At 71.7% G+C, this 57,240-nt stretch carries 52 protein-coding genes, 1 tRNA gene and 2 pseudogenes (2 of these 55 only partly in view); 45 read left to right on the top strand and 10 right to left on the bottom strand.

What is annotated here, in order from left to right; translation table 11 throughout:
- On the bottom strand, positions 1-195 hold the beginning of the coding sequence (gene galE, locus DMA15_RS33200; protein ID WP_125516377.1) for a UDP-glucose 4-epimerase GalE. Its footprint begins 789 nt before the window's first position; 195 of the gene's 984 nt are visible here — the first part of the coding sequence; the start codon lies at positions 193-195; its stop codon lies beyond the left edge, outside the window.
- A gap of 333 nt (positions 196-528) precedes the next feature.
- Here galE and DMA15_RS33205 point away from each other — a divergent pair, with 333 nt between their 5' ends.
- The 18 genes from DMA15_RS33205 (at position 529) to DMA15_RS33290 (ending at position 20,487) form a co-directional block, all read left to right on the top strand.
- Positions 529-2,340, top strand: coding sequence for a DUF5941 domain-containing protein (locus DMA15_RS33205; RefSeq protein ID WP_125516378.1), 1,812 nt, complete (start codon positions 529-531; stop codon positions 2,338-2,340).
- Complete coding sequence (locus DMA15_RS33210; RefSeq protein WP_125516379.1) at positions 2,337-3,074, top strand: phosphocholine cytidylyltransferase family protein; 738 nt, start codon at positions 2,337-2,339, stop codon at positions 3,072-3,074. Before DMA15_RS33205 ends, DMA15_RS33210 begins: the two co-directional genes overlap by 4 nt.
- Positions 3,062-4,126 carry an iron-containing alcohol dehydrogenase family protein gene (locus DMA15_RS33215; RefSeq protein WP_125516380.1) on the top strand — a complete coding sequence of 355 codons (1,065 nt, stop codon included), beginning with the start codon at positions 3,062-3,064 and terminating at the stop codon, positions 4,124-4,126. The genes DMA15_RS33210 and DMA15_RS33215 overlap by 13 nt, the downstream gene beginning before the upstream one ends.
- Complete coding sequence (locus DMA15_RS33220; RefSeq protein WP_125516381.1) at positions 4,104-4,883, top strand: CDP-alcohol phosphatidyltransferase family protein; 780 nt, start codon at positions 4,104-4,106, stop codon at positions 4,881-4,883. The genes DMA15_RS33215 and DMA15_RS33220 overlap by 23 nt, the downstream gene beginning before the upstream one ends.
- A 17-nt stretch (positions 4,884-4,900) precedes the next feature.
- Positions 4,901-5,773: a glycosyltransferase gene (locus DMA15_RS33225; protein WP_125518168.1), complete on the top strand. Its 873-nt coding sequence runs from the start codon at positions 4,901-4,903 to the stop codon at positions 5,771-5,773.
- A 95-nt stretch (positions 5,774-5,868) separates the two neighbouring features.
- Entirely contained in the window at positions 5,869-6,807 is a 939-nt protein-coding gene (locus DMA15_RS33230; protein ID WP_125516382.1) for an ABC transporter permease, read from the top strand.
- A complete protein-coding gene (locus DMA15_RS33235) occupies positions 6,800-7,609 on the top strand; it encodes an ABC transporter ATP-binding protein (RefSeq protein WP_206302889.1) in 810 nt (269 codons plus the stop codon). Before DMA15_RS33230 ends, DMA15_RS33235 begins: the two co-directional genes overlap by 8 nt.
- A 346-nt stretch (positions 7,610-7,955) precedes the next feature.
- Positions 7,956-8,855, top strand: coding sequence for a squalene synthase HpnC (hpnC, locus tag DMA15_RS33240; RefSeq protein WP_125516383.1), 900 nt, complete (start codon positions 7,956-7,958; stop codon positions 8,853-8,855).
- Positions 8,852-9,802 (top strand): presqualene diphosphate synthase HpnD, encoded by a 951-nt coding sequence (gene hpnD, locus DMA15_RS33245; RefSeq protein ID WP_164551879.1) that lies wholly within the window; start codon positions 8,852-8,854, stop codon positions 9,800-9,802. The genes hpnC and hpnD overlap by 4 nt, the downstream gene beginning before the upstream one ends.
- Positions 9,803-9,926: 124 nt before the next feature.
- Positions 9,927-11,336, top strand: a complete 1,410-nt coding sequence (hpnE, locus tag DMA15_RS33250) for a hydroxysqualene dehydroxylase HpnE (protein ID WP_125518170.1) — start codon at positions 9,927-9,929, stop codon at positions 11,334-11,336.
- A gap of 11 nt (positions 11,337-11,347) precedes the next feature.
- A complete protein-coding gene (locus DMA15_RS33255) occupies positions 11,348-12,478 on the top strand; it encodes a polyprenyl synthetase family protein (RefSeq protein WP_125518171.1) in 1,131 nt (376 codons plus the stop codon).
- A 101-nt stretch (positions 12,479-12,579) separates the two neighbouring features.
- Positions 12,580-14,583, top strand: coding sequence for a squalene--hopene cyclase (gene shc, locus DMA15_RS33260; RefSeq protein WP_125516385.1), 2,004 nt, complete (start codon positions 12,580-12,582; stop codon positions 14,581-14,583).
- Positions 14,583-15,236 (top strand): 1-hydroxy-2-methyl-2-butenyl 4-diphosphate reductase, encoded by a 654-nt coding sequence (locus tag DMA15_RS33265; RefSeq protein ID WP_125516386.1) that lies wholly within the window; start codon positions 14,583-14,585, stop codon positions 15,234-15,236. The genes shc and DMA15_RS33265 overlap by 1 nt, the downstream gene beginning before the upstream one ends.
- Positions 15,237-15,241: 5 nt before the next feature.
- A complete protein-coding gene (gene hpnH, locus DMA15_RS33270) occupies positions 15,242-16,264 on the top strand; it encodes an adenosyl-hopene transferase HpnH (protein ID WP_125516387.1) in 1,023 nt (340 codons plus the stop codon).
- 27 nt (positions 16,265-16,291) lie between these two features.
- A complete protein-coding gene (gene dxs / locus DMA15_RS33275) occupies positions 16,292-18,217 on the top strand; it encodes a 1-deoxy-D-xylulose-5-phosphate synthase (protein ID WP_125516388.1) in 1,926 nt (641 codons plus the stop codon).
- Positions 18,214-19,599 (top strand): aspartate aminotransferase family protein, encoded by a 1,386-nt coding sequence (locus DMA15_RS33280; protein ID WP_125516389.1) that lies wholly within the window; start codon positions 18,214-18,216, stop codon positions 19,597-19,599. Before dxs ends, DMA15_RS33280 begins: the two co-directional genes overlap by 4 nt.
- Positions 19,600-19,672: 73 nt before the next feature.
- Positions 19,673-20,317 (top strand): XRE family transcriptional regulator, encoded by a 645-nt coding sequence (locus DMA15_RS33285; protein ID WP_125516390.1) that lies wholly within the window; start codon positions 19,673-19,675, stop codon positions 20,315-20,317.
- Between the two features lie 53 nt (positions 20,318-20,370).
- A complete protein-coding gene (locus DMA15_RS33290; RefSeq protein ID WP_125518172.1) occupies positions 20,371-20,487 on the top strand; it encodes a DUF6126 family protein in 117 nt (38 codons plus the stop codon).
- Between the two features lie 24 nt (positions 20,488-20,511).
- On the opposite strand, the gene DMA15_RS33295 is transcribed toward DMA15_RS33290, so the two are convergent.
- Positions 20,512-21,318, bottom strand: coding sequence for a tyrosine-protein phosphatase (locus tag DMA15_RS33295; protein WP_125516391.1), 807 nt, complete (start codon positions 21,316-21,318; stop codon positions 20,512-20,514).
- A 223-nt stretch (positions 21,319-21,541) separates the two neighbouring features.
- Between DMA15_RS33295 and DMA15_RS33300 the strand changes: the two genes are divergently transcribed.
- A complete protein-coding gene (locus DMA15_RS33300; RefSeq protein ID WP_125516392.1) occupies positions 21,542-22,348 on the top strand; it encodes an SGNH/GDSL hydrolase family protein in 807 nt (268 codons plus the stop codon).
- Positions 22,349-22,352: 4 nt separating this feature from the next.
- On the opposite strand, the gene DMA15_RS33305 is transcribed toward DMA15_RS33300, so the two are convergent.
- Complete coding sequence (locus DMA15_RS33305; protein WP_164551880.1) at positions 22,353-23,039, bottom strand: TetR family transcriptional regulator; 687 nt, start codon at positions 23,037-23,039, stop codon at positions 22,353-22,355.
- 100 nt (positions 23,040-23,139) lie between these two features.
- Between DMA15_RS33305 and DMA15_RS33310 the strand changes: the two genes are divergently transcribed.
- From DMA15_RS33310 to DMA15_RS33340, 7 genes are all read left to right on the top strand, one after another.
- Positions 23,140-24,174 (top strand): aldo/keto reductase, encoded by a 1,035-nt coding sequence (locus DMA15_RS33310; RefSeq protein WP_125516394.1) that lies wholly within the window; start codon positions 23,140-23,142, stop codon positions 24,172-24,174.
- A 104-nt stretch (positions 24,175-24,278) separates the two neighbouring features.
- Entirely contained in the window at positions 24,279-25,475 is a 1,197-nt protein-coding gene (locus DMA15_RS33315) for an MBL fold metallo-hydrolase (RefSeq protein ID WP_125516395.1), read from the top strand.
- A gap of 321 nt (positions 25,476-25,796) precedes the next feature.
- Positions 25,797-27,599: an ATP-binding protein gene (locus tag DMA15_RS33320; RefSeq protein WP_125516396.1), complete on the top strand. Its 1,803-nt coding sequence runs from the start codon at positions 25,797-25,799 to the stop codon at positions 27,597-27,599.
- An 80-nt stretch (positions 27,600-27,679) separates the two neighbouring features.
- Positions 27,680-28,114 carry a roadblock/LC7 domain-containing protein gene (locus DMA15_RS33325; protein ID WP_055529259.1) on the top strand — a complete coding sequence of 145 codons (435 nt, stop codon included), beginning with the start codon at positions 27,680-27,682 and terminating at the stop codon, positions 28,112-28,114.
- Between the two features lie 2 nt (positions 28,115-28,116).
- Positions 28,117-28,488: a DUF742 domain-containing protein gene (locus DMA15_RS33330; protein WP_125516397.1), complete on the top strand. Its 372-nt coding sequence runs from the start codon at positions 28,117-28,119 to the stop codon at positions 28,486-28,488.
- Positions 28,466-29,059, top strand: a complete 594-nt coding sequence (locus tag DMA15_RS33335; RefSeq protein ID WP_055529255.1) for an ATP/GTP-binding protein — start codon at positions 28,466-28,468, stop codon at positions 29,057-29,059. The genes DMA15_RS33330 and DMA15_RS33335 overlap by 23 nt, the downstream gene beginning before the upstream one ends.
- Positions 29,056-29,583, top strand: coding sequence for a GAF domain-containing protein (locus DMA15_RS33340; RefSeq protein ID WP_125516398.1), 528 nt, complete (start codon positions 29,056-29,058; stop codon positions 29,581-29,583). The genes DMA15_RS33335 and DMA15_RS33340 overlap by 4 nt, the downstream gene beginning before the upstream one ends.
- Before the next feature lie 6 nt (positions 29,584-29,589).
- Here the strand turns inward: DMA15_RS33340 and DMA15_RS33345 are convergent, their stop codons facing one another.
- Both DMA15_RS33345 and DMA15_RS33350 read right to left on the bottom strand, forming a co-directional pair.
- The gene (locus tag DMA15_RS33345; RefSeq protein WP_125516399.1) at positions 29,590-31,473 is read right to left on the bottom strand and encodes a DUF2264 domain-containing protein; all 1,884 of its coding nucleotides are present in this window, start codon (positions 31,471-31,473) and stop codon (positions 29,590-29,592) included.
- Positions 31,474-31,677: 204 nt separating this feature from the next.
- Positions 31,678-34,134 carry a polysaccharide lyase 8 family protein gene (locus tag DMA15_RS33350; protein ID WP_125516400.1) on the bottom strand — a complete coding sequence of 819 codons (2,457 nt, stop codon included), beginning with the start codon at positions 34,132-34,134 and terminating at the stop codon, positions 31,678-31,680.
- A 224-nt stretch (positions 34,135-34,358) separates the two neighbouring features.
- On the opposite strand from DMA15_RS33350, the gene DMA15_RS33355 reads away from it, so the two are divergent.
- The 3 genes from DMA15_RS33355 to DMA15_RS33365 all read left to right on the top strand — a co-directional run bounded on the left by DMA15_RS33355 (position 34,359) and on the right by DMA15_RS33365 (position 38,044).
- Entirely contained in the window at positions 34,359-35,543 is a 1,185-nt protein-coding gene (locus DMA15_RS33355; protein ID WP_125516401.1) for a Gfo/Idh/MocA family oxidoreductase, read from the top strand.
- A gap of 174 nt (positions 35,544-35,717) precedes the next feature.
- On the top strand, positions 35,718-36,746 hold the full coding sequence (gene tdh / locus DMA15_RS33360; RefSeq protein ID WP_125516402.1) for an L-threonine 3-dehydrogenase: 1,029 nt from the start codon (positions 35,718-35,720) through the stop codon (positions 36,744-36,746).
- Between the two features lie 92 nt (positions 36,747-36,838).
- On the top strand, positions 36,839-38,044 hold the full coding sequence (locus tag DMA15_RS33365) for a glycine C-acetyltransferase (protein WP_125516403.1): 1,206 nt from the start codon (positions 36,839-36,841) through the stop codon (positions 38,042-38,044).
- 18 nt (positions 38,045-38,062) lie between these two features.
- Here DMA15_RS33365 and DMA15_RS33370 read toward each other — a convergent pair whose 3' ends face one another.
- Complete coding sequence (locus DMA15_RS33370) at positions 38,063-38,962, bottom strand: aminoglycoside phosphotransferase family protein (protein ID WP_125516404.1); 900 nt, start codon at positions 38,960-38,962, stop codon at positions 38,063-38,065.
- 268 nt (positions 38,963-39,230) lie between these two features.
- Here DMA15_RS33370 and DMA15_RS33375 point away from each other — a divergent pair, with 268 nt between their 5' ends.
- Positions 39,231-40,130, top strand: coding sequence for a LysR family transcriptional regulator (locus tag DMA15_RS33375; protein WP_125516405.1), 900 nt, complete (start codon positions 39,231-39,233; stop codon positions 40,128-40,130).
- An 86-nt stretch (positions 40,131-40,216) separates the two neighbouring features.
- Here DMA15_RS33375 and DMA15_RS33380 read toward each other — a convergent pair whose 3' ends face one another.
- Positions 40,217-40,996: an SDR family oxidoreductase gene (locus DMA15_RS33380; RefSeq protein ID WP_125516406.1), complete on the bottom strand. Its 780-nt coding sequence runs from the start codon at positions 40,994-40,996 to the stop codon at positions 40,217-40,219.
- 128 nt (positions 40,997-41,124) lie between these two features.
- Between DMA15_RS33380 and DMA15_RS33385 the strand changes: the two genes are divergently transcribed.
- The 5 genes from DMA15_RS33385 to DMA15_RS33405 all read left to right on the top strand — a co-directional run bounded on the left by DMA15_RS33385 (position 41,125) and on the right by DMA15_RS33405 (position 44,026).
- The gene (locus DMA15_RS33385; RefSeq protein WP_125516407.1) at positions 41,125-41,688 is read left to right on the top strand and encodes an XRE family transcriptional regulator; all 564 of its coding nucleotides are present in this window, start codon (positions 41,125-41,127) and stop codon (positions 41,686-41,688) included.
- Positions 41,689-41,696: 8 nt separating this feature from the next.
- Complete coding sequence (locus tag DMA15_RS33390; protein WP_125518173.1) at positions 41,697-42,245, top strand: GNAT family N-acetyltransferase; 549 nt, start codon at positions 41,697-41,699, stop codon at positions 42,243-42,245.
- A 106-nt stretch (positions 42,246-42,351) separates the two neighbouring features.
- Positions 42,352-43,329 (top strand): alpha/beta hydrolase, encoded by a 978-nt coding sequence (locus tag DMA15_RS33395; RefSeq protein ID WP_125516408.1) that lies wholly within the window; start codon positions 42,352-42,354, stop codon positions 43,327-43,329.
- A 100-nt stretch (positions 43,330-43,429) separates the two neighbouring features.
- Complete coding sequence (locus DMA15_RS33400) at positions 43,430-43,810, top strand: MmcQ/YjbR family DNA-binding protein (protein ID WP_125516409.1); 381 nt, start codon at positions 43,430-43,432, stop codon at positions 43,808-43,810.
- Between the two features lie 142 nt (positions 43,811-43,952).
- Positions 43,953-44,026 (top strand) — tRNA-Pro (locus DMA15_RS33405).
- A gap of 121 nt (positions 44,027-44,147) precedes the next feature.
- On the opposite strand, the pseudogene DMA15_RS38160 reads toward DMA15_RS33405, so the two are convergent.
- A pseudogene (locus tag DMA15_RS38160) lies at positions 44,148-44,240 on the bottom strand (integrase); the annotation flags it as partial.
- A 155-nt stretch (positions 44,241-44,395) separates the two neighbouring features.
- Here DMA15_RS38160 and DMA15_RS33415 point away from each other — a divergent pair.
- The 10 genes and pseudogenes from DMA15_RS33415 to DMA15_RS33460 all read left to right on the top strand — a co-directional run bounded on the left by DMA15_RS33415 (position 44,396) and on the right by DMA15_RS33460 (position 55,996).
- On the top strand, positions 44,396-45,292 hold the full coding sequence (locus DMA15_RS33415) for an alpha/beta hydrolase (protein WP_125516410.1): 897 nt from the start codon (positions 44,396-44,398) through the stop codon (positions 45,290-45,292).
- Positions 45,293-45,507: 215 nt separating this feature from the next.
- Positions 45,508-46,602, top strand: a complete 1,095-nt coding sequence (locus tag DMA15_RS33420) for a serine hydrolase domain-containing protein (protein ID WP_125518174.1) — start codon at positions 45,508-45,510, stop codon at positions 46,600-46,602.
- A gap of 183 nt (positions 46,603-46,785) precedes the next feature.
- Positions 46,786-47,673 (top strand): LysR family transcriptional regulator, encoded by an 888-nt coding sequence (locus DMA15_RS33425; protein ID WP_125516411.1) that lies wholly within the window; start codon positions 46,786-46,788, stop codon positions 47,671-47,673.
- 400 nt (positions 47,674-48,073) lie between these two features.
- The gene (locus tag DMA15_RS33430; RefSeq protein WP_240660071.1) at positions 48,074-48,742 is read left to right on the top strand and encodes a hemerythrin domain-containing protein; all 669 of its coding nucleotides are present in this window, start codon (positions 48,074-48,076) and stop codon (positions 48,740-48,742) included.
- Between the two features lie 91 nt (positions 48,743-48,833).
- Positions 48,834-49,040, top strand: a pseudogene (locus tag DMA15_RS33435) (FAD-dependent oxidoreductase); the annotation flags it as partial.
- Positions 49,041-49,214: 174 nt separating this feature from the next.
- A complete protein-coding gene (locus tag DMA15_RS33440) occupies positions 49,215-50,528 on the top strand; it encodes an SgcJ/EcaC family oxidoreductase (protein WP_240660072.1) in 1,314 nt (437 codons plus the stop codon).
- A gap of 58 nt (positions 50,529-50,586) precedes the next feature.
- Positions 50,587-51,057 carry a MarR family winged helix-turn-helix transcriptional regulator gene (locus tag DMA15_RS33445; RefSeq protein ID WP_125516413.1) on the top strand — a complete coding sequence of 157 codons (471 nt, stop codon included), beginning with the start codon at positions 50,587-50,589 and terminating at the stop codon, positions 51,055-51,057.
- Positions 51,058-51,367: 310 nt separating this feature from the next.
- The gene (locus DMA15_RS33450) at positions 51,368-54,187 is read left to right on the top strand and encodes a LuxR family transcriptional regulator (protein ID WP_125516414.1); all 2,820 of its coding nucleotides are present in this window, start codon (positions 51,368-51,370) and stop codon (positions 54,185-54,187) included.
- A gap of 119 nt (positions 54,188-54,306) precedes the next feature.
- Complete coding sequence (locus DMA15_RS33455; RefSeq protein ID WP_125516415.1) at positions 54,307-55,179, top strand: NAD-dependent epimerase/dehydratase family protein; 873 nt, start codon at positions 54,307-54,309, stop codon at positions 55,177-55,179.
- Positions 55,172-55,996 (top strand): MBL fold metallo-hydrolase, encoded by an 825-nt coding sequence (locus DMA15_RS33460; protein WP_164551881.1) that lies wholly within the window; start codon positions 55,172-55,174, stop codon positions 55,994-55,996. The genes DMA15_RS33455 and DMA15_RS33460 overlap by 8 nt, the downstream gene beginning before the upstream one ends.
- A 69-nt stretch (positions 55,997-56,065) precedes the next feature.
- Here the strand turns inward: DMA15_RS33460 and DMA15_RS33465 are convergent, their stop codons facing one another.
- The gene (locus tag DMA15_RS33465) at positions 56,066-56,422 is read right to left on the bottom strand and encodes an STAS domain-containing protein (protein WP_240660073.1); all 357 of its coding nucleotides are present in this window, start codon (positions 56,420-56,422) and stop codon (positions 56,066-56,068) included.
- A gap of 8 nt (positions 56,423-56,430) precedes the next feature.
- On the bottom strand, positions 56,431-57,240 hold the 3' portion of the coding sequence (locus DMA15_RS33470; protein WP_125516417.1) for a GAF domain-containing SpoIIE family protein phosphatase. It continues 675 nt past the right edge of the window; 810 of the gene's 1,485 nt are visible here — the last part of the coding sequence; the start codon falls outside the window, past its right edge; its stop codon occupies positions 56,431-56,433.

Genomic DNA, 57,240 nt, shown 5'->3' on the forward strand with positions numbered 1-57,240 from the left:
GTGCTCGGCGAGGACCTGGCGCACCAGGCCGCCGTCGAGAGCGGAGCCCTTGATGAGGGGTATGTCCGCGGGCAGCCGCCGCGGCACTCCCGAGGAGATGTCGTCCAGTACGACGACGTCCTCCCCGGCGCCGGCCATGACCCGCGCCACATGTGCCCCGATATATCCGGCCCCGCCGGTGATCAGCCATGTCATGGGCGCCCACCCTAAGGGCCCGCGCCGCAACTCCCTAAGCGAGCGCTATGCGGGCAAGCCGGGCACGAGACGGGCGCGGTTTGGAGGGGCGGCCCCCCATCCACCATGATGATCGTGAAGGCCGAGGCCCTCGCAGGCCGCCCTGAGAGCCTGTGTCATCACCCCGGCCGGGGTACGACAAAGGCTCTATCGGGGCGTGAACGGGTGGTGAACGCCCGCTTCTCATCATCCGATAGCCTCTGCCGACGTGCCGCCCGGCCGCCATGGCCAGGGGCGCCCCCCTTACGCACGTGCCCGGCGCGAGCCGCGCCGGGAATCAAGGAGTGAGTTCGTCTGTCGACCGCCATCCTCACCGGTCAGCCGGTCCCCGGGTCGCCGCTCGAAGGTGATCTGCGGTCCCTCGGCTTCGACGTGCGGGGCGCCTCCGACGCGGCGGACGCCGAGACGCTGCTCGCCGCCGTACCGGGCGACCAGCGGGTCGCCGTCGTCGACGCGCGCTTCGTCGGTCACGTCCACGCCCTGCGCCTGGCCCTCACCGACCCCCGCTTCGCCGCCTCGGCGGTACCCGGCGCCGTCACCGCCAAGCCGGAGGCCCGCACGGCCCTGACGCGCGCGCTGCGGGCGAGCGCCTCCACCGGCGGCGTCCTCACCCTCGACGCGCTCCCGGACTCCATCGCCGCCGCCATGGAGGCCGAGACCTCCGAGGACACGGTCGTGCACCGTCCCGAACTCGGCACCCTCGTCGCCACCGTCCCCACCGACCCCCAGACGCGCAACGAAGCGCGGCAGGCCGTCGCCGCCGTCGACGACGAGGCCGTACGCCTGCGCACCGCGGTCAAGTCGCGGGACGGCTTCTTCACGACGTACGCCATCAGCCCGTACTCCCGCTACCTCGCCCGCTGGTGCGCCCGCCGGGGCCTGACCCCGAACCAGGTCACCACCGCCTCGCTGCTCACCGCCCTGATCGCGGCGGGCTGCGCGGCCACCGGCACCCGCGGCGGGTTCGTCGCGGCGGGCCTGCTGCTGATCCTCTCGTTCGTCCTGGACTGCACGGACGGGCAGCTCGCCCGCTACTCCCTGCGGTACTCGACGCTCGGCGCCTGGCTGGACGCCACGTTCGACCGCGCCAAGGAGTACGCCTACTACGCGGGCCTCGCACTCGGCGCGGCCCGCGGTGGCGACGACGTATGGGCGCTCGCGCTCGGCGCGATGGTGCTCCAGACCTGCCGGCACGTCGTCGACTTCTCCTTCAACGAGGCGAACCACGACGCCACCGCCAACACCAGCCCCACCGCGGCCCTCTCCGACAAGCTCGACAGCGTCGGGTGGACGGTCTGGGTGCGCCGGATGATCGTGCTGCCCATCGGTGAGCGCTGGGCGATGATCGCCGTGCTCACCGCGGTCACCACCCCGCGCCTCACCCTCGTCGTCCTGCTCATCGGCTGCGCGCTCGCCGCCTGCTACACCACCGCCGGCCGCGTCCTGCGCTCGCTGACCCGCAAGGCCACCCGCACCGACCGCGCCGCGACGGCGCTGGCCGACCTCGCCGACAACGGCCCCCTGGCCTCGGCGTTCGCCGCCCTCCGGCCGCGGGTGACCTGGCTGCGCCCCGCCCCGGTGCTCGCCTTCCTCGGCGGCGCCGGGCTCGTCGGCACGGCGCTGGCCAACCCCTACGGCAGCCCCGTGGTCGTGGCCGCCGCCGCGCTGTACATCGCCCTGTCGGGCCTCGCCCTGATCATGCCCCTCAAGGCCCCCCTCGACTGGCTGGTCCCGCCGTTCTTCCGCGCCGCCGAATACGGCACGGTCCTGGTACTGGCGGCCAAAGCCGAGGTGAACGGGGCGCTTCCGGCGGCTTTCGGGCTGGTGGCCGCGGTCGCCTACCATCACTACGACACGGTGTACCGCATCAAGGGCGGCACCGGCGCGCCGCCGGCCTGGCTGGTGCGCGCGATCGGCGGCCAGGAGGGCAGGGCCCTCGTGGTCGCCCTGGCCGCGGCCCTGCTGTCACCCGCAGATTTCACCGTCGCGCTCACGGCACTCGCCGTGGCCGTGGCACTCGTGGTGCTCGTCGAGAGCATCCGCTTCTGGGTCGCCGCTGAGAAAAAGGGCGCACCCGCCGTACACGATGAAGGAGAACCCGCATGATCGGCCTCGTGCTGGCGGCCGGCGCCGGACGGCGTCTTCGCCCTTACACGGACACGCTGCCCAAGGCCCTGGTGCCCGTCGACGGCGACACCACCATCCTCGACCTGACGCTCGGCAACTTCGCCGAGATCGGTCTCACCGAGGTCGCGATCATCGTCGGCTACAAGAAGGAGGCCGTCTACGAGCGCAAGGCGGCGCTCGAGGCGAAGTACGGCCTCAAGCTGACCCTGATCGACAACGACAAGGCCGAGGAGTGGAACAACGCCTACTCCCTGTGGTGCGGCCGTGACGCCATCAAGCACGACGTGATCCTCGCCAACGGCGACACCGTGCACCCGGTCTCCGTCGAGAAGACGCTGCTTGCCGCGCGCGGCAACGGCCAGAAGATCATCCTCGCCCTCGACACGGTGAAGCAGCTCGCCGACGAGGAGATGAAGGTCATCGTCGACGCCGACAAGGGCGTCCAGCGCATCACCAAGCTCATGGACCCGGCCGAGGCCACCGGTGAGTACATCGGCGTCACCCTCATCGAGGGCTCCGCCGCCGACGAGCTGGCCGACGCCCTGAAGACCACCTTCGAGCGCGACCCCGACCTCTACTACGAGGACGGCTACCAGGAGCTGGTCAACCGCGGTTTCAAGGTCGACGTGGCCCCGATCGGCGACATCAAGTGGGTCGAGATCGACAACCACGACGACCTCGCCAAGGGTCGGGAGATCGCGTGCCAGTACTGACGAGGCTCATCCCCTCGCCGGTCGTCGTCGACATCCGGCCGGGGGCGCTCAACGACCTGGCCGGTGTCCTCGCCGACCAGCGGATCTGCTCGTCGACCGGCAAGCTCGCCATCGCCATCAGCGGTGGCTCCGGCGCGGTGCTGCGGGACCGGCTCATGCCGTCGCTGCCCGGCGCCGAGTGGTTCGAGGTGGGCGGCGGCACCCTCGATGACGCCATCAAGCTCGCCGACGCCATGAAGAAGGGCCGCTACGACGCGGTCGTGGGCCTCGGCGGCGGCAAGATCATCGACTGCGCCAAGTTCGCCGCGGCGCGCGTCGGCCTGCCGCTGGTCGCCGTCGCGACGAACCTGTCGCACGACGGCCTCTGCTCGCCCGTCGCGACCCTCGACAACGACGCGGGCCGCGGCTCGTATGGCGTGCCCAACCCCATCGCGGTCGTCATCGACCTCGATGTGATCCGTGAGGCACCCGCGCGTTTCGTGCGCTCGGGCATCGGCGACGCGCTCTCCAACATCTCGGCGATCCGGGACTGGGAGCTGGCCGCCCGCGAGCGCGGCGAGGACATAGACGGCCTGGCGGCCGCCATGGCCCGCCAGGCGGGCGAGGCGGTGCTCCGCCACCCCGGGGGCGTCGGCGACGACGCCTTCCTCCAGGTCCTCGCCGAGGGTCTGGTCCTCACCGGCATCGCGATGTCCGTGTCGGGCGACTCCCGCCCGGCGTCCGGCGCCTGCCACGAGATCAACCACGCCTTCGACCTCCTCCACCCCAAGCGCGCCGCCAGCCACGGCGAGCAGTGCGGCCTCGGCGCGGCCTTCGCGATGCACCTGCGCGGTGCCCGCGAGGAGTCGGCGTACATGGCATCGGTGCTGCGCCGCCACGGCCTGCCCGTGCTGCCGGAGGAGATCGGCTTCACCGTGGAGGAGTTCGTGAAGGTCGTGGAGTTCGCTCCGCAGACCCGCCCGGGCCGCTACACGATCCTGGAACACCTCGACCTGTCCACCGACCAGATCAGGGACGCATACGCCGACTATGCAAAAGCCATCGGTAGCTGAGCTCCGCCCGGTTGTTCACCCCCCGGGGGTGAAGGACCGGCGCAGCGGCGAACACTGGGCCGGCCGGCTCTACATGCGCGAGGTCTCCCTGCGCATCGACCGGCACCTGGTGAACACGCGGGTCACGCCCAACCAGCTGACCTACGTGATGACCGTCGCCGGCGCCCTCGCCGCCCCGGCCCTGCTGGTGCCGGGGATCACGGGCGCCGTGCTCGGCGTGCTCGCGGTCCAGCTCTATCTGCTGCTCGACTGCGTCGACGGCGAGATCGCCCGCTGGAAGAAGCAGTACTCGATGGCGGGCGTCTACCTCGACCGCGTCGCCGCCTACCTGTGCGACGCCGCGGTCCTGGTCGGCTTCGGCTTGCGCGCCGCCGACCTGTGGGGCACCGGGCGCATCGACTGGCTGTGGGCCTTCCTCGGCACCCTGGCCGCCCTCGGCGCGATCCTGATCAAGGCGGAGACCGACCTCGTCGGCGTCGCCCGCCACCAGACGGGCAAGGAGCCGGTCAAGGAGTCGGCGTCCGAGCCGCGCTCCTCCGGCATGGCGCTGGCCCGCAGGGCGGCCGCCGCGCTCAAGTTCCACCGGCTGATCCTCGGCGTCGAGGCGTCCCTGCTGATCCTGGTCCTCGCGATCGTGGACCAGGCCCGGGGCGACCTGTTCTTCTCGCGCGTGGGCGTCGCGGTCCTCGCGGGCATCGCGATGCTCCAGACCCTGCTCCACCTCGTGTCCATCCTCGTATCGAGCAGGTTGAAGTGAACACCCCGGCACAAGAGCTGAAGGTCGGCGCCGTCATCATCACGATGGGCAACCGGCCACAGGAGCTGCGCGCCCTCCTCGACTCGGTCGCCAAGCAGGACGGCGACCCGGTCGAGGTGGTCGTGGTCGGCAACGGCGCCCCCGTCCCCGAGGTCCCCGAAGGCGTACGCACCGTCGAACTCCCCGAGAACCTCGGCATCCCCGGCGGCCGCAACGTCGGCATCGAGGCGTTCGGGCCCGGCGGCACCGACGTCGACATCCTGCTCTTCCTCGACGACGACGGCCTGCTCGCGAACACGGACACGGCGCGGCTGTGCCGCGAGGCCTTCGCCGCCGACCCGAAGCTGGGCATCATCAGCTTCCGCATCGCCGACCCGGACACCGGCGAGACCCAGCGGCGCCACGTGCCGCGGCTGCGGGCCTCCGACCCGATGCGCTCTTCGCGCGTGACCACGTTCCTCGGCGGCGCCAACGCCGTCCGTACGAAGGTCATCGCCGAGGTCGGCCCGCTGCCCGGCGAGTTCTTCTACGCGCACGAGGAGACCGACCTCGCCTGGCGCGCGCTGAACGCCGGCTGGATGATCGACTACCGGTCCGACATGGTGCTCCTGCACCCCACGACCGCCCCCTCCCGGCACGCGGTCTACCACCGCATGGTGGCCCGCAACCGCGTCTGGCTCGCCCGGCGCAACCTCCCCGCGCTCCTCGTCCCGGTCTACCTGGGCGTCTGGATGCTCCTCACCCTCGCCCGGCGCCCTTCGCGACCGGCCCTGAAGGCGTGGTTCGGCGGCTTCAAGGAGGGCTGGACCACCCCGTGCGGCCCGCGCACTCCCATGAAGTGGCGTACGGTGTGGCGGCTGACGCGACTGGGCCGCCCTCCTGTCATCTGACAACCTCGGATCTGAGAGCATCTGGGCCATACCCCGGTCCCTGGCCCACGCCTACGCCCGACCGGCTGCGCATCTGAAGACGAAAGTTTCCACTCGTGAGTGAGACAACGCATGACGGCGGAGTCGCGGTGACAGCATCCCCGTCGACACCGCCGCCCGATGACGGGCTCTCCCGCGCCGAACTCGCCGCCAAGTACGGTCTGACCGTCAGCGGCGCACGGCCCGGACTTTTCGAGTACGTCCGCCAGCTCTGGGGACGGCGCCACTTCATCCTCGCCTTCTCCCAGGCCAAGCTCACCGCCCAGTACAGCCAGGCCAAGCTCGGCCAGCTGTGGCAGGTGGCGACGCCGCTCCTGAACGCGCTCGTCTACTTCCTGATCTTCGGCCTGATCCTGGAGGCCGACCGGGGCTTCGAGCGCGAGGTCTACATCCCGTTCCTGGTCACGGGTGTCTTCGTCTTCACCTTCACGCAGAGCTCGGTGATGGCGGGCGTCCGGGCGATCTCGGGCAACCTCGGCCTGGTGCGCGCGCTGCACTTCCCGCGCGCCTCGCTGCCGGTCTCCTTCTCGCTCCAGCAGCTCCAGCAGCTGCTCTTCTCGATGATCGTGCTGTTCCTCATCACGATCGGCTTCGGCAGCTACCCCAGGCTGTCGTGGCTGCTGATCGTCCCGGTCCTGGTGCTCCAGTTCCTCTTCAACACCGGCCTCGCGATGATCATGGCGAGGCTCGGCAGCAAGACCCCCGACCTCGCGCAGCTGATGCCCTTCGTGATGCGTACGTGGATGTACGCGTCCGGCGTGATGTTCTCCATCCCGGTCATGCTGGAGGACCACCCCGACTGGATCGCGGACATCCTCCAGTGGAACCCGGCCGCCATCTACATGGACCTGATGCGCTTCGCGCTCATCGACGGCTACGGCTCCGAGAACCTGCCGCCGCACGTCTGGGCGGTCGCGGGCGGCTGGGCCGTCCTGCTCGCCGTCGGCGGCTTCGTGTATTTCTGGAAGGCTGAGGAGCGGTACGGCCGTGGCTGATGAGAAGACCCCCGACCTCGACAAGGGCGGCGACGCCTCCAAGGCGCACATCCCCACCGTCATCGCCGACGAGCTGCACATCGTCTACCGCGTCAACGGCGCGAAGACCGGCAAGGGCAGTGCCACCTCCGCGCTGAGCCGCATCCTCAGGCGCGGCGAGGAGCGCGGTGTGCGCAAGGTGCACGCCGTGCGCGGCGTCAGCTTCACCGCCTACCGCGGCGAGGCCATCGGCCTGATCGGCTCGAACGGCTCCGGCAAGTCGACCCTACTGCGCGCCATCGCGGGCCTGCTCCCCGCCGAGAAGGGCAAGGTCTACACCGACGGCCAGCCCTCGCTGCTCGGCGTGAACGCGGCCCTGATGAACGACCTGACGGGCGAGCGCAACGTCATCCTCGGCGGGCTCGCGATGGGCATGTCCCGCGAGCAGGTCAAGGCGCGCTACCAGGAGATCGTCGACTTCTCCGGGATCAACGAGAAGGGTGACTTCATCACCCTGCCGATGCGCACGTACTCCTCCGGCATGGCGGCCCGCCTGCGGTTCTCCATCGCGGCCGCCAAGGACCACGACGTCCTGATGATCGACGAGGCCCTGGCCACCGGCGACCGCAAGTTCCAGAAGCGCTCCGAGGCCCGCATCCGCGAGCTGCGCAAGGAGGCCGGCACGGTCTTCCTCGTCAGCCACAACAACAAGTCCATCCGGGACACCTGCGACCGCGTGCTCTGGCTGGAGCGCGGCGAGCTGCGCATGGACGGGCCGACCGACGAGGTCATCAAGGAGTACGAGAAGTTCACGGGCAAGTAGCCCGATTGCGCCATCGAGGACCCACTCGTTCGAGGACAGGGCCCCGCCGGGAGGATTCCGGCGGGGCCCTGCCGTCCGTGCGGGCCCGCCGCGTCCCACCCGTTTCCCAACTTCCCGGCGCACGGGGAAGGTTGACGCCAATCGGTGTGTTGTTGTGATGTGCCGAACACCCCGACGAAGCGTGCGGGGTTGTACAACGTAAGCTGTACCGGTGCTGATTCGCGGCAAGTCGGGCGATATGGAGCGATGCCCCGGCCGGGCCACGGCCCGCCTCGGACAGGGCCGGGCGGCGTGTCCGAAATAGGATGTATTGAGTCGGCAGTGTAGAACGGGAGATGTGACGGCAATGGCTACGGATGATCTCCGGCTCCGCGATGCATCCGCCGTCCTCGACAAGGCCGCGGGCGAGAACTTCCCCGTGGCCCCCTTCTTCCTGCCCCGCGCCTGGCGCGACGACCTCATGGCCGTCTACGGCGTGGTGCGGCTCATCGACGACATCGGCGACAGCGACCTCGCCCCCGAGGCCGCACACGCCCGCTATCTCGGCCTCGACCCGGCCCACGCCGACGACCCGCCGCGGCTGCTCGACGCCGTCGAGGCCGACCTCGGCAGGCTTTTCGACGGCGGCGAACCCGGACATCCGCTGGTGCGGGCCCTGCGGCCCACCGCCGACCGCACGGCCGTGACGATCGACCCCTTCCTCGGACTGATCGCGGCCAACCGCCAGGACCAGCACGTCACGCGCTACGAGACCTTCGACGACCTCGTGGCGTACTGCGCGCTCTCGGCGAACCCCATCGGCCGCCTGGTCCTCGCCATCACCGGCACCACCACCCCCGAACGCCTTCGCCTCTCCGACGCCGTCTGCACCGCACTGCAGATCGTCGAGCACATCCAGGACGTCGCCGAGGACCTGCGGCGCGACCGCATCTACCTGCCGATCGAGGACATGTTGCGCTTCCACGTCAGCGAGGCCGACCTGGCCGCGCCCACAGCGGGCGCATCGGTGCGCGCACTGGTCGCATACGAAACAGAACGCGCCCGGTGCCTCCTGAATGAAGGCACCCCCCTCGTGGGTAGCGTCCACGGCAGGCTGAAGCTGCTGCTGGCCGGCTTCGTGGCAGGAGGGAGGGCGGCGGCCCAGGCGATCGCCGCCGCCGGATACGACGTACTTCCCGGTCCACCCAAGCCCACCAAGCCCCGCCTGCTGCGCGAGGCCGGGGCGGTTCTGCGAGGAGAGGGGTGAGCCGGGCCGTGGAGTCAGATCCGCAGGTGTCCGCGCCGGTGCTCGCCGCGTACAGCTACTGCGAGACCGTCACCGGACAGCAGGCGCGCAACTTCGCGTACGGCATCCGGCTGCTGCCGGCACCCAAGCGGCGCGCCATGTCCGCGCTCTACGCCCTCTCCCGGCGCGTGGACGACATCGGCGACGGCGCGCTCGCGCCGGAGGTCAAGGCGGACCGGCTCGACGAGACCCGGCAGCTCCTCGCCCGGATCCGCGAGGGAGCGGTGGACGAGGACGACACCGACCCGGTGGCCGTCGCCCTCGCCCACGCCGCGGGGCACTTCCCCATCCCGATGGAGGGGCTCGACGAACTCATCGACGGCGTCCTGATGGACGTACGCGGTGAGACGTACGAGACATGGGAGGACCTGAAGGCCTACTGCCGCTGTGTCGCCGGGGCCATCGGACGGCTCTCGCTCGGTGTGTTCGGTACGGAGCGGGGGGCGCTCGACGCCGAGCGCGCGCCGGAGTATGCCGACACACTCGGCCTCGCGCTCCAACTGACCAACATTCTCCGGGACGTTCGCGAGGACGCCGTGGGCGGGCGGACCTATCTGCCCGCCGAGGACCTCGCCAAATTCGGCTGCTCCGCCGGGTTCTCGGGCTCCACGCCGCCCGCCGGATCCGACTTCACGGGCCTCGTCCACTTCGAGGTGCGCCGCGCCCGCGCCCTGTTCGCCGAGGGCTACCGCCTGCTCCCCATGCTGGACCGGCGCAGCGGCGCCTGCGTCGCGGCCATGGCGGGCATCTACCGCCGCCTCCTCGACCGCATCGAACGGGAGCCGGAGGCCGTCCTGCGCGGGCGCGTCTCGCTGCCGGGCCACGAGAAGGCGTACGTCGCCGTGCGCGGACTGTCCGGCCTCGACGCGCGGACCGTGTCACGGCAGACGGTCAGGAGGCGCGCGTGAGGTGCGGCAGAGGAAGCCGGGCGGCGGCTCAGGCGGCCCCCGTGAAGCGGTGGGCAACCCTCCGCTCCATGGTCGCGTCCCAGACTGCGACAGCCGAAAGGGAGGGCGCGTGAACAGCGAGGACATGCGGCCCGACGGGCTGCCCGCGGATGCCGGAGGCCGCCCTGGTGGGGCGGCCGCCGTAGTGATCGGCGGCGGGCTCGCCGGGATCACCGCCGCGCTCTCGCTGGCCGACGCGGGACTGCGCGTGACGCTCCTGGAGGGGCGACCGCGCCTCGGCGGCCTCGCGTTCTCCTTCCGGCGCGGCGAGCTGACCGTCGACAACGGCCAGCACGTCTACCTGCGCTGCTGCACCGCCTACCGGTGGTTCCTCGACCGCGTCGAGGGCGCGCACCTGGCGCCCTTGCAGGAACGTCTCGACGTGCCCGTGCTCGACGCCGACCGCAACCGCCTCGGACGGCTGCGCCGCGCCGAGCTGCCCGTGCCGCTGCATCTGGCGTCGAGCCTCGCCACGTATCCGCACCTCTCGCTCGCCGAGCGCGCCAAGGTGGGCCGCGCGGCGCTCGCCCTCAAGGGGCTCGACCCGGCCGACCCCGTCCTCGACGGCCAGGACTTCGGCAGCTGGCTGGCCAGGCACGGCCAGTCACCGCGCGCCATCGAGGCCCTGTGGGACCTGGTGGGCGTCGCCACCCTCAACGCCGTCGCGGGGGACGCCTCGCTCGGGCTCGCCGCGATGGTGTTCAAGACCGGGCTGCTCTCCGACCCGGGCGCCGCCGACATCGGCTGGTCCCGGGTGCCACTCGGCGAGCTGCACGACACGCTGGCCCGCAAGGCGCTCGACTCCGCGGGCGTGCGCACCGAACTTCGGGCACGCGTCACTTCCCTCTCCCGTACGGGCGACGGCGGCTGGCGCGTGCAGGTGCCCGGCGAGACCATCGAGGCCGACACCGTCGTGCTCGCCGTGCCGCAGCACGAGGCGCACGACCTGCTCCCCGACGGCGCGCTCGACCACCCCGACCGGCTCCTCGACATCGACAACGCGCCGATCCTCAACGTCCACGTCGTCTACGACAGGAAGGTGCTGAAGCGGCCGTTCTTCGCCGCCCTCGGCACACCCGTCCAGTGGGTCTTCGACCGGACCGAGGCGTCCGGCCTCACCGATGGGCAGTACCTCGCGCTCTCGCAGTCCGCCGCGCGGGACGAGATCGACGCGCCCGTCGCCGCGCTGCGCGAGCGCTATCTGCCGGAGCTGGAGCGGCTGCTGCCCGCCGCGCACGGCGCGGAGGTACGGGACTTCTTCGTCACCCGCGAGCGCACGGCGACCTTCGCCCCCACCCCCGGCGTCGGCAGGCTCAGGCCCGCGGCCCGCACCAAGGCCCGCGGCCTCTACCTCGCGGGCGCGTGGACCGCCACCGGCTGGCCCGCGACCATGGAGAGCGCCGTACGCAGCGGCATCAGCGCGGCCGAGGCCGCACTCCGCGCACTCGACCGCCCCCGTGACCACCTCTTCGCATTCGAGGAGGCGACGGCGTGAAGCTCGACCTCCTGGGGTCAGGTCCCCAGAGAACCAGCACCGGAACAACCAGCACCGGAACAAGAGGAGAAACTGTGCCGACTGTGCCCTCGGCCGAAACGGCTGCCGACACGGTGGACGTGACCTCACTGCTCGAGCGCGGAAGGACGCTGGCCACCCCGGTGCTGCGGGCCGCGGTGGACCGTCTCGCGTCGCCCATGGACACCGTCGCCGCCTACCACTTCGGGTGGATCGACGCCGCGGGCAACCCGTCCGACGGCGACGGCGGCAAGGCCGTGCGCCCCGCGCTCGCCCTGCTCTCCGCCGAGGCCGCGGGCGCCGCCCCCGAGGTCGGCGTCCCCGGCGCGGTCGCCGTCGAACTCGTGCACAACTTCTCGCTCCTCCACGACGACCTCATGGACGGCGACGAGCAGCGCCGCCACCGCGACACCGTGTGGAAGGTGCACGGGCCCGCGCAGGCCATCCTCGTCGGCGACGCCCTCTTCGCGCTCGCCAACGAGATCCTCCTTGAGATCGGCACCGTCGAGGCGGGCCGCGCCACACGCCGGCTCACCACCGCCACCCGCGCGCTCATCGACGGCCAGGCACAGGACATCTCCTACGAGCACCGCGAGCGGGTCACCGTCGAGGAGTGCCTGGAGATGGAGGGCAACAAGACCGGCGCCCTGCTCGCCTGCGCCGTCTCCATCGGCGCCGTCCTCGGCGGCGCGGACGACCGCACCGCCGACATCCTGGAGAAGTACGGCTACCACCTCGGCCTCGCCTTCCAGGCCGTCGACGACCTGCTCGGCATCTGGGGCGACCCGGAGGCCACCGGCAAGCAGACGTGGAGCGATCTGCGCCAGCGCAAGAAGTCGCTGCCCGTCGTCGCCGCGCTCGCCGCGGGCGGGCCCGCCTCCGAGCGCCTCGGTGAACTCCTCGCCGCCGACGCCAAGAGCAGTGACTTCGACACCTTCTCCGAGGAGGAGTTCGCCGCGCGCGCCGCCCTGATCGAAGAGGCCGGCGGACGCGAGTGGACCGCCGAGGAGGCCCGGCGCCAGCACACCATCGCCATCGAGGCGCTGGACACCGTCGAGATGCCGGACCGGGTGCGGGCGCAGCTCGTCGCGCTCGCCGACTTCGTCGTCGTACGGAAGAGATGATCACTATCGGCCAGATATGACTCGCAGTCGCCGGCCGGCGCCCAGCGCGTCGGCCGACGGCGGACCCAGAGCAGAGGAACCGACTGCACGAAGGGGAAGCCATGACAGCGACGACCGACGGAAGCACCGGAGCGGTGACGCCCCGCGCGGCCTCGGCCAGCCAGTCCACCGACACGATCGCCGCGTCGGCGGGCGCACGGGACGCCGCCGCGCGCGCCATACAGCGCTCGACCGACTTCCTGCTCTCCCGTCAGGACGCCGAGGGCTGGTGGAAGGGCGACCTCGAGACCAATGTGACCATGGACGCCGAGGACCTCCTCCTGCGGCAGTTCCTCGGCATCAGGGACGAGCACACCACGCGCGCCGCCGCGCTCTTCATCCGCGGTGAGCAGCGCGAGGACGGCACCTGGGCCACGTTCTTCGGCGGCCCCGGCGAACTCTCCACCACCATCGAGGCGTACGTCGCGCTGCGCCTGGCCGGTGACCGGCCCGACGAGCCGCACATGGCCAAGGCCGCCGAGTGGGTCAGGGACCGGGGCGGCATCGCCGCGAGCCGCGTCTTCACCCGCATCTGGCTCGCCCTCTTCGGCTGGTGGAACTGGGACGACCTGCCCGAACTCCCCCCGGAACTCATCTACTTCCCCTCGTGGGTCCCGCTCAACATCTACGACTTCGGCTGCTGGGCCAGGCAGACGATAGTGCCGCTCACCATCGTCTCCGCCAAGCGGCCCGTGCGCCCCGCGCCCTTCGCGCTGGACGAGCTGCACACCGACGCGGGCGAGCCGAACCCGGCCAGAGCACTGGCGCCCGTGGCGAGTTGGGACGGCGTCTTCCAGCGGCTCGACAAGGCGCTGCACGTCTACCACAAGGTCGCGCCGAGACGGCTGCGCAAGGCCGCGATGAACAGCGCGGCCCGCTGGATCATCGAACGGCAGGAGAACGACGGCTGCTGGGGCGGGATCCAGCCGCCCGCGGTCTACTCGATCATCGCGCTGCACCTGCTCGGCTACGACCTTGAGCACCCGGTGCTCAAGGCCGGGCTCGCCTCGCTCGACCGGTTCGCCGTCCGGCGCGAGGACGGCGCCCGGATGATCGAGGCCTGCCAGTCGCCCGTGTGGGACACCTGCCTCGCGACGATCGCCCTCGCCGACGCCGGACTCCCCGCCGACCACCCGCAGTTGGTCAAGGCCGCCGACTGGATGCTCGGCGAGCAGGTCGTGCGGCCCGGCGACTGGTCGGTGCGCAGGCCCGGACTGACCCCGGGCGGCTGGGCGTTCGAGTTCCACAACGACAACTACCCCGACATCGACGACACCGCCGAGGTCGTCCTCGCGCTGCGCCGGGTCGCGCACCCGGACAAGGAGCGGGTGGACAACGCCATCGAGCGCGGGGTGCGCTGGACCCTCGGGATGCAGTCGAGGAACGGCGCCTGGGCCGCCTTCGACGTCGACAACACCAGCCCCTTCCCCAACCGGCTGCCGTTCTGCGACTTCGGCGAGGTCATCGACCCGCCGTCCGCCGACGTCACCGGGCACGTCGTGGAGATGCTCGCCGTCGAGGGCATGTCCCACGATCCGCGCACCCGGCGCGGCATCGCGTGGCTGCTCGCCGAACAGGAGGCGAACGGTGCCTGGTTCGGGCGCTGGGGCGTCAACTACGTATACGGAACCGGGTCGGTGGTGCCCGCGCTGATCGCGGCCGGGCTGCCCGCCGCGCACGCCTCGATCCGCCGCGCCGTGAGCTGGCTCGAGTCGGTGCAGAACGACGACGGCGGCTGGGGCGAGGACCTGCGCTCCTACCGCGACCGGGGCTGGGTCGGACACGGCACGTCGACCGCCTCGCAGACCGCCTGGGCGCTGCTCGCGCTGCTGGCGGCGGGCGAGCGCGAGGCCGCCTCCGTGGAGCGGGGCGTGACGTTCCTCGCCCGGACCCAGCGCGAGGACGGCTCCTGGGACGAGCCGTACTTCACCGGGACCGGCTTCCCCTGGGACTTCTCCATCAACTACCACCTCTACCGGCAGGTGTTCCCGCTCACCGCGCTCGGCAGGTACGTCAACGGCGAACCGTTCGCGGACGGCCCCGGTCACACGTCCAAGGGGAGCTGATGAGCGAGGCCCCGGCCCGTCGGCCGGGCCCCGCACCGCTGCTGATCGCCTGCGCGCTCGGCATCGAACGCCTCGCGCTGCGCACCGGCGACCGCGGCGGCGCCCCGGGAGCCATGACCGTGCTGCGCACCGGCATGGGGCCCGAGAATGCCGAGCGGGCCGTCGGCGGGGCGCTCGGTACGGAGCCGCTGCGGGACGCGTGCGTCCTCGCCACCGGTTTCTGCGCGGGGCTCGCCCCCGGCATGCACCCCGGTGACCTCGTCGTCGCCGAGGAGACCAGGGACGCGCACGGCAGTACCTTGTGCACGGGCACGGAGCTGCTGGTCGATGAGCTGGCGCGGGCCCTGCCCGGGCGCACCGTGCACACCGGTCCGCTCACCGGCTCCGACCACGTCGTGCGCGGCCCCGAGCGCGGCGCCCTGCTGGCCACCGGGGCGATCGCCGTGGACATGGAGTCCGCCGCCACGCTGCGCAGCGCGGTACGCGCCGGAGAGCGGCCCGTTGCCGCCGTCCGGGTGGTCGTGGACGCCCCGCAGCACGAACTCGTCCGCATCGGCACCGTGCGCGGTGGAATATCAGCGTTCCGCGTCCTTCGTGCCGTGCTTCCCGCTTTCTTCGAATGGCACCGTTCCTCTTTGCTCCCCCGGAGGTGAGCCAGATGGCCATGCCGCTGCGCCAGACCATCAAGGTCGCTACGTATCTCTTTGAACAGAAGCTCCGCAAGCGTGACAAGTTCCCCCTGATCGTCGAGTTGGAACCGCTCTTCGCGTGCAACCTCAAGTGCGAGGGATGCGGGAAGATCCAGCACCCGGCCGGTGTGCTCAAGCAGCGCATGCCGGTCGCCCAGGCCGTGGGCGCCGTCCTGGAGTCGGGTGCGCCGATGGTCTCCATCGCCGGCGGCGAGCCGCTGATGCACCCTCAGATCGATGAGATCGTGCGTCAGTTGGTGGCCAAGAAGAAGTACGTCTTCCTCTGCACCAATGCCATGCTGCTGCGCAAGAAGCTGGAGAAGTTCACGCCGTCGCCGTACTTCGCGTTCGCCGTGCACATCGACGGCATGCGGGAGCGGCACGACGAGTCCGTCGCGAAGGAAGGCGTGTTCGACGAGGCGGTGGAGGCCATCAAGGAGGCCAAGAAGCACGGCTTCCGCGTCACCACCAACTCCACGTTCTTCAACACCGACACCCCGCAGACGATCATCGAGGTGCTGAACTTCCTCAATGACGACCTGAAGGTCGACGAGATGATGCTCTCGCCCGCCTACGCCTACGAGAAGGCGCCCGACCAGGAGCACTTCCTGGGCGTCGAGCAGACCCGGGAACTCTTCAGGAAGGCCTTCTCGGGCGGCAACCGCCGCCGCTGGCGGCTGAACCACTCGCCGCTCTTCCTGGACTTCCTGGAGGGCAAGGCGGACTTCCCGTGCACCGCCTGGGCGATTCCGAACTACTCGCTCTTCGGCTGGCAGCGCCCCTGCTACCTGATGAGCGACGGCTACGTCCCGACGTACCGGGAACTCATCGAGGAGACCGACTGGGACAAGTACGGCCGCGGCAAGGACCCGCGCTGCGCCAACTGCATGGCGCACTGCGGCTACGAGCCGACCGCCGTCCTCGCCACCATGGGATCCCTCAAGGAGTCCATCCGCGCCGCCCGCGAGACGGTCGCGGGAAGCCGCGGCTGACCGACGAACCAGAGAGGGGGCCCGAGCATGACCATTCTCGACACCATTCGGGGGCCGCGCGACCTGAAGGCACTGACCGGGGCCGAGCTCGACGAACTGTCCGAGGAGATCCGGGAGTTCCTGGTGCACGCGGTCGCCAGAACCGGTGGTCACCTCGGGCCCAACCTGGGGGTGGTGGAACTCTCCGTCGCCCTGCACCGGGTCTTCGCCTCACCCGTCGACCGCATCGTGTGGGACACCGGCCACCAGAGCTACGTACACAAGCTGCTGACCGGACGTCAGGACTTCTCCAAGCTGCGCGGCAAGGGCGGCCTGTCGGGCTATCCCTCGCGGGAGGAGTCCGTGCACGACATCGTCGAGAACAGCCACGCCTCGACCGCGCTCGGCTGGGCGGACGGGCTGGCCAAGGCGCGCCAGGTGCTCGGCGAGCGGGGCCATGTGGTGGCCGTCATCGGGGACGGCGCGCTGACCGGGGGCATGGCGTGGGAGGCGCTGAACAACATCGCCGCCGCGAAGGACCGGCCGCTGATCATCGTCGTCAACGACAACGAACGGTCCTACGCCCCGACCATCGGCGGCCTCGCCAACCACCTCGCCACGCTGCGGACCACCGACGGCTACGAACGCGTGCTCGCCTGGGGCAAGGACATACTCCAGCACACCCCCGTCGTCGGAAAGCCGCTCTACGAGTCGCTGCACGGCGCCAAGAAGGGGTTCAAGGACGCCTTCGCGCCGCAGGGCATGTTCGAGGACCTGGGGCTCAAGTACGTGGGGCCGATCGACGGACACGACATCGGTGCCGTCGAGTCGGCCCTGCGCCGGGCGAAACGCTTCCACGGGCCCGTCCTGATCCACTGCCTCACCGAGAAGGGCCGGGGCTTTGAGCCCGCGCTCGCGGACGAGGCCGACCGCTTCCACACCGTCGGCGCCATGGACCCGCTCACCTGCGAGCCCCTCGCCCCCGCGGGCGGGCCCTCCTGGACCTCGGTGTTCGGGGACGAGATCGTCCGCATCGGCGCCGAGCGCGAGGACGTCGTCGCCATCACCGCCGCCATGCTGGGGCCGGTCGGCCTGAAGAAGTTCGCCGAGACCTACCCGGACCGCGTCTGGGACGTCGGCATCGCCGAGCAGCACGCGGCGGTATCGGCCGCCGGACTCGCCACCGGCGGCCTCCACCCCGTCGTGGCCGTCTACGCCACCTTCCTCAACCGCGCCTTCGACCAGCTCCTCATGGATGTCGCGCTGCACCGCTGCGGGGTGACGTTCGTGCTGGACCGCGCCGGGGTCACCGGCGTGGACGGGGCCTCGCACAACGGCATGTGGGACCTTTCGGTCCTCCAGGTCGTGCCGGGTCTGCGGATCGCCGCGCCACGTGACGCCGATCAGCTGCGCGCGCAGCTGCGGGAGGCGGTCGCGGTGGACGACGCGCCGACGCTCGTCCGCTTCCCCAAGGAGGCGGTGGGGCCCGCGATCCCCGCGGTGGACCGGGTCGGCGGCATGGACGTACTGCTCCGGGACGACGAGCCCGACGTACTGCTCGTGGCGGTCGGGGTGATGGCGCCGGTCTGTCTTCAGGCCGCCGAGCTGCTCCGGGCGCGCGGGCTGCGCTGCACCGTCGTCGACCCGCGCTGGGTCAAGCCGGTCGACGACGAGCTGCCCGGGCTCGCCGCGCGGCACCGCGTCGTGGCGGTCGTCGAGGACAACAGCCGCGCCGCCGGGGTCGGCTCCGCCGTCGCGCTCGCGCTCGGGGACGCCGAAGTGGACGTACCGGTAAGGCGGTTCGGCATTCCGGAGCAGTTCCTCGCGCACGCCAAGCGCAGCGAGGTCCTGGCCGACCTCGGGCTCACGCCGGTCGAGATCGCGGGAAGGATCGGGGCCACGCTGGCGGTGAAGGAGAGCGTGGGGGAGCAGGGTGCGGGGGCGCGGGGTCCAGGCAAGGAGTACAGCGTATGACCAAGGAGTTCGACCTCGGCAGGCTGCTCGCCGAGCGGGGCGCCGAGCGGTACGAGCTGCACGCCAGGCACCTCAATCACCAGCTGCCGCGCATGCTGCACACCATCGGCTTCGACAAGGTCTACGAGCGGGCCGAGGGCGCGTACTTCTGGGACGCCGACGGCAACGACTACCTCGACATGCTGGCGGGCTTCGGCGTGATGGGGCTCGGCCGGCACCACCCCGTCGTGCGCAAGGCGCTGCACGACGTCCTCGACGCCTCCCTCGCCGACCTCACCCGCTTCGACTGCCAGCCGCTGCCGGGCCTGCTGGCCGAGCGACTGCTGAGCCATAGCCCGCACTTGGACCGGGTCTTCTTCGGCAACAGCGGCACGGAAGCCGTCGAGACCGCGCTGAAGTTCGCCCGGTACGCGACGGGGAAGCCGCGCGTGCTGTACTGCGCGCACGCCTTCCACGGGCTGACCACCGGGTCGCTCTCCGTCAACGGCGAGAGCGGCTTCCGGGACGGCTTCGCCCCGCTGCTGCCCGACACCGCCGTGCCGCTGGGCGATCTGGACGCGCTGCGCGAGGAGTTGCGGCACGGCGACGTCGCCGCGCTGATCGTCGAGCCCGTCCAGGGCAAGGGCGTGCACGCCGCACCGCCCGGATATCTGCGCGCCGCACAGGAGTTGCTGCACCGGCACAAGGCGCTGCTGATCGCCGACGAGGTGCAGACGGGCCTCGGCAGGACCGGTGACTTCTACGCCTACCAGCACGAGGAAGGCGTCGAACCGGACCTGGTCTGCGTCGCCAAGGCGCTGTCGGGCGGCTATGTGCCGGTCGGCGCCACCCTCGGCAAGGACTGGATCTTCAAGAAGGTCTACTCGTCGATGGACCGCGTGCTCGTCCACTCGGCGAGCTTCGGCTCCAACGCGCAGGCCATGGCGGCGGGGCTCGCCGTCCTCGCCGTCATGGAGGACGAGAAGGTCGTCGAGAACGCCCGGGTGACGGGGGAGCTGCTGAAGACCCGGCTCGCCGCGCTGGTCGACCGCTATGAGCTGCTGAGTGAGGTGCGCGGCCGGGGACTCATGGTCGGCATCGAGTTCGGGCGGCCCAAGTCGCTGAAGCTGCGCGGGCGTTGGTCGATGCTCCAGGCCGCCCGCAAGGGCCTCTTCGCACAGATGGTCGTCGTGCCGCTGCTGCAGAAGCACCGCATCCTCACCCAGGTCTCCGGCGATCACCTGGAGGTCATCAAGCTGATCCCGCCTTTGACGGTGGGGGAGCGGGAGGTGGACCGTTTCGTGGAGGCGTTCATCGCGGTCATGGACGAGGCGCACAGCGGTGGCGGGCTGATGTGGGACTTCGGCAAGACGCTGGTGAAGCAGGCGGTCGGCAACCGCTGAGGCGTGCCTTCCGGGTTTTTGCCTCTCGGGCAAGAAAGTTGCCCGAGAGGCAAGGCTCTGGCTGAATCGGCGTATGAGCCCCGCCGAGTCCGCCGAGTCGCCGCCCGAGCCAAGCGAGGCAGGCCCGGCCGAAGCCCTGCCCGCCGTCGCGCCGCAATTGCGCGAGCTGCGCCGCCGCGCCTCCCTCACGCTGGAGGCCGCCGCCCGCACCGCGGGGCTCTCGCCCGCCCATCTGTCCCGCCTGGAGACCGGGCAGCGCCAGCCCTCACTGCCGATGCTGCTCGCGCTCGCCCGCGTCTACGGTACGACGGTCTCCGAGCTGCTCGGCGAGACGGTCGCCGACCGGGACGCGGTCGTGCGGGGCGCCGACATGGAGCCGACCCGCGCGGGCGGCTGGACCTACTGGCAGGCGGGCGCCCCGGGCCGCGGCATGCAGGCGCTGCGCGTACACGTCCCCTACGGGGCGCAGGGCGACATCGTGCGCGTCCATCCCGGCGAGGAGTGGCTGTACGTCATCGGCGGGCGGCTGCGGCTGCGCCTCGGGGACACCGCGCACCTCCTCGCGCCGGGCGACAGCGCGCACTTCGACTCGTTGACCCCGCACCGGATCGCCGCCGCCGACCGGGGCGGCGCCGACCTCCTCTTCGTACACACCTTGTTGCAGAGCCCCGCCACCGCGCTGTGCCTCGGTGGCCCCACCCAGGGAGAGCCGACATGACCGAGCCCGAGCCGCAGGGAACCGCCCGACCGGAGCGGCCCGCCGAGAACACGATGGAGGAGAAGTTCCCGCGGGCGCTCTGGGTCCGGCTGATCATCTATGTGGCGGTCGGCCACATCTTCGCGGCCTTCGTCTATCTGCTCTTCGAGCTGGGGGCGCAGAACAAGTAGGGACCGGTCGGGCCGCGTCCCGGCTCAGTCGAGAAGGCGCTCGCGCAGCCGCTCGCGGGTCTCGGGCGTCACCTTGAGGCCCTCGGCGAGGTACGTGTCCGTGTCGCCCCAGGTCTCCTCGATCGTCTCGAAGGCCGCCGCCAGATACTCGGCGCGCGCGTCGAAGAGGGGGTTGAGCAACTCCATGACCTCGGGGGACATCGCGTTCGGCGAGTCGCTGGTGCGGCGCACCTTGTAGCGGCGGTGAGCCGCGTTCGACGCCAGGTAGTCCGCCTCGATGGCGTCGCGCTCGACGTCCACGGCCAGCAGGGTGACGGCTATCGACAGGCCGGCGCGGTCCTTGCCCGCCGCGCAGTGCATCAGCGCGGGCACGCTGCCCTCGGCGAGCGCGTGCAGCACCCGGCTGTGCTCGGCCGTGCGCTCCTTGATGATCGTGCGGTACGAGGCCGCCATCCGGCCGGCGGCCTTGCCGTCGGAGAGGATGGCGCGCAGCTGGTCGAGATCGCCGTCGCGGACCATCTTCCAGAACTCGGCGCCGTCGGCCGGATCGGTCAGCGGCAGGTTCACGTTGCGCACGCCGGGCAGCGCCACGTCGGGGCCTTCGAGGCGCTGGTCGGCGGCGTTGCGGAAGTCGAAGATCGTGTGCAGGCCCAGCGAGGTGAGGAACGCCGTGTCGGACGCGGTGGCGTGCGCCAGGTGACCGCTGCGGAAGAGCCGGCCGGGGCGGACCCGGCGGCCGTCGACGGTCGGCAGTCCGCCCACGTCACGGAAGTTGCGCACGCCGGCCAGCTCGGGCTCTGACAGCTCTGGCGGCGGGGCTTGCTGCGTCACGGGCTCTCCTCGGGGCTCTGCTGCCGGCGCGGCTCGCCGGTGAAGACGCCTTCGACGATACGACACGGGTTCGGGGGAGCAATGGCGCCCTGCGGCCCACGTATTTTCCGCCACACGGCGTATTCCGGCTTTGGGTGAATCTTGACCGGTGGCTTATCTCACGCCCCGTCAACCCCTCCCTACGGTGGCGTAAGTCACTTAGGGAGGTGAAGGATGTGACTCCGTGAGAGCAGAGTCGACAACCTTCGTCAATCACCCCTACAACAACGGCGTATTCAACTCCTACGCAGCGGTCGGCGACAGCTTCACGGAAGGCGTGGGCGACCCGGGCCCCGACGGCACGTTCGTCGGCTGGGCGGATCGTCTCGCCGTCCTGCTGGACGACCGGGTACCCGAACACACCTTCCGGTACGCCAACCTCGCCGTGCGCGGCAAGCTCCTCGACCAGATCGTCGCGGACCAGGTGCCGCGCGCCAAGGAGCTCGCCCCCGACCTCGTGACGTTCTGCGCGGGCGGCAACGACATCATCCGCCCCGGCACCGACCCCGACGAGGTCGCCGAGCGCTTCGAGCGGGCCGTCGCCGACCTCACGTCGGCCGTCGGCACGGTCATGGTGACCACCGGGTTCGACACCCGCGGCGTCGCCGTCCTCAGGCGTCTGCGCGGCAAGATCGCCACGTACAACATGCATGTCCGCGCGATCGCCGACCGCTACGGCTGCCCGGTGCTCGACCTGTGGTCCCTCAAGACGGTCCAGGACCGCCGCGCGTGGGACGGCGACCGGCTGCACCTCTCCGCCGAGGGCCACACCCGCGTGGCGCTGCGCGCCGCCCAGGTCCTCGGCCTCGAAGTGCCCGCGGACCCCGACCAGGCGTGGCCGCCGCTGCCGCCGCGCGGCACGCTCGACTTGCGGCGCGACGACGTCCACTGGGCGCGCGAGTACCTGGTGCCGTGGATCGGCCGGCGCATCCGGGGCGAGAGCTCGGGCGACCATGTGGCGGCGAAGCGCCCGGACCTGCTGCCGCTCTAGCGCGTCAGGCCGGTGCCCGGAGACCTCGGACGACGAGGGTGAGGAGACGGGCCAGCTCGGGGGCGAAGTCGGCCGCCAGGGCGCCCAGTTCGGGGGAGGCGCGGTACAGCTCGATGAGGGTGGCCGAGGGGTGCGTGGCCGTCCACGTGCTCGCGGTGAGCAGCGCGGTGGCGAGGATGAGGTCCTGCGCCGCTTCGGCGCCCAGGCCCGTGTGCGGGCCGGTGAGGGCGGCGGTCAGGGTGTGGACCGCCGAGGTGGACGCCTCTTTGTAGGTGCGCACGGCGTCGAGTGAGACGTTGTGCTCCAGCGTGGCCGCCGTGTCGCTGAGCAGATCGCAGAAGAGCGGGTCGGCGTCGAGGCTGTCCGCGAGGAGGCCGGCGAGGCGGGCGGGGGCGAGTGGTTCCGGCTGGCCGGCTCGTACCGCCTGCTGGACGCGCGCGGCCCAGTCCCGGTAGCCCGCGGCGGACAGGTGGAGATAGATCGCCTCGCGGGTCTCGAAGTAGCGCAGCACGTTCGACTTGGTCAGGCCCACCTCGCGGGCGATGTCCCCGAGGGTGACCGCGCGCACCCCGCGTTCCGTGGCGAGGCCCCGGGCGGCGTCGAGGATGGCCTGCCGGCGCTGCGCCTTGTGTTCCGGACTGCGTGCGCGTCGGAAGCCCGGCTGATCGTCGGCTGAGGTCGGCTGCGTCACCACATCGCTCACCCTACCAACCGGTCACCACTCAAAAGTACGCTGTACTCTTAATAAGAGAACGCCGTACCTTTAGTGATCCGAGCGGTAGGAGCAGCACATGAGGATGCGCGAACTGGGACGGACCGGCATCAAGGTCAGCCCGTACGCCCTCGGCACGATGATGTTCGGCGCCTGGGGCAACCCCGACCACGGCGAATCCATCCGGATCATCCACAAGGCGCTCGACGCGGGCATCAACCTCGTCGACACCGCCGACGTGTACTCCGGGGGCGAGTCCGAGGAGATCGTCGGCAAGGCCCTCAAGGGGCGGCGCGACGACATCGTGCTCGCCACCAAGGTGGGCAACGCCAGTCCCTCGGCCACCGGCCCCAACACCTCGGGCGGCTCGCGCCGCTGGATCGTGCGCGCGGTGGAAGACTCCCTGCGCCGCCTGGGGACCGACTACATCGACCTCTACCAGATCCACCGCCTCGACCCCTCCACGGACATCGAGGAGACCCTGTCCGCCCTCACCGACCTGCTGCGCAGCGGCAAGGTGCGCGCGATCGGCACCTCCACCTTCCCCGCCGCGCAGCTCGTCGAGGCGCAGTGGATCGCGGAGCACCGCGCCCTCGCGCGCTTCCGGACCGAGCAGCTGCCGTACTCGATCATCGCGCGGGGCGCCGAGCGGGACGTACTGCCCCTGACGGAGCGGTACGGCATGGGCGTACTGGTGTGGAGCCCGCTCGGCAGCGGCCTCCTCACCGGCCGCTACCGCAAGGGGCACCAGCCCACCGGCGGCCGCGTCGCCATGGAGCGCGCCCGCTTCACCCACGAGCGCAAACTCGACGCCGTGGAGAAGCTGATCCCGCTCGCCGAGGAGGCCGGCGTCTCCCTGACCCACATGGCGATGGCGTTCGTCGTCGGCCACCCCGCCGTCTCCTCCGCGCTGCTCGGCCCGCGCACCATGGAGCAGCTCGACGACCTCCTCGCCGGAGCGGACACCGTCCTCGGCGACGACGTACTGGACCGCATCGACGAGATCGTGCCACCGGGCGTCACGCTGGACCCCCACGACCTCTACTTCGACCCGCCCGCCCTTCGCGATCCCGCCCTGCGGCGCCGCACGCCGGACACGCGGTCCGCGGCCTGAGCGCGGGCGCGGGAGGGCGCGCCCGCGTGCGCCGCCGCCCGGACGGCGTCGACATAAACGGCGTGGACATAATAGGAACCCTGCCCACCTTTTCAGGAGGTCCCGTGTCCCGGTCCTTGATCCCCGGGCTCCGCTCGCTGCGGTCCCCCGCCTTCGGCGCGGACCCGGCCGGCGCGCGGCTGGCGCGGATCCGCAGGTCGCCGAACTTCTCCGTGGCCGACGGGTCCTTCCAGAACCCCGTAGGCGCCCGGACCAGGCCCTCGGGATCCACCATGGAGCTGGCGAAGATCTACTTCCGCAAGGAGGAGCGCGTACGCCGTGGCCCCGCCGCCCCGATCCCGGTGCACGCCACGACCCTCGCGGACCTCGCCAAGCCGCCGGCCGACGGACTGCGGATCACCTGGATGGGGCACTCCAGCGTCCTCGCCGAGATCGACGGGCGGCGCGTGCTCTTCGACCCGGTGTGGGGCGAGCGGTGCTCCCCGTTCTCCTTCGCGGGGCCCAAGCGGCTGCATCCCGTGCCGGTGCCCCTGGCGGCCCTCGGCCCGGTCGACGCCGTCGTCATCTCGCACGATCACTACGACCACCTGGACATGCCGACGATCAAGGCGCTGGCCGGTACCGGCACGGTGTTCGCTGTGCCGCTCGGCGTCGGCGCCCACCTGGAGCGCTGGGGCGTGCCCGCCGACCGGCTCCGCGAGCTGGACTGGCACGAGTCGGCCGAGGTGGCGGGGCTGACCCTGACGGCCACGCCCGCCCGGCACTTCTGCGGCCGCGGCCTGCGCAACCACCAGCACACGCTGTGGGCCTCCTGGGTCGTCGCGGGACCCGAGCACCGCGTCTACCACAGCGGGGACACGGGCTATTTCTCCGGCTTCGGCGACATCGGCGCCCAGTACGGCCCCTTCGACGTCACGATGATCCAGATCGGCGCCTACTCCGAGTTCTGGCCGGACATCCACATGACGCCCGAGGAGGGCATGCGGGCCCACCTGGACCTCCAGGGCGGGCGGCCGCAGGGGCTGATGCTGCCGATCCACTGGGGGACGTTCAACCTCGCCCCGCACCCGTGGTCGGAGCCCGGTGAGGGCACCCTCGCCGCGGCCCGCGCCGCGGGCACCGCGCTCGCGCTGCCCTGCCCCGGCGAGCCCTTCGAGCCCGGTGCGCCGAACGTGCCGGCCGCGCCCTGGTGGCGCGGCGTCGCGGTCGTACCGGACGGCGGCTGGCCCGAGGAGGCCGTGGAGGGACCGCGGGCCGCGGCGGCCGACAGCGGCGACCAGGAGGCGGCGCCCGTCGCCTAGCGCGCGTTCGGCGTCAGCCCCACATGAGCAGCACCCGCGCCCCGGCCGTCCTCGGCCGGGGCGCTTCCTTCTGCCTTCGTCCTGCCTTCCTTCTGCGGCGAACTCGCGTACGAGCCGAATCGGACCCCCGTGCGAGGCGTCATACCAGAGCGGGACGCACCCCCGCTGACTTTGTCAACTGCCCACCGCACTTGATGCGTTGCCGACTACCGTGAGTGGTCGTCGGGCGACGCAGGGATCACGACGCGGGCATGCCCTCGCGACCTGCCGGCCGGCACGGCGATGCCGGAACCATGCCGGAACCAAGTCTCGAGGACGCAGATGTCTCACCTACGCGCACCGGCCGCCCGCGCAGACCGCCGTGAGGGCGGACGGCACGGCAGGCCCGGCAGCCGGACCGCCACGGCCCTGCCCGAGACCCACATACGGCCCCAGCTCCTGCGGATCGCCGTGCTGCCCGCCGTCGCCGTCGGTCTGAGCGCCTGCGCGGCCGTGCTGTTCACGCTGCGGTCGACCGGCGCCCGGCCCGCACCCGTCCTGCTCGCCGTGCTCACCGCCGCGACGCTGGTCGGCCTCACCGGCATCGTGATCGCCGCCGTCGCGGCCGACCGCGCCGCCAGGACCGTACGCGACCGCATCGGCGCCCTGCGCCGCACCACCGCACGCGGCCAGGCGGAACTGCGGGAGGTCGTCGAACAACTGCGCCGCGGAGACCAGCCGCCCGCGCGCGGGACGCCGCCCCGGGCCCGGCCGGGCGGCGACGAGTTCGATCAGCTCGCCGATGAGCTGACCCGCGCCCAGGACGTCGCCGTCGACGCCGTCGTGCAGGCCGCCCAGCTCTCCAGCCACGCGGGCAGCGAACAGAAGGTCGAGGTCTTCGTCAACCTCGCCCGGCGCCTGCAGTCGCTGGTGCACCGCGAGATCTCCCTGCTCGACGAGTTGGAGAACGACGTCGAGGACCCCGAGCTGCTCAAGGGCCTCTTCCACGTCGATCACCTGGCGACCCGCATCCGCAGACACGCGGAGAACCTCGCCGTGCTCGGCGGCGCCGTCTCGCGCCGCCAGTGGAGCAGCCCCGTCTCGATGACCGAGGTGATGCGCTCCGCCATCGCCGAGGTCGAGCAGTACTCCCGCGTCAAACTGGTGCCTCCCGTCGACGGCACCCTGCGCGGGCACGCCGTGGCCGACGTCATCCACCTGCTCGCCGAGCTGGTGGAGAACGCCACGGTCTTCTCCGCACCGCACACCCAAGTCCTGCTGCGCGCCAACCTCGTGACCGCGGGGCTCGCCGTCGAGGTCGAGGACCGGGGCCTCGGCATGCCCCTGGCCGAGCAGACGAAGATGAACCGCCTGCTCGCCGACCCCGACCAGGTGAACGTCGCGAGCCTCCTCCAGGACGGGCGGATCGGCCTCTTCGTCGTCTCCGCCCTCGCCCGCCGCCACGGCGTCGCGGTCCGGTTGCAGACCAACATCTACGGCGGGGTGCAGGCCGTACTGATCCTGCCGCAGGAGCTGTTGGGCGCCGAGCCGCAGGAGGAGCCCGCCATGCGGCGGCGCCCCGCGGCCGAGGCGGCGGCGCGGGGCGCCTCGGACGACGCGCAGGGAATCTCACAAGGAGCCCCCGGGCCTGCTCAGCCCGCGGCCCCGCCGGACCCCCGCCGGGAACCGGTACCCGTCCCGCTCCAGCCGCCGCACGACCCGGCGCCCCGGCCGACCGGCGCCGCCCCCGTCCGCACCGCGAACGGCACCGCGCCCGCCCCCCTGCCCGTGCGCGGCTCCCGTCAGGACCGGCCGACGCCCGCCGACGCCGTCCCCGGCATCCGCCCCGGGGACCGGCAGGCGGTGGCCGAGCACGCCGCCGCGCCGCCGGTGCCGCCGGCGGGCGCCGTGCGCGGCCGGGTCGAACGGCCCCAGCTCCCCAAGCGGCGGGCGCAGGAGCACATCGCGCCCCAGCTGCGGGAGGCCCCGCCACCGCGCCCCGAGAGCGAGCACCTCGTCGGGCACGACCCGGGCCTGATGGCCGCGTTCCAGCGCGGCATCGGCCTGGCCCAGGCGCAGGACGCGCGCGACCCCACCCCCGCGGACGGTGGGCTCCCCAGGGACGGGAGCGAGCAAGGCGGCTGACCAGCACCATGACGCCCGAGCATCCCCCCTCTCCGCACCCGCGGACCTTCGTACGTCGTACCTCAAGGAGTCGATCCACCATGGCGAGCGATGCGCCGACCGGCCATGTATCCGATCTCGACTGGCTGATGAGCGGCCTCGTGCAGCGCGTGCCGCACACCCGCAGTGCCGTCCTGCTCTCCTCCGACGGCCTGGTGAAATCGGTGCACGGCCTCGACCCGGACAGCGCCGACCACATGGCGGCCCTCGCCTCGGGGCTCTACTCCCTCGGGCGCAGCGCGGGCATCCGCTTCGGGGACGGCGGGGACGTCCGGCAGGTCGTCGTGGAACTGGACTCCACCCTCCTGTTCGTCTCCACCGCGGGCTCCGGAACCTGTCTCGCCGTCCTCGCCGGCCGTGAGGCGGACGCCGCCGTCCTCGGCTACGAGATGGCGATGCTGGTCAAGAGCGTGCGCCCGTACCTGATCACCGCGCCCCGGCAGCACGCCGGGGAACCCGCGTCGATGAGGCGCTGAGCGTGGCGGCCCCGCATGACGGGCCCTGGCTCGACGACGCCGCGGGACGGCTCGTACGTCCCTACACGGTCAGCAACGGCCGGACCAGACCGACCGCACAACTCGACCTGCTCTCCCAGGTGATGGCCACCGGATCGACCCCGCTCGGCTATCTCGGGCCGGAGCACTCCACGGCCCTCGGCCTGTGCGGGGCCCCGACCTCCGTCGCCGAGGTCGCGGCGCAGCTGAAGCTGCCCGCGGTCGTGGCCAAAGTGATCCTCTGCGATCTCCTCGACTCCGGGGCCCTCACCACGAAGGCCCCGGACTTCTACCACAACCCCACTGACCGGTCCCTGTTGGAGGCAGTGCTCGATGGATTACGACGACAGCTCTGACCCCTTCCCCACCGCACTGAAGATCCTCGTCGCCGGTGGTTTCGGGGTCGGCAAGACGACCTTTGTGGGCGCGGTCAGCGAGATCGCGCCGCTGAGCACCGAGGAACTGCTCACCACGGTCAGCGAGGCCACCGACGACCTCTCGGGCGTGGAGAACAAGACCACGACGACCGTCGCCATGGACTTCGGACGCATCACGCTCGACCCCGAACACGTGCTCTATCTCTTCGGCACACCCGGCCAGGAGCGGTTCTGGTTCATGTGGGACGAGCTGTCCGAAGGCGCCCTCGGCGCCGTGGTGCTCGCCGACACGCGCCGTCTGGAGGACTGCTTCGCCGCCGTGGACTTCTTCGAGCAGCGCGGCATGGGCTTCATCGTCGCGATCAACGAATTCGACGGCGCCCACCGCTACGAACCCGAAGAGGTGCGCGCCGCCATCGACCTCGACCCCCAGGTGCCCGTCGTGCGCTGCGACGCGCGGATCTCCAGCTCGGGCATCCAGACGCTCCTCATCCTCGTCAAACACCTCCTCAACCACGCCCCGGAGCCGAGCTACGGAGCCCACACGTGAGGTACGACCCGATCGGGCACCTGCTGCTCACCCCCGTCGACACAGAGGCACCCGCGCGCGTGCGGCGGCTGCGCGGGCTGGGCATCGGGGACCACGTCGATCCGGAGTTCGACCTTTTCGCGGGCCGCCTCGCGGAGCTGACCGGCGCGCCCTACTCGATGGTCAACTTCATCGACGAGAACCGGCAGTTCTTCGCCGGTCTGCTCGCCCCGGACAGCTCCATGGGGCGCTATATGGCCCGCGACCACGGGTACTGCCCGCATGTGGTGGTGCGCCGCAAGGCCCTCGTCCTGGAGGACGTCCGCGACTATCCGCGGTTCGCGGGGAACCCCGTCGTGGACGAGATAGGCATCCGCTCCTATCTGGGCGCGCCTCTCGTCGACCGTACGGGCATCGTCCTCGGCACGGTATGCGTCGTCGACGTCGAGCCGCGGCGCTGGGGGAGGGAGGGGCTCGACACGATCAAGACGATGGCCGCGGAGCTGGTCGCGCGGATTCACCGGCGGGAGGACGGCGGGATCTGATCCGCGTCACAGGCTCAGCTCCGTTCCGTCGGGGAAGCGGACGTGGACGCCTCCGTCGCGCAGGGCGCAGCTGACCGATTCTCGTAGCGCCCGCGCGTGGAGGGTGTCCCGGGCGAGGGCTACCAGCGTGACGTGCACGCTCTCCCCGCCCGGATGGGACGCCGACGTCAGGAACGGCGTCGCGGAGTGCGACCCGTACGCGTTGGCCGCGACCTCGCGGGCGATGCCCGTCTCCGCGTCCCAGCCGTGCAGCGCCACCACGGCGCTCGTCAGTCCCCTGGCGGTGCGGGCGAGCGCCCAGCCGGGGCCGTGTTCGGCGTGGGGCCGGGATGTGTCCGCCACCGCGTAGCCGCCCTCGCGGACGGTCGTGCCCGCCGGGGCCCGCAGCCGGTGTACGCGGATCTCCCACGGGCCGTGCAGGGCGCTCGTCGTCACGACGGGGAACTCCTCGTCCAGTCCGGGCAGACGGGCGTCGTGGCGGGAGGACGCCACCCGGCCCTCGCAGCTCAGCGGGTGGATGCGCAGACGTCGTGACGGGGTGCCGTCCGGGGCGAGCAGCGCCAGGTGGCCGTCGACGGTACGTTCCCACGCGCGTGGGGCGGTCTCGGGGGCCGTCGCCGTGGAGTAGGCGAACTTCGCGTAGTGGGGGTCGTCCCGGGCGGGGCCTTCGAGGGGGTTGTGGTCGCTGCCGTGGTTGATCAGGCGGACGATGCCGTCGTGCCGGGTGCCGTGCAGGAGCCAGCCGGGCCGGGGGAGGGCGGTGTACTGGTCGGACTCCTCGACGGGGAGCGGGAGTTCGGGTTCGGTCCACACCGGGTGACCGGCGGGCAGCAGCAGGCCGATGAAGCCCTTGCTCGCCCAGTACGGCGAGGCCGGACCCGAGTAGGCCTGCGTGGCGGGCAGGAACGTCCCGTACCAGCCGAGCGGCAGCAGCCCGCGCTCGTCGGGGACACCGCGCTCCACGAAGTGCCGGGCCGCGCCTGAGGCGAGGCGCCGGGTCAGGCCGGGGGAGAGTGGCGTGCACTCGGCGAGGGCGCCCATCCACACGGGCGCGGCGGCGGCGAAGCGGTAGGTGAGCGAGCGGCCCTGGTGGACGGGGGCGCCGTCGCCGCCGAAGAAGTGCGGGTAGGCGGCGAGGAATTGGCGGAGGCGGTCGCGGTAGACCTCGCCGCGTCCGCCGTCGCCGCCGGGGCCCGCCATCCGCGCCCACAGCAGCGGGTACAGGTGCATCGCCCAGCCCACGTAGTAGTCGTAGTTGCGACCGTCGCCGTCGCTGTACCAGCCGTCGCCGCGGTACCAGTCCTCGATGCGGTCCAGGCCGCCGTCGATGTCCGACCGGCTGTACGGGGCGCCGACCGAGGCGAGGAACTGCTCGGACACCACCTGGAAGAGGCGCCAGTTGTTGTCCCAGGTCTTCGCGCCGACGAACCCGGAGAACCAGTCGACGACCCGCTCCTGGACGCGGGTGTCGAGCGTGTCCCAGATCCAGGGCCGGGTCTCGTGCAGGCCGATCGCGATGGAGGCGGCCTCCACCATCTGCTGGGAGCAGTCGGTGAGTTCGGGCCAGGCCTCGCCGCTGTCGCGGTCTGTGCCCGTTGTCAGACCCCGCGCGTAGCGTTCCATGAGGCGGGGGTCCACCTGGCCCCCCGCCCCCGCGATCCGGAAGGAGGCCAGCAGGAATGACCGCGCGTAGCCCTCAAGCCCGTCCGACACCACTCCCGACCAGCTCTGCCGCCCCGGCAGGCGGTACTGCGCGAAGCCCGGCGTGGCGTAGGGGACAAGCGCCTCCAACTGCCGGTCGGCGAGCGCCTCCCAGTGCGCGCGGGTCCAGCCGGTCAACGGCGACAGGACACGGTCGGTGGGCGGCAGGGACAGGTGGGGTGCGGGCATGGGGCCTGTCACTTCCTTGTCGGCGGAAGCCCCGGCGAGGGGCGGGGGAACCACGACGCGTCTGCGGCTGGAGACGGGCCCCGTAAGGGGCGCGGGGAACGGCGCGAGCAACCACGACGGACCCGCACCTGTCCCTCGACGGCCTCAGGGAGCGAGGACGCGGAGCCGCAGGACCGCAGGGAACGCCCCCGGACCGCCGCACCCTCACACGACCTCCACCCCATGCGTCCGCCCCCGGGAGCCACCGACCCGAACCGTCACCACAGGACGCCGCCCCACCGCCACCACCACCGTGTCATCCGCTCGCCGTACTTCCCGCACAGGGAAAGGCAGTTCGACCCTCACGGTCACCCCCGTACGGCCCGGATCGGACACCGCCACCGACGCACCCTCACGCCCTCGCCGCACCAGGACCGTGCAGGGCCCGGAAGCCGTCAGCCCCGCCACCGTGCCGGACCGCCAGAAGTGCGCGGCGAAGAGCCCGGACCGGCGCGCCTCGACGGCCTGCGCGGTCGCGTCGTTGGCCACGATCCGCACGGGCCGGGCCTGCGCCCAGGAGGCGGTCGAGGACGCGCTCGCGCCGGGCAACAGGACATAAGCGTACGAAGCCGCGTCAGGCGAGGTGCCATGGTCCAGCCACAGCGTGAGATAGCGGCGGCGCACCGGCGTGGCGCTGCCCCCCGTGTCCGCCCCCGTGTTGATCTCCCGCCAGCTGCCGGTGCGCTCCTCGCGCAGGGCATGCAGGCCGAGGCCGTCCGCCCGGCCGGGGTGAGCGGGGAAGACGTAGCCGCCGGTGCCTTCCAGGTGGGCCCAGCGCGCGGCGTCGAACCGCGCGGTCCAGCCCTGGTGGCCCGGCTGCCCGTGGCCGTCCACGGTCAGCGTCCGGGCGGCGGGCCCGGGCGCGTGCAGGTTGCGGTTCTCGACGACCGTCTCGACCGTGCGGCCGTCGCTCGCGCTGATGCCCGCGCCGAGCGCGACGACCGCGTTGTCGAGGCAGAACCACGCCTTGTGGGCCCGCAGACTGCTGCCGTCGGCGAGGAGTTCCATGGCCGCCGCGCCGTAGTGGCCGTCGAGGGTCGCGCCGCCCGCCACGGCGTTCTTCGGGCGGTACGTCCCGGTGCCAGGACCGGAGCCGATGTCGGCACGCGCGCGGGTGTCGACGGTCGTGCCCGGCAGGCGGTACGGATCCACGGTCGCCCAGAAGTGGTCACCGAACTGCCCGAGGTCGTCGCCGTCGTACAGATAGGTCATGCCGTCGCCGGTGTACCAGCCGTGCAGGTTCTCGCCGTTGCCCGCCTCGTACGCGGCGATCCGCTTCGAGGAGAGCGACAGTGTCAGGGCCCAGCCGGGACGCCGGTGCACCACGCGGTCCATGTCGGCGAAGGTGAAGTGCCCGGTGAGCCGGCTGGTGGCGGGGATCGAGGAGTCGTCGAGCACGGCCTTGGCGCGGGCCAGCGCGGGGATGCCGACCAGGCCCAGGTAGGGGGTGTTCCTGTTGCGGCGGATCCAGCCCTTGGCCAGCGCCCGCCAGCGGCGCGCGTACGTGTCCGGGGCGCCGGAGGCGAGGTGGAGGATGTGGGAGAGCGCTGCAGCGCCGTCGTTGTGGTCCCGCGCCTTCTCCCGGGATATCGCCCGGCCGCGCAGCGCGTCCATCATCAGCCCGTCGAAGATCACCGGCGCGAACGTCCGGTCCACGGCGTCGTACAGCACGGAAGTCTTCGGGTCCGTGACCGCCCACGGCGAATCCGCGAGCAGCGCGATCAGCTGCCCGGCGCTGCCGAGCAGGACACTGCCGTACGTGCCCGTGTACGCGACGGAGCCGTGCTGCACGAACGAGCCGTCCTCGTAGAAGCCGTCGCCCGAAGTAACGTACTTGAAGAGGCTGTTCCTGCCGTTGTCCCGCACGTCGGAGAGGCCGTCGCGGGCCAGCGCCACAGTGGCGGGGTCCCGGGTGAGCAGGCCGCGCAGGGCCACGATGACGGCCTTGTCGGCGCGGTTGGCGCCGGTCTCCGAGAGTGAGGGGGTGTGGGTGCGGCGATCGGGGTCCGGGCAGAACTTCGCGACCGTCGCCGTGTACGCGGCCAGGTCGGCGGCGGGCATCCGCTCGCGCAGCAGGACGCAGGTGTCCATCAGCGCGCGTGGCGCCCCGACCTCCCAGAACCACCAGTTGCCGGATTGCGGGCGGCCCGGGTGGTAGCCGGTGGAGTGCAGGAAGCGCAGCGCGTCGAGCAGTACGTCCACGACCTCCGCGCTCGCGACCTCCGTGCGCGCGCTGTCGCTGAGGGAGGTGCCGGGCGTGGCCCAGGCCGTGGCGAGGGTGCGCAGGCGGGTGTAGCTCTGGCCGAAGTGGGCGGGGTCGGAGGCGGGGGAGAGGTCGGGCCACAGCGCGGTCCTGCTCGCGGTGCGGTCCAACTGCCGCCACCAGGTGGCCGCCTGGGTGTCCAGTGTTCTGAGCGCGGTGGCGAAGTCGGGGTCCTCGGCGTCGAACGCGCCGCCGGTCAGCTGGGTCGCGGCGCGGGCGAGGAGCGGGTCGTAGGCGTCGTCGCGGTCGGCGGCCCGCGCTGTTCCGCCCGCCGTCACCGATACGACGGCGGACGCCGCCCCGGCCGCGAGGAGCGCGCGACGGCTGGGCCCGGTGGGTCCGGAAAGAGGCAGGGGCATGCGAACTCCCAGAGGTCTCGGGGCGGTCGATGCGCCAGCATGTAAGCGGTTGCTATCGGGCGCAAGAGGGTCGGACGGCTTTCTCTGATTTATGTGCGGTGCGGGGCCATAGGGCGGGCACGGTAGGGGAGTTGCCGGGCGTCGGCGGTGTTGACGGGGCAGTAAGCGTTTACTACGTTGCCGCCTGATGACGGGGAGAAGGTCTTACGAACGAAGGAAGCCGCATGACCGACCTCCGGCTCGGCGTTCTCGGATACGGGCTGCGCGGCTCGCTCGCCCGTACCGCCCACCGGCCGGGAGCGGGCTCCCGCGTGACCGCGCTGGCCGAGCACGACGCGGCCGCCCGGGCGGCGGCGGCCGTGGCGTTCCCCTGCGCCCTCATATCCGGTGACCACCGCGAGGTCGTCGAGGACCCCGACGTGGACGCGGTCGTGGTCCTCACCCCCGACCACACCCACGCGGCCCTCGCCTGCGAGGCGCTGCGCGAAGGCAAGCCGGTCTTCGTCGAGAAACCCCTGGAGATCAGCGTCGAGGCATGCGACGAGATCCTGAGGGCCGCGTACGACACCGGCACGCGGCTCTATGTGGGACACAACATGCGCCACATGCCCGTCGTCCGCCTGATGCGCGGCCTCATCGGAAGCGGCGCGATCGGCGAGGTCAAGACCGTCTGGACACGGCACTTCGTCGGATACGGCGGCGACTGGTACTTCAAGGACTGGCACGCCGAACGGCGGTACACCACAGGCCTGTTGCTCCAGAAGGCCGCCCACGACATCGACGTACTGCACTGGCTGGCCGATGGTTACACCCGTCAGGTGCAGGCCCTCGGCGACCTCATGGTCTACGGCGGCAACCCGCACCGCCGCGCGCCGGGCGAGCCCAGGGCCGACGACTGGTACACGAAGGACGGCCACTGGCCGCCGCACACCCAGCGCGGCCTCAACCCCGTCATCGACGTCGAGGACGTCTCCCTCGTCAACCTGCGCCTGGACAACGGCGTGCTGGCCGCCTATCAGCAGTGCCACTTCACCCCCGACTACTGGCGCAACTACACCGTCATCGGCGACGCGGGCCGCCTGGAGAACTTCGGCGACGGGCCCGGCGGAGTGGTCAAGGTGTGGAACGCGCGCCGCTCCGGCTACCGAGGCGAGGCCGACGCCACCCACCCGGTGCCGGATGTCCAGGACGAGGGCGGGCACGGCGGCGCGGACCCGCTGCTCGTCGCGGAGTTCGTCCGCTTCGTACGTGAAGGAGGCCGCACCGACACGTCGCCGGTCGCGGCGCGGATGGCGGTGGCGGCGGGCGTGGGCGCGACGCGGTCGCTGCGGGACGGCGGGACACCGCGCGAGGTGCCCGCCCTGGATCCGGCCCTGATCGCCTATTTCGAGCGCGGCCAGACCCGCTGACCCGTGACGTGCTCCGGCGCGAGATCCGCCGAGGCCCGAAGGAAACTCGCCGAGGTCTGAAGGAAACCTGCGACGCCGCTTAAGAAATCCTCGATGGACCGTGGCGGCTCCTTAAGGAAGATTCCTGTGCCGTCGGGTCAAGAAGCGAAGTGCAGTACGACGGGAGCCGTTGCGTTGAAGGCGCTGGTCAAGGAGAAAGCGGAGCCGGGACTCCGGCTGATGGACGTGCCGGAGCCGGTCATCGGCCACGGCGACGTCCTGATCAAGGTGCTCCGCACCGGAGTCTGCGGAACCGATCTGCACATCCGGGACTGGGACGGCTGGGCGCAGCAGTCGGTGGCCGCACCGCTCGTGGTCGGACACGAGTTCGTCGGCGAGGTCGTGGAGACCGGCCGTGACGTCGCGGAGATCAAGATCGGCGACCGGGTCAGCGGCGAGGGCCACCTGGTGTGCGGCAAGTGCCGCAACTGCCTGGCCGGCCGGCGCCACCTGTGCCGCGCCACGGTCGGCCTCGGCGTGGGGCGGAACGGCGCCTTCGCGGAGTACGTCGCGTTGCCCGCCGCCAACGTATGGGTGCACCGCGTCCCCGTCGACCTCGACGTGGCCGCGATCTTCGACCCGTTCGGCAACGCCGTGCACACCGCCCTGTCCTTCCCACTGGTCGGCGAGGACGTGCTGATCACCGGGGCCGGACCGATCGGCCTGATGGCGGCCGCCGTCGCCCGCCACGCCGGCGCCCGCAACGTCATGATCACCGACGTCAGCGAGGAGCGCCTGGAACTGGCCCGCAAGGTCGGCGTCAGCCTCGCGCTCAACGTGGCGGACGCGCCGATCGCCGAGGGCCAGCGCGCGCTCGGTCTGCGCGAGGGCTTCGACATCGGCCTGGAGATGTCCGGCAACCCGCGCGCGATGCGCGACATGGTCGCCAACATGACCCACGGCGGCAAGATCGCCATGCTCGGCCTGCCGGCCGAGGAGTTCGCCGTCGACTGGTCGCGGATCGTCACCTCGATGATCACGATCAAGGGCATCTACGGCCGCGAGATGTTCGAGACCTGGTACGCGATGTCGGTGCTGCTCGAAGGCGGCCTCGACCTGGCCCCCGTCATCACGGGCTGGTACGGCTACCGCGACTTCGAGGCGGCCTTCGAGGACGCGGCGAGCGGCCGCGGCGGCAAGGTCATCCTCGACTGGACCGGCTGACCGGCCCTGCGCCGTCCTCGCCTTGTTCTGGTACGCCCCGGTCCGCCCTGATCCACTCTGACTCTCACGGTCCGACTCCCGAAGGATTACGTATGTTCGACTCCGTACGCGAAGACCTCCAGGCCACCCTCGACGAGATCGCCGCCGCGGGGCTGCACAAGCCCGAGCGCGTCATCGGCACCCCGCAGTCCGCCACCGTCGCCGTCACGGCGGGCGGCCGCCCCGGCGAGGTGCTGAACTTCTGTGCGAACAACTACCTCGGCCTCGCCGACCACCCCGAGGTCGTCGCCGCCGCGCACGAGGCGCTGAACCGCTGGGGCTACGGCATGGCGTCCGTCCGCTTCATCTGCGGCACGCAGGAGGTCCACAAGGAGCTGGAGGCGCGGCTCTCCACCTTCCTCGGCCAGGAGGACACGATCCTGTACTCCTCCTGCTTCGACGCCAACGGCGGCGTCTTCGAGACGCTGCTCGGCCCGGAGGACGCGGTCATCTCCGACGCGCTCAACCACGCCTCGATCATCGACGGCATCCGCCTGTCCAAGGCCCGCCGCTTCCGCTACGCCAACCGCGATCTCGCGGACCTGGAGCAGCAGTTGAAGGAGGCCTCCGGGGCCCGGCGCAGGCTGGTCGTCACCGACGGCGTCTTCTCCATGGACGGCTATGTCGCCCCGCTGCGGGAGATCTGCGACCTCGCCGACCGGTACGACGCCATGGTCATGGTCGACGACTCGCACGCCGTCGGTTTCGTCGGCCCCGGCGGCCGCGGCACCCCCGAGCTGCACGGCGTCATGGACCGCGTCGACATCATCACCGGCACCTTGGGCAAGGCGCTCGGCGGTGCCTCGGGCGGCTACGTCGCGGCCCGCGCCGAGATCGTCGCGCTGCTGCGCCAGCGCTCGCGCCCGTACCTCTTCTCGAACACGCTGGCCCCGGTGATCGCGGCGGCCTCCCTGAAGGTCCTCGACCTTCTGGAGTCGGCGGGTGACCTGCGCGAACGCCTCGCCGCCAACACGGCCCTCTTCCGCTCGCGGATGACCGAGGAGGGCTTCGACGTCCTGCCCGGCGACCACGCCATCGCCCCCGTCATGATCGGCGACGCGGCCGTCGCGGGCCGCATGGCCGAGCTGCTCCTCGAGCGGGGCGTGTACGTGATCGGCTTCTCGTACCCGGTGGTGCCGCAGGGCGCGGCCCGCATCCGCGTCCAGCTCTCCGCGGCGCACTCCACGGAGGACGTGAACCGCGCGGTGGACGCGTTCGTGGCGGCACGCGCGGAGCTGGGGGAGTCCGGCGCGGCGTGACGTGGACGACGGCGTCGCTCAGCCGGACAGGGCCTCGATGATCTGGCGCGTGGTCTGCGCGGCGACGCGGGGGTTCTCGGCGGCGTAGGTGGTGTACGCGTTGAGACCCGTGGCCAGGGCCCAGCCGCGGCCACGGGTCCACGTGGCGTCGTCGGCACCGAGCGCGCCGCGGAACACGGACCTGCTCCCGGGCGACATCAGGGTGAAGGCGATGACCAGGTCACACGCCGGGTCGCCGACGCCCAGCTCGCCGAAGTCGATGACCGCGCTGAGACGTCCGTCGACGGTCAGCAGGTTGCCGGTGTGGAAGTCGCCGTGGCACCAGACCGGCGGACGGTCCCACTCGGGGGCGCTCAGGGCCGCGTCCCAGAGCGCGGTCATGGCCTCGGCGTCGAACACACCGGCGACTTCGCTGATGGCGTCGCGGGTGGCGCGGTCCCGGCCGGCGAGCGTGTCGGCGCGGATGTCCTCGGGCGCCGCCTCGGCCGCGTCTGGCGTGCACTGCTGGAGGGCGGCGAGGAACTCCGCGAGTCGTACGGCGGCCCGGGGCGAGTCGCCCAGCGTCTCAGCGGTCGCCACCTCGCCCTCCAGCCAGCGGGAGACGGCCCACGGCCACGGGTAGCCCAGCCCGGGCTCTCCCACCCCCACCGACTCGGGGACGGCCAGCGGCAGGTGCGGGGCGAGCCGGGGCAGCCACCGCGACTCCTTCCTGGCCTGCCCGACCGCGTCGGCGTGGCGGGGCAGCCGGACGGACAGCTCCTCGCCCAGGCGGTAGATCACGTGGTCCGACCCCGCCGGGTCGAGCAGCTCGAGCGGCAGCTCGGCCCACTGCGGGAACTGCGCGTCGACCAGGCGCCTGGCGAGGGTCGCGTCGATGGCCGGGCGGGGGTGGGGGGCCGGGGTGCTTTCGGTCGCCAAGGACAGCTCCTGCCTGGGGTCGGCCTTCCGCTCCGCGCGGCGGGCGGAGGCGGTGGTCGGCGGTGGGGGACCGCGGTCGGTGGTCAGCGGTCGGTCGGTGGTCGTTCGGAGCCCTCACAGTGCGGTTTCGCGGACCCGCCTGTCGACCGATTTTGGGGTGAGGAAGGTACGAGGGCGCGGGTGGCTGCGCGGGCGATCCCGCGCAGCCACCCGCCCCGGGCGTGACCGGTGGTGCGGCAGATGCCTCCGGTTTGGGAGAATCGGCCGCATGATCGAAGCGCGGCGGCTGCACATCCTCCGGGCGGTGGCCGACCACCGCACCGTGACCGCCGCTGCCGCCGCGCTGTACCTCACCCCTTCCGCGGTGTCCCAGCAGCTCACCGCCCTGGAGCAGGAGACGGGCCACCGCCTGGTCGACCGCTCGGCGCGCGGCGTACGCCTGACGGCCGCCGGAGAGATCCTGCTGACGCACACCAACGCGGTCCTCGCCCAGTTGGAGCGCGCCGAGGCCGAACTCGCCGCGTACAGCTCCGGCGAGGCCGGCACGGTCACCGTCGCCTCCTTCGCCACCGGGATCGGCCTGGTCGTCGGCCCGGCCCTGGCGCGCCTCGCCGTCTCCGCCCCCGGCATCAGGGTCCGGGTCCAGGACGCGGAGGGCGACGCGAGCCTTCCGATGGTGCTCGACCGGCAGGTGGACGTCGCGGTCGCCGTGGAGTACCGCGGGGGGCCCGGCGCGGACGACCCGCGCCTGACGCGCGTACCCCTGTACGCGGAGCCGTTCGACGCGGTGCTGCCGCTCGGTCACCGGCTCGCCGACGCCGACCGGGTGCCGCTGGCCGAGCTGGCGAAGGACGCCTGGATCGGCCCCTTCGCCGGCAACCCCTGCCATGACGTGGTCGTCCTCGCCTGCGAGCAGGCCGGATTCCAGCCCCTGCTGGAGCACTGGTCGGACGACTTCCGCGCGGTGGTGGCGCTCGCCTCTGCCGGGGCGGGCGTCGCCCTGGTGCCGCGCTCGGCGCTGCGCGGCATGGACGTGTCGGGCGCGGTGGTGCGCCCGGTGGAAGGGGCGGCCCCCACGCGCAGGGTGTTCGCGGCGGTGCGGTGCGGGGCGGAGGAACACCCGCTGATCCGGCCCGTCCTCACGGCCCTCGGTGAGGCGGCGGGCTGAGCCCGGGGGCCGCGCGGCCCATGTTTCCCCGAGCGCATCCCCCCGGAGAGCGGCGGCCCGCGTCCTGGAGACGTGTCCCGGACGGATCACCCGGGCATGATCGGCCCGAGGTAGGTACCGCCCGAGACGTCGATGGTCTGGCCGGTCACCCAGCGCCCCTGCGGGCCCGCCAGGAAGCCCACCACGTCGGCGATGTCCTCCGGCCGGCCGACCCGTCCGAGCGCGGTGATCGACGCAAGCCCGGCCATCGCCTCGGGAACGGCGGCATAGGCGGCGATCATGTCGGTCAGCACCACCCCGGGCTCCACCGTGTTCACGGTGATTCCCCGGCGGCCGAGCTCGTTGGCGAGGGAGGGGCCGAGGGCCGCCAGTGCCGCCTTGGTGACGGTGTATCCGATCTGGTTGGGGTCCGCGATCCGGGTGGCCGCCGAGCCCATGTTGACGATCCGGCCGCCGTCCCGCAGCAGCGGCAGCGCCCGCTGGACCACGAAGACCGGCGTGCTCACGTTGACCGCCAGCAGCCGCTCGAACTCCTCCTCGGTGAGCTGCCCCAGCGGACTGACCGAGTGGATGCCCGCGTTGTTGACCAGGACGTCCAGACCGTCCGCCCCGTGCTCCGCCAGCCCCGCGACAAGCTCCTTGAACAGCCGGTCCACCGCACCGCTCTCGCCGAACCGGGCCTGGACGGCGAACGCCCGGCCGCCGGCCTCGGCGATGTGCGCCACGGTCTCCGCGGCGGCCGCTTCATTGCCGCCGTAGTGGACCGCGACCAACGCTCCCTCGGCGGCGAGTCGCAGGGCGACCGCCCGCCCGATCCCGCGCGAGCCGCCCGTCACCAGTGCGGTCCTGCCGTCCAGTTCCCCCACGATCGCTCTCCCCTCGCGACGCCCGATCGCCCCGGTCGACCCGGGAACGACTCAGCCTAAGCAGCAGGGTGCCGGGAGATCCAGATCACCCTTGCCCGGCATCCCGTATACGGGATAACGTGCCGAATATGGAACATGAAGGAGTCGACGCGCGCCTCGCCGCCCGACTGTCCGAGCTGCGCGCCGAACGCGGCTGGTCCCTGGGCGAGCTGGCCGAGCTGAGCGGCATCAGCCGCTCCACCCTGTCCCGGGCCGAGCGGGCGGAGATCAGCCCCACCGCCGCCCTCCTGAACCGCCTCTGCGCCGTGTACGAACGGACCATGTCGCAGCTCCTGAGCGAGGTGGAGGCCGAGCCCGCGCAGCTGGTGCGCGCCGTCGACCAGGCGGTCTGGGCGGACGACGACGCGGGCTTCATGCGCTGGTCCGTCTCGCCGCCGCACCTCGGGATGCGCGGCGAGCTGGTCGAGGGCCGCCTGCAGCCGGGCGCCGACATCGACTACGACAGGCCGCCCGTGCCCGGTCTCGAACAGCACATCTGGGTGCTCGAAGGCGCCCTGGAGGTCACGGTCCTGGGGGAGGCGCACTCCCTGCGGACCGGCGACTGCCTGCGCTACCGGCTGTGGGGCCCCTCGCGCTTCCGCTGCCTGGGGGAGCAGGCGGTGCGTTACGCCCTCGTGGTCGTGAAGCCGTGACCGTCGCCGTGTCGCCGGTGCGCCTCGACGCGGACACACTCCTGGAGTACGCGCATGATCTCGCCGGCCTCCTGACCGACATCGTGCGGGGCGGTGCCTCGCTGGGCTTCCTCGCGGATCTGGACCGTACCGCCGCGGCCGCCTGGTGGCGCGGGCTCGCTCCCGCGGTCGGGGAGGGACAGCTGGCCGTCTGGGCCGCACGCGACGCGGAGCGGATCACGGGGACCGTCAGCCTCGCGTTCACCGACAAGCCCAACGGCCGCCACCGCGCGGAGATCGCCAAGCTGATGGTCCACCCTTCCGCGCGCGGGAAGGGCCTCGCCCGCGCCCTCCTGTCCGCCGCCGAGGAAGCGGCGGCGGACGCGGGTGTGACCCTCCTCGTCCTGGACACCGAGACCGGGAGCCCCGCCGAAGCGCTCTACGAGAAGGCGGGCTGGACACGGGCCGGGACCATCCCCGACTACGCGACGGACCCGGCCGGGACCCTCCACCCGACGACCCTGTTCTACAAGCGCTTCGGCAAGCGCCTCGGCGAGACGCCCCCGACGAGTCAGTAGCCCAGCGCCGCCGCCCACGCGCGCGTGGGCGGCATGAGGCTTCGCGCGCGGGGGAGGCTGAGGCGCAGGACCACACCTCATCAAGCCACCCCAGGGAGCCCGCGCGATGCCCGACCGAGCCGACGAGACCCCCTCCGCCGCCACCTACACCGCCGGACTGCTCAACGCCGCGGACGGCGTGCCCGTCGCCACGTACACCTGGCTGCCGACCGACGGCAGGCCGCGCGCCTACGTCCAGATCGCGCACGGAGCCGCGGAACACGCCCTGCGCTATGACCGGTTCGCCCGCCACCTGGCCGCGCACGGCTACGGCGTCGTCGCCTCCGACCACCGCGGGCACGGCGCCACCGCGCAGGCCACCGGCGGCTACGGCGTGACCTCCGGAGCGGACGGCTCCGATGAGGCCGACAGCTGGCGGGCGATCGTCGACGACCTCAAGGCCATCGGCGACCAGGTACGCACCCTGCACCCTGGGCTCCCCTTCTTCCTCCTGGGCCACAGCCTCGGCTCGATGCTCGCGCGGGACTACGCCCAGGAGTACGCGGACGGCCTCGCGGGCCTGATCCTCACGGGCACGTTCCGCTCGCTCCCCGGCGCCGATCCGCAGGGCTCGATCGCGCGCCTGGAACGCGAGATCGCCGAGCACGGCCGCGCCGCGATCTCCTGGTACGTACCCGACCTCTTCGCCTCCTTCAACGACGCGTACACCCACCGCACCGGCTTCGAATGGCTCTCGCGGGACGAGGAGGAGGTCGATGCGTACGCCGCCGACGAGCGCTGCGGATTCGCCTTCTCGGCGGGTCTCTCCCTGGACTGGGTGCGGGGCGTACGCAAGATCAACGATCCGCGCAACCTCGCGCGCGTGCCCGCCGATCTGCCGATCCACGTCGCGGTCGGCGAGCAGGACCCCTGCAACCAGCGGATGAGCCTGGTCCACGAACTCCTGGAGGACTTCCGGTACGTGGGAGTGGAGGACCTCACATGGAAGGGCTACCCGGACGCACGCCACGAGATCCTGAACGAGACCAACCGGGACGAGATCCAGGAGGACCTGACGGCGTGGCTGGACAAGCGGGTGCTGTGAGGGGCGCGGGCCGCGAGGGGCGATTGCTCCGGGGGGGGGGCGGGGAGGCCGGTATCGACTCGGCGGGTGACTGTCAGTGGCGTTGGCTACGGTTCATGGCATGTCGAAGTCCAGATCCCGGGCCCGCGTCACCTCCGACGACGTGCGCCGCATCGCCCTCGCCCTGCCGGACACGGTGGAGAAGATCGCCTGGAGCATGCCCACGTTCCGTGTCTCCGGAAAGATGTTCGTGACGGTGCCCGACGACGAGACGTCCATCGCGGTGCGCTGTCCGAAGGTCGAGCGGGACGAACTGGTCCTGGCCGAGCCGGACAAATTCTGGGTCGCCGCGCACGAGGCGGGTTCGGCATGGGTCCGGGTGCGCCTCGCGACGCTGGACACGGAGGAGCTGACGGACATCCTGTCGGACTCCTGGCGCCAGGCCGCACCGCCCCGACTCATCGAAGAGCACCCTGAGTTGGGGCTCCCGGCCTCGGAGTAGGGGACCGGGGCCCCCATGCGGCCTCAGCCGCACCTAAGGTCGACGGCCGACCGCCCGGGGAAAGGGTGAGCGATCACCAGTCAGAGTGCGGTATTGTTTCCGTGCACGTTCGGCCGGGGGAAACCCCAGGTCAGACGGGCAACGGGACGTGGCGCAGCTTGGTAGCGCACTTGACTGGGGGTCAAGGGGTCGCAGGTTCAAATCCTGTCGTCCCGACTCGAAAGAGTCGCAGATCGAGGGGCCGTTTCAGAGCAATCTGAAACGGCCCCTCGATCGTTTTCGGGGACCAGCTGGGGACCCTGGGGACCCGCTCCCTTGACCGTGTCAGCGGGTGACAGAGAGCGGCACCCGCAGCGGTGATCTTGTGCACGTCGGGGTGCAGATATCTCTGGGTGGTGGTCGGCGAGCAGTGCCCGGCGATCTTGCGCAGGCGACAGCCGAACGGCCGGTCCCGGCAGCCGAACGGCCGGTCCCTCCACGGCAGAAGGATAGGAGGAGGGGATGCGCTGATCGGTGCGTGATCGGGGCAGGACGCGCGACGAATGGCGGGTGACCCCCAGGGTGACGACCGTGAGGATGGCCGTCATGGATCCCGAACTCGAAGCATTCATCCCGTTTCTCCCGCAACTCGACATGAACGACCCGGTCACCGCACGCAAGGACTTCGCCGAGCGTGCGGCTGTGGCGCCGGCACCGGACACCTCGGACATGGAGGTCGAGGACCGCACGGTGTCCGCCGATCCGGACGTGGCGGTCCGGGTCTACCGCCCGCACCGGGCGCAGGGCGCCATCGTCTGGCTGCACGGCGGCGGCGGAGTCTTCGGTGACCTGGACACCGAGCATCCGTGGGCCGCCCGGATCGCGTCCCTTTCCGGGGCGGTGGTGATCTCGGTGGGCTATCGCCTGGCGCCCGAGGACCCGTTCCCCGCAGCCTTCGACGACGCCTACGCCGTACTGACCTGGACGGCCGAGCACGCGGACGAACTCGGCATCGACCCGGCGCGGATCGCGGTCGGGGGTCACAGCGCCGGAGCGAACCTCGCGGCCGCGGTGGCGTTGCGGGCGCGTGACGAGCAGGGACCGGCGATCCACTTCCAACTGCTCAACCAGCCGGGGCTGGACGACCGGCAGGAGACGTGGTCGGCGCGGAACTTCACCGGCACCCCCTGGTTCGACCGCGACAAGCTCGCCGCGGCGTGGCGGCACTACCTGGGCTCCCGGCCCGCCACACCGTACGCCGCCCCCTCGCGGGCCGCCGATCTGTCCGGGCTGCCACCGGCCTACATCGCCACCGCGGAGTTCTGTCCGAACCGCGACGAGGGCATCGCCTACGCGCTGCGCCTGATGCAGGCGGGCACGTCGGTCGAGCTCCACCAGTGGCCCGGCACCTTCCACGGATCGCAGGCTCTTCTGTCCGCCGAGGTCTCGCAGCGCCAGAACGCCGAACTCGGCGACGCTCTGCGCCGCGCCCTGGCCCATTGATCCGCGCACGTCGAAAGGCACGGGAAGCGTCCCCGTCGCCTGCACTCACTGATCACGAAAGGACGGCTGTCTTGAACATCCGACTGGCGATATGTGGAAGCGTGGCCGCGCTGAGCGTCTGCGCGGGCACGGTGGCGGCAGCTCCGGCACCCGACAAGGCACATTCCGTGCCGGCCGGCGGCACGAGCCCGTCGTCCCCCTTCCGTCCCGCAGAGCTGAAGTCCGCCCTGGACGGTGTCCACCGCGCGGGGATACCGGGGGTGTACGCCGAGGTGCGCGAGGGCGGCCGGACATGGCGTGGCGCTTCCGGGGTCGCCGATGTCACGACCGGCCGTCCCGTCACGCCCGACATGCGGCAGCGCGTCGGGAGCATCACCAAGACCTTCACCGCCGCCGCGGTCATGCAGCAGGTCGAGCAGGGCCGGATCCGGCTCGACGCGCCGATCGGTGACTACCTGCCGCAGCTGGTGCCGGGAGAGCGCGGCCGGAAGATCACGGTGCGGATGCTGCTCAACAACACCAGCGGCATCCCCGATTACATCCGATACGCGTTCCCGTCCCTCCAGAGCGGGTCGCCCGAGAGCCTGGACGACAACCGGTTCAGGCAGTTCCGCCCGGCCGAGCTGATCGAGCTGGGGCTCAACGCGCCGCCCACCGGCGAGCCCGGAGGCCCCACAGGGGTGTACTCCAACACCAATTACCTGCTCCTCGGCCAGCTCCTGGAGCACGTGACCGCTACCCCGGCCGAGGAGTACATCACCCGGAACGTCATCAAGCGCGCCGGCCTCCGGCACACCGGGTTCCCGACCGGTACACGGATCCAGGGGCCGCACTCACGGATGTACGAGGCCCTGTGGGGCCTGCTCGACCCGCCGCGCGACTACAGCGTCTACAACATGTCCTGGACGGGGACGGGGGCCGCCCTGGTGTCGACCACGGACGATCTCAACCGCTTCTACGGCAAGCTGCTCGACGGCAAGATCGTCAACCGGTCGTCGCTGAAGGAGATGCAGCGCACGGTCCCGGTCATCGCCCTGGACGGATCGACGATCCAGTACGGCCTCGGTCTGCATAAGGTCGACATCCCGCATTGCGGCACCTTCTGGGGCCACGACGGCACCGTCTGGGGGGCCGGAACGATCTCCCTGACCCGGGCCGACGGCAAACGCCAGATGTCGGTCGCGGTCAACCTCCAGAGGTGGAACACGCCGGACTCCTCGGGGAAGCCGCAGCACCACCCCATCGACGACGCGCTGAAGACGCTGTACGGGCAGTCGATGTGCGGCGATGGTCAGGCCGCGCGGCCGTAACCGTCCGAGGCCAGGGGGCGCCCCGTTTGGCGATCTCCTGGCCTCCTCCTACCGGAAGCCGGAACCGTCCGCCGAGTCGGTCCGCCCTCCTCAGTCCTGCTCCTCGCACGGAAATTCGATCGCCATATACTTCCGTGGCTCGGCAGCTTGTGGCTGTCGAGTCGCGGAGGGTACGGGGGCGCGATGGAACTGCGGGACATTGAGATCTTTCTGGTGCTGGCTGAGGAGTTGCACTTCGGACGGAGTGCCGAGCGGCTTCTGGTCTCTCAGGCACGGGTCAGCCAGGCCATCAGAAAGCAGGAACGGCGTATCGGCGCCGCGCTGTTCGAGCGCACCAGCCGCACCGTGCGCCTGACCAATGTCGGACGCCAGCTGCGCGACGACTTGCAGCCGGTCTATGCGGGCCTGCACGAGTCCCTGGAGCGCGCCCGGATGGCCGCCCGCGGTGTCACCGGCAGGCTCCGGGTCGGCATGATGCCGTTCAATGTCGTTGACATGCACCCCTACTGGAGGGCCTTCCGCTCGCGGAATCCGCAGTGGGAGCTGGAGATCCGCCAGTTGGAGTACGTGGATCCGTTCGGCCGGCTCCGTGACCACGACATGGACGTCCTCGTCACCTGGCTGCCCGTGGAGGAACCGGACCTCACCGTCGGCCCGGTCCTGTGCACGGACCCCCGAGTTCTCGCTGTGGCCGCGGACCATGAGCTGGCCCAGCGAAGGTCGGTGCGACTTGAGGTGTTCTCCGACTTCCAGCATGCCATCGCCCCCGACATGCCCGACTACTGGGAGGACGCCTACCTGCCCTTCCATACTTCGCAGGGCCGGCCGATCGAGCGGGGGCGCCTCGTGACCAACGCGGAGGAGCTGATCAACCAGGTCGGCATGGGCGAGATCATCCATAACTTCCCCAGCCACGTCACGCGGCACTGGGGCATGCCGAACATCCGCTGGCTGCCCGTCACGGACCAGCCTGAACTGTCCTTCGCCTTGATCTGGCGGAGCGACGCGGAGAACGAATTGATCACTGCTCTCGCCGACATGGTCCGCGAATTCGGTGCGATCCGGTTCTGACAGGCCGCTACGTCTGGGCGTCGTAGATGCCCACCGTCAGCTCTCCCCGGAGCGCACCGCCTGCTGGTAGCCCGTCGATCCACTGAAACCAGAGCAGCGCCGCGCCCACGGCTGTACAGCGCTCCGACGCCGATCAGTTGGCGGAGGACGCTCGCCCTGCCGCCCCCGTGCTCCGATAACCGTCGAGTTATCGATCAATGAGCAAGGTCTGTGTTGATCCGACATCGCTCTCGCGGGAGGCTTTGGGGAGCCGGGCGGCTGCTGGTCGAAGGCCTCGGTTTCTTCCCTGGCCGCGCCACCCCGCCGCCCTGTCCACGATGCCGCTGCTCCGTCAGACATGGCTTCCCACTGCCCGGTCACCGGAACCAGGAGTCAGACAGAAGTGAGAGACAGGTTCGACATGACGGTGACGTACGCGATGCACAACGCATTACGAAGGGAGTTGCACTTCATCGCTCGAGCCACCGCCCGCGCCGATCCCGATCCCGAATCCGAGCCCGATCCCCGACACATCCTGCGCACCGCTGTGGGCTGGACTCTGTTCCGGAGGGCTTTGCGTGCTCATCAGACCGCCGAGGACGACGTGCTGTGGCCCTCCCTGCGCCAGGCTCTGTTCGGGCGGCCCCTCTGCCTGGCGCGGCTGGAGGCGATCGAGGCCGAGCACGCAGTGCTCGACCAGTTGCTGGAGGCGATCGACCAGGCGCTGGTAGGCCCCGATCTCGGTCTCGACCTGTTCGCTGACCTCACCGGCTCGCTGGTCACCGGGTTACGCGGCCATCTCCGCCACGAAGAGGAGTCCGTGTTTCCGGTGGCCCAGGTCGTGCTGAGCGAGGGTCAGTGGGAGCGTTTCGAACGCGCTCATGCGCAGCTGATCCAGGCCGACGCGGCATGGATCCTGCCATGGCTCCTGGACGGTGCGGCTGAGCGGACCGTGGCCGCCGTTCTGGCGGCGCTCCTGCCCGAGTCCGCACACCATGCGTATACGGATCAATGGCAGCCTGCCTACGCGATGCTCGACCGGTGGGGCGCGCCTCGAAGTCTCTCGGAACCAAGGAATCCCCATGTGTAAACGCTTCGACGTCGTCGTATACGGCGAGGCGTTCCGGCGCAGCCGCACGGTCGCGGACGGACGGTCAAGGGCGTCCACTTCCTGATGATTCGGCTTCGCGCCGAACGTCTCGGGCTACGGCCTGGAGAACACCGGTGTCGCGCTGACCGAGCGCGGCGCGATCGAGGTCGATGGCCACTGCCGTACCAATGTGCCGAACATCTACGCCATCGGCGACGTGACCGCGAAGCTGATGCTCGCGCACACCGCCGACTCCATGGGCGTGGTCGCCGCCGAGACCATCGGGGACACCGAAACGAGCACGGCGAGATCATCGGCGCTCACCTGAAGGCCGTGAAGGAAGCGATCCACGGCCTGGCCGACCACATGATCAACCTTTGAGGCGAAATCCCGCGCGCACCGCGCGGGTTCGAAGCAAGACACCACACCACCCCAAAACGAGATGAATCATCTCGTTCATCAAGACAGGAACATGATGAAGGTTCTGCTCACGGGTGCCACCGGCTACATCGGCTCCGCCGTCACCGACCACCTCGTCGCCGTCGGCCACCAGGTCGTCGCGCTCACCCGGAGCGCCGAGCCGCAGCCCGGCCGGGGCTGGCACGCCCAGGTGGTCGGCGACACCGCGGACCCGGCTTCGCTGGCCGGTGCGGTGACCCCGGAGATCGAGGCCGTGATTCATCTGGCTCCTCCGAGCGGTGACGTGGACGTGGACATCGCCGTCATCGAGGCGTTGGCGGCCCCGTTGCGCGGCACCCGCCGTCCCTTCGTCTACACCAGTGGCGTCTGGGTGCTGGGCGCCACCGGCGACGCCCAGGAGGTCGGCGAGGAGACCCCGACCGATCCGATCGACATCGTCGGCTACCGCCCGCACATCGAGCGGCGGGTGCTGGCCGAGGTCGCTGAGGGCGTGCGCGCGGTCGTCGTCCGGCCCGGCATCGTCTACGGCCGCGGCGGAGGCATCCCCGCCATCCTGGTCGACCGGGCCCGCCAGCAGGGGACGCCCGAGTACTACGGCGTGGAGGGGGTGCGCTGGCCGACCGTCCACGTGGACGACCTGGCCGAGCTGTTCGTGGCCGCCGTCGAACGGGCCGAGCCCGGCACTGTCTGGCACGGCGTCGGGGAGTCGGCCGTCCCGGTCCGTGACCTCGCCCGGGCCGCCGGCCGCGCAGCCGGAGTGCTCGCTGCCCCGCAGGTGGTACCTGTGGAACAGGCCGCCGAGGTCTTCGGCCCGCTCTTCGCGGAAGCGCTCGCCCTCGACCAGAGCGTCAGCGGCGCCGCCGCCCGTACCGCCCTCGGCTGGCAGCCGGGCCGGCCGGGTGCCGTGGCCGAACTGACGACGGGGTCGTACCGGCCGGTCGAGGTGTTCGGCGCCCCCGAAGGCCCGGAGACGGACGCCGCGGTGGCCGCGATCCGCCGTGTGGTGGCGGAGGTCGAGCAGGCCCAGCAGAACGAGCTGGTCGACCGGTTCCTGAGCGTCTTCCGCCGCCAGGAGCCGGTGTGGACCACCGGTCACGGCAAGCGCCTGTCGGGCTTCGAGGAGATCGAGACCTTCACCCGCAAGGTGCTGCCCGGTGCCATGGCCGAGTCCACCGCCGTCTACGACGTCGAACGCGTGCTGTTCTTGAAGCCGGACGTCGCCGCGGTGAACGTCCGCCAGCAGCCTGTCCGCCACGACGGCACCCGGATCACCGACCGCCCCGAGGGCCGCCCGTTCTACATCCTGGTCAAGGAGGACGGCACCTGGCGCGTCGGCGCCGCCCAGAACACCGTGGTGGCCGACTGACGGCCCAGCACGGCTTGGGACGCAGGATTCTCGTTCGATACAGCAGGGGGAACATTCCATGATGAACAAGTCGATGTCCGATGAGGAACTCGCCGGACAGCCCGCCGCATACTGGACCGGTGTCGCCTACGAGGCGCTGATCGCGTTCACCCGGGCCCGGCAGCTGGAGAAGGGCTACACCCAGCCCCAGTTCTGGCTGCTGCGCAACCTGTCGGTGAACGACATATCGCCCGATGGCGCGGGGATGACCGTGGCCGAGCTGCGGGAGGCGATGAGGTTGTACATCCGGCCCGAGGACGACCTGGAGGCGGAATCCGCGGTGCTCGTGGAGCGCGGCTGGCTGAGGCGGGATGCCGAGGACCGGCTGTGGCTCACGGAGGAGGGGGAGCAGGTCCGGGTTGACCTTGCGGGCAATGCGCCCGCGATCCGTGCCGCTCTCCACGAAGGCATCGACGACGGGGACTACGTCGTCGCGCTGAAGGTGCTCGGTCAGCTGATCCACAACGCGGGCGGGACGGCCCCCTCCTAGGCCGACGGGCCCTGGGCGCCCCGCCTTTGGCGAGTCGGCGCGGGGCGCGGCTGGTCTGCCTGGCGGCCGCGGAGGCGCTGCCCGAACAAATTGGGCGTCACCGAGGCGAACCGGCGGGGCGCCGTGGTCACGCTCCCGACTTCGCCGACGCGGAGATGCCCGCCTCCCTGGTGCGGGTTGTCGCCGTGTTGCCCGCTCGGCAAGGCGCTCCCACCGCTCCGTCGGACCGGGGCCCGTGGCCGTCGGACCCACGACATCGTCAGCCACGCCCACCCCGAGGTGCGGCGTCCGGAGGAAGGAAAGAGCACCGATGACCGAAGCGGTCCAGACAAGGGCCGCCGACCGGGGGCCCGCCGGTCTCAGCGGCCGGCACCACGAAAGGGAAGTGCTCGACGGGCTCTTGAAGGGAGCCTGGCAGAGCCGGGGCGGGGCCGTGGTACTCACAGGCGAGGCAGGGTCGGGCAAGACTGCGCTGCTCGACCGGTGTGCCTCGGCGGGCGCGGACGGAGTCCGGCTGTTGCGGTGTACGGGGGTCCACTCGGAGGCGGCGCTGCCGTACGCCGGTCTGCAAGTGCTCCTCCGGGGCGCCCTCGACCGGGCCAGGAGCCTGCCTGAGCGTCAGTTGACGGCGCTGCGCGGGGCGATCGCGCCGGATGACGTGCCCGCCGGGGACCGCTTCCTCGTCGGGGCCGCGACGCTGGGCCTGCTCGACGAGCTGGCCGAGGAACGCCCGGTCGTGGTCCTGGTGGATGACGCGCACTGGCTGGACCTGGAGACCGTGGACGCGCTGCTGTTCGCGGCCCGCCGACTCGGGATGGGGCGCGTGGCCATGGTGTTCGCCGCGCATGAGGATTCGGCGGTCTTCGACGGTGCGCCGGGCCTGCCGATGCTGCACCTCGGGCCGCTGACCGATGAGGAGGGGGCGGCGCTGCTGGCAGATCGGGCGCCCGACCTGCATGCCACCGTGAGCAGTCGCATCCTCGGGCTCGCGCAGGGCAATCCGCTCGCCCTCGTGGAGCTGGCGGGGGCTCTGACGGCGGCCCAGCGGGACGGGAGCGAGCCGCTGGACGCGCGGGAGATCGCCGTGTTGCCGGCCTCGTGGCGGGTGCGGCGGATCTTCGACGAGCGGATCCGGGCGCTGCCGGCGCCGACCCGTCTGCTGCTGACGGTCGCCGCAGCGGACGACACCGGCGACGTGGCGCTGGTGATGGCGGCGGGGGAGCGGGTGGGCGCGCTCGCCGGGGACCTCGGGCCGGCGGAGGCGGCGGACCTGGTGAGAGTGTCCGGACGTCGGCTGGTGTTCCGGCATCCGCTGGTGCGGGCTGCCGCGTACCAGGGTGCGGTGCTGGCCGAGCGGACGACCGCTCACCGGGCGCTCGCCGACGTCGCGCCGGCCGCCGGGGACATGGGCCGCAGAGCCTGGCACCTGGCCGCGGCGACCGTCGGCTACGACGAGGCGGTCGCCGCCGAACTGGAGCGCAGCGCCGAGCTGTTCCGCTCCCGGGGCGGTCGGGCGGCGGTCGCCGCTGCCTACCGGCGGGCCGCACAGCTGACCGAGGACCAGGATGCCCGGGCGCTGCGGCTGGCCGCCGCGGCGGCCGCCGCCGCCGAGGCCGGACAGGCGGAGCTCGCGGGAACGCTCGCCGACGAGGCGGGGCCGGTGAGCAGTCCGTCGGCGATCGCCCGGCTCGCCAGCGTCCGGGCGGCGCTCGAACACGGGCGCGGCCGCGCGGAGTCGGCGCGGCTGCTGCTCGTCGAGGCGACTGCCGAGGTGACGGCGCACCGTCCCGCCATGGGGGCGTGGCTGCTGTTCGAGTCGGCCGCGATGGCCTGGGACGCGCCGGACCCGGTCGCGGCGGCCCGGGACACCCGCGCGCGGGTGGCCGGTCTGGGCTTCGGCGAGCATCCCGTACAACGGGGTGCGGCCGGGGTGCTCGCCACACTGACGGGCGATCTGGCGGGCGGGGCGGCACCGATACGAGAATTCGCTGAGTACGTCGTGCGGACCCGGCAGGAGCGCAGCCTGACCGATCAGGTGCGGCTGCACGGATGGGACATGCTGCTCGGCGAGTACCGCACGGTGCACGACGAGGCCGTGGCCCTGGAGCGGGAGTGCCGGGCGGAGGGTGCCGTCGGGGTGCTGCCGCGGGTGCTGCTGCGGCTGGCGCGGCTGCGGCTGTTCCTGGGCCGGCACCGGGACGCGTACACGACGGCGGTCGAGGGACTGGAGATCGCCCGTGACACCGGTCAGAGCCATCTCGCCACGATGCTCAGCGGCGTCCTGGCGGTGCTGGCCGCCCTCGACGGGGAAGAACCGGGCGGCACAGGAGGCCGCGAACGGCGGGACGGCGGGGACCCACAGGGTTCTGCCGGGCGGGCGGGGCGGTATTTGTGCCCCGGTGTCGCGCCCTCCCCGTTCTGGCTGACCCGGGCGCAGGGCCTGTTCGATCTCGGGGTCGGCCGCTACGAGCGGGCGCTGCAACGCTTCGCCGTCCTGACCGGCGGACCGCACCGGCACTTGATGGTCTCCGTGCACAGCCTGCCCGACCAGGTGGAGGCCGCCGTCCGGATCGACCGGGCCACCGACGCGGGGCCGGCCGCCGAGCGGTTCACGCGCTGGACCGATGCCACCGGGACCGCGTGGGCCAGGGCGGTGGAACTCCGCTGCCGTGCCCTGCTCGCCGCCGACGACGCGGCGGGGGAGTTCTATGAGCGGGCGCTCGCCGCCCATGCGGGGGACGGCCGCCCGTTCGAGGAGGCGCGCACGCGACTGCTGTACGGGGAGTGGCTGCGCCGTGCGAAGCGCCGGTCCGACGCCCGGGAGGCGCTGACCGTAGCGCTGGAGTCGTTCGAGCGGATGTCGGCCGCCGCTTGGGCGGACCGGGCCCGCGCGGAGTTGCGGGCCGTCGGCGCCACCCCGTCCGCGCCGGCGGCGGACACGGATCTCGCAGGCCGGCTGACAGCGCAGGAACTGCGGGTGGTCCGACTCGCGGCGACGGGCCTGAGCAACCGGGACATCGGAGCACGGCTCTTCCTGAGCCCGCGCACGGTCGGCTACCACCTGTCCAACGCCTATCCGAAGCTCGGCGTGACGTCGCGGGCCGCCCTGGGTGCGCTCAGCCTGGCCTGACCTCTCAGCCCGTCACGGGCGTGAACCCTGGTAAGGAGCCTGGTCGTTCGACGGATCCGCAGGTACCGGCACGGATCCTACGGTTCTGGTGCTGGAGGAACGTCTGCCTGGGAGGGTTCATGAAGGTTCTGGTACTGGGTGCCACTGGTTACATCGGCTCAGCGGTGGTGTCGTGCCTGACGCGGGAGGGCCACGACGTGGTGCCCCTGGTCAAGAACGCGGCCGAGCTGCATCCGGACGTGCCGGTGCGGGTCGGCGATCTGACCGACCCGGCGTCGCTGCGCGCGGCGGTGACGGACGACGTGGACGCGGTGGTGAACCTGGCCACGCCGACCGGCGACGAGGCGGTGGACACCGCCGCCCTGGACGCGCTGCTCGCACCGCTGCGCGGCACGGGCCGGGCGTTCGTCTACACCAGTGGCGTGTGGGTGCTCGGCGCCACGGGCAACGCCCCGGCGACGGAGGACGCCGCTACCGACCCGATCGCAATCGTCGGCTATCGGCCGCGGATCGAGCAGCGGGTGCTTGCCGCCGCCGGGGACGACGTGCGGGCCGTGGTGATACGCCCGGGCATCGTGTACGGCCGGGACGGCGGCATTCCCGCCCTGATGACCGGCTGGGCGCGGGAGCACGGCGCGGGTCGTTACGTGGGCCCGGTCGCGACCCGGTGGCCGATGGTCCACGTCGACGACCTCGCCGAGCTGTACGTCCTCGCGCTCACCAAGGGCCACCCCGGTGACCTCCTGCACGGTGTGGCGTGGGAGTCCGTCCCGGCGGCAGCCGTCGCCGCGGCCGCCGACATCGCCGCGGGCGGCATCGGCCGGGCCGAGCCGTGGCCGTTCGCGGAAGCCGCCGAGGCGCTCGGGGAGCCGTTCGCCGAGGCGCTCGCGCTCGACCAGGTGGTGTCGGGACGGCGCGCGGGCGAAGAGCTGGGCTGGCAGCCGAGCCGCCCGTACGTCCTCACCGAGCTTGCCGGAGGCAGCCGTGGCTGACACCGCCGTCCTGACGCCCCCGATCTGCCGCGCCTGCGGTACCCAGTACACCGCCCCGCGCCCCGACTGCCCTGTCTGCCTGGACGAACGGCAGTACGTGGGCCAGGCCGGCCAGCAGTGGACGACGCTGGCCGGGTTGCGCGAGGCGGGCCACACCGGCCGCTTCGAGGAAGAGGGGCCCGACGTGCTCGGCATCGGCGTCACCCCGCAGTTCGCCATCGGCCAGCGGGCCCTGCTGCTGCGCACCGCCGCCGGGAACGTGCTGTGGGACTGCGTGCCGTACCTCGACGACGCGATGGTGCGGGCCGTGGAGGAAGTCGGCGGCATCGACCACATCGGGATCAGCCACCCGCACTTCTACTCCTCGATGGTGGAGTGGGCGCACGCCTTCGACGCGCCGGTCCATCTGCACGAGGCCGACCGGCAGTGGGTGGGCCGGCCGGACCCGGCCGTACGGTTCTGGAGCGGGCGCACGCTTCAGCTCACCGACGAGGTGACCCTGATCAACCCGGGCGTGCACTTCCCGGGCAGCGCGGTGCTGCACTGGAGCGCGGGGGAGGGGGCGCTGTTCACCGGCGACGTGGTCAACGTCTGCCCGGACAGCTGCTGGGTGACCCTCATGTACAGCTACGCCAACCACATTCCCGAGCGCCCCCACGCGGTCCGAGCGGCAGCCGACCTGCTCGCCGGCTACCGCTTCGAGCGGATCTACGGCGCCTGGTGGCACCGCGTCGTCACCTCCCAGGGCAACGAGATCCTGGCCCGGTCCGTCGAACGCTACCTCCGCTTCGCCCAGGCCACGGTCCCGAGCGGCTGACAGGGAGTGCCGGTCGCCGCGTTGTTCTCACAGCCCCGGGCGGCCGCACGAGCGTTGGCTGTGTGAGGACTAACTGCCTGTCATGGCGGTGACCGCGTCGTCAGCCGTCGCGTGGACCGTCAGGAGCGAATCGACGCCCGTGAGCGCGAGCATGCGTATCAGGCGGTCGGGAGCGCCGGCGAGGCTGAGTGAGCCGCCCGCCGCCCGCGCGGCGTGCCAGATGCCGATGAGTGCGCTGAGGCCGGAGGAGTCGCAGAAGCCGACCCGGGTCAGATCCAGGACCACGTGAGGGGGTCCCTGCTGGATGGCCTCCAGGGCCTGGGCGCGCAGCACGGGGGCACCGTGCATGTCGATGTCGCCGGTGAGCGTGGCGATGGTGAGGTGGGAATGAGGACGCCGGAGGGCCAGCTGGAGCGTGTGGGTCACGTCGGTCGTCACTCCTGGCCGAAGTGTTCGGGTGTGGCGGTGGTGTGGGCGGTGGCGGCGACACCGGCCTCGGGTACGGATTCGAAGTCGGGCACGGACAGGGTCAGCAGGGCCACGTCGTCACCGACTCCCTCGGGCAGCGCGTCCAGCAGCGTGACGGTGTCGTCCACCAGGGCGGTGGCGGTCAGGGAGCCGGTGCGCTGGTGGAGGAAGCCGGTCAGGCCGTCCTCGCCGAGCATGGCTCCCTGGGCGGTACGGGCTTCGGTCAGCCCGTCGGTGTAGAGGAACAGGCCCTCCCCGTGAGCCAGGCGGAAAGTGCTCTCGGCGAAGTGGGCCTCCGGAAAAGCGCCGATGAGCATGCCGCCCTTGGGGCGTACCGCCTTGACCCATACGGAGCCGCCTTCGTCGGGCCGCACGTGGTAGGCCGAGGGGTGGCCGCCGCTGGCGACGGTGACGGTGAAGTCGCCGCCCTCATGCGGTGTCAGGAGGCCGAAGAGCGCAGTGCAAAAGCGGCTCCCGGCGGCGACATCGGTGAGCAGGACGGTGTTGAGCGTGCTCAGGACGGTGACCGGATCCGGGTCGATCTGGGCCGCGGCGCGCAGGGTGTGGCGGGCCAGCGCGGTGACGGTCGCCGCTTCGGGGCCCTTTCCGCACACGTCGCCGAGGAAGAACGCCCACCGGTCCGCGTCGACGGGGAAGACGTCGTAGAAGTCGCCGCCGACATCGTGGACGGAGGCGGTGCGGTAGTGGCAGGCGAGTTCCAGACCGGGCACCACGGGAAGCGCCGGAGGCAGCAGGGTGCGCTGGAGAGTGGAGGC

The sequence above is a fragment of the Streptomyces sp. WAC 01529 genome (assembly GCF_003945545.1).
Lineage (GTDB): Bacteria > Actinomycetota > Actinomycetes > Streptomycetales > Streptomycetaceae > Streptomyces > Streptomyces anatolicus.

What these genes read in the sequence shown, in the direction of transcription:
- DMA15_RS33325 (WP_055529259.1), top strand. Translation starts at nt 27,680, where the DNA reads ATGGCGAGCGATGCGCCGACCGGCCATGTATCCGATCTCGACTGGCTG.
- DMA15_RS33385 (WP_125516407.1), top strand. Translation starts at nt 41,125, where the DNA reads ATGGAACATGAAGGAGTCGACGCGCGCCTCGCCGCCCGACTGTCCGAG.
- DMA15_RS33450 (WP_125516414.1), top strand. Translation starts at nt 51,368, where the DNA reads ATGACCGAAGCGGTCCAGACAAGGGCCGCCGACCGGGGGCCCGCCGGT.
- hpnE (WP_125518170.1), top strand. Translation starts at nt 9,927, where the DNA reads ATGCGGCCCGACGGGCTGCCCGCGGATGCCGGAGGCCGCCCTGGTGGG.
- dxs (WP_125516388.1), top strand. Translation starts at nt 16,292, where the DNA reads ATGACCATTCTCGACACCATTCGGGGGCCGCGCGACCTGAAGGCACTG.
- DMA15_RS33425 (WP_125516411.1), top strand. Translation starts at nt 46,786, where the DNA reads ATGGAACTGCGGGACATTGAGATCTTTCTGGTGCTGGCTGAGGAGTTG.
- DMA15_RS33400 (WP_125516409.1), top strand. Translation starts at nt 43,430, where the DNA reads ATGTCGAAGTCCAGATCCCGGGCCCGCGTCACCTCCGACGACGTGCGC.
- DMA15_RS33210 (WP_125516379.1), top strand. Translation starts at nt 2,337, where the DNA reads ATGATCGGCCTCGTGCTGGCGGCCGGCGCCGGACGGCGTCTTCGCCCT.
- DMA15_RS33365 (WP_125516403.1), top strand. Translation starts at nt 36,839, where the DNA reads ATGTTCGACTCCGTACGCGAAGACCTCCAGGCCACCCTCGACGAGATC.
- DMA15_RS33220 (WP_125516381.1), top strand. Translation starts at nt 4,104, where the DNA reads ATGCAAAAGCCATCGGTAGCTGAGCTCCGCCCGGTTGTTCACCCCCCG.
- hpnC (WP_125516383.1), top strand. Translation starts at nt 7,956, where the DNA reads ATGGCTACGGATGATCTCCGGCTCCGCGATGCATCCGCCGTCCTCGAC.
- DMA15_RS33375 (WP_125516405.1), top strand. Translation starts at nt 39,231, where the DNA reads ATGATCGAAGCGCGGCGGCTGCACATCCTCCGGGCGGTGGCCGACCAC.
- DMA15_RS33355 (WP_125516401.1), top strand. Translation starts at nt 34,359, where the DNA reads ATGACCGACCTCCGGCTCGGCGTTCTCGGATACGGGCTGCGCGGCTCG.
- DMA15_RS33350 (WP_125516400.1), bottom strand. Translation starts at nt 34,134, where the DNA reads ATGCCCCTGCCTCTTTCCGGACCCACCGGGCCCAGCCGTCGCGCGCTC.
- DMA15_RS33320 (WP_125516396.1), top strand. Translation starts at nt 25,797, where the DNA reads ATGTCTCACCTACGCGCACCGGCCGCCCGCGCAGACCGCCGTGAGGGC.
- DMA15_RS33310 (WP_125516394.1), top strand. Translation starts at nt 23,140, where the DNA reads ATGAGGATGCGCGAACTGGGACGGACCGGCATCAAGGTCAGCCCGTAC.
- DMA15_RS33280 (WP_125516389.1), top strand. Translation starts at nt 18,214, where the DNA reads ATGACCAAGGAGTTCGACCTCGGCAGGCTGCTCGCCGAGCGGGGCGCC.
- shc (WP_125516385.1), top strand. Translation starts at nt 12,580, where the DNA reads ATGACAGCGACGACCGACGGAAGCACCGGAGCGGTGACGCCCCGCGCG.
- DMA15_RS33265 (WP_125516386.1), top strand. Translation starts at nt 14,583, where the DNA reads ATGAGCGAGGCCCCGGCCCGTCGGCCGGGCCCCGCACCGCTGCTGATC.
- DMA15_RS33430 (WP_240660071.1), top strand. Translation starts at nt 48,074, where the DNA reads ATGACGGTGACGTACGCGATGCACAACGCATTACGAAGGGAGTTGCAC.
- DMA15_RS33445 (WP_125516413.1), top strand. Translation starts at nt 50,587, where the DNA reads ATGATGAACAAGTCGATGTCCGATGAGGAACTCGCCGGACAGCCCGCC.
- DMA15_RS33285 (WP_125516390.1), top strand. Translation starts at nt 19,673, where the DNA reads ATGAGCCCCGCCGAGTCCGCCGAGTCGCCGCCCGAGCCAAGCGAGGCA.
- DMA15_RS33345 (WP_125516399.1), bottom strand. Translation starts at nt 31,473, where the DNA reads ATGCCCGCACCCCACCTGTCCCTGCCGCCCACCGACCGTGTCCTGTCG.
- DMA15_RS33415 (WP_125516410.1), top strand. Translation starts at nt 44,396, where the DNA reads ATGGATCCCGAACTCGAAGCATTCATCCCGTTTCTCCCGCAACTCGAC.
- DMA15_RS33440 (WP_240660072.1), top strand. Translation starts at nt 49,215, where the DNA reads ATGATGAAGGTTCTGCTCACGGGTGCCACCGGCTACATCGGCTCCGCC.
- DMA15_RS33335 (WP_055529255.1), top strand. Translation starts at nt 28,466, where the DNA reads ATGGATTACGACGACAGCTCTGACCCCTTCCCCACCGCACTGAAGATC.
- DMA15_RS33395 (WP_125516408.1), top strand. Translation starts at nt 42,352, where the DNA reads ATGCCCGACCGAGCCGACGAGACCCCCTCCGCCGCCACCTACACCGCC.
- hpnH (WP_125516387.1), top strand. Translation starts at nt 15,242, where the DNA reads ATGGCCATGCCGCTGCGCCAGACCATCAAGGTCGCTACGTATCTCTTT.
- DMA15_RS33455 (WP_125516415.1), top strand. Translation starts at nt 54,307, where the DNA reads ATGAAGGTTCTGGTACTGGGTGCCACTGGTTACATCGGCTCAGCGGTG.
- DMA15_RS33290 (WP_125518172.1), top strand. Translation starts at nt 20,371, where the DNA reads ATGGAGGAGAAGTTCCCGCGGGCGCTCTGGGTCCGGCTGATCATCTAT.